Origin of the sequence: Jutongia hominis (genome assembly GCF_014384965.1) — a bacterium.
GTDB classification, from domain to species: Bacteria; Bacillota; Clostridia; order Lachnospirales; family Lachnospiraceae; genus Butyribacter; species Butyribacter hominis.
Map to the genome: position 1 here is coordinate 1 of NZ_JACRSW010000033.1, position 56,481 is coordinate 56,481.

A 56,481-nucleotide genomic window follows, 5' to 3' on the forward strand; every position below is an offset into this window, starting at 1 on the left:
GTATGTAGTTTTGAAGGCAGCAGGGAACTGTGCCGGGATAATCCTCGATAGCTCAGTGGTAGAGCGTTCGGCTGTTAACCGAAATGTCGTAGGTTCGAGCCCTACTCGGGGAGTTTATTCAATAAATTGAATATACTATATTTTATGGCTCCATGGTCAAGCGGTTAAGACATCGCCCTTTCACGGCGGTAACACGGGTTCAAATCCCGTTGGAGTCATTTTTACATTATGGCGACTTAGCCAAGTGGTAAGGCATGGGACTGCAACTCCCTGATCATCGGTTCAAATCCGTTAGTCGCCTTAGAGACCTCTATGATTTTATCATAGGGGTTTTTTCAATATAATGTATTTTATAGGAAAAGATGCGTTGTTTGTAATAGAAGTTTGTAAAAATTGAAAGAGAAAGGACAGGAGTAAGATGCAAAAAGAACATTTCCTAAAAAAGACAGTTATTGTATGTCTTCTGGCTATGATCTGTTGTGTTCTGTGGGGAAGTGCTTTTCCGGGAATTAAAATCGGCTATAAACTTTGGAATATTGATATAAAAGATATGGCATCTCAGATTGTTTTTGCCGGAGTTCGTTTCTTTTTAGCAGGTGTGCTTACGATTATCATAGGAAGTGTTTTGCAAAGAAATATTTTGTTTCCGCGAAAAGAAAATGTGAAAGCGATTCTTTGTCTTGCCGCATTTCAGACAGTGATCCAATATCTGTTTTTTTATATTGGGCTGGCTCATACGACTGGTGTAAAGGCTTCTATTTTGACTGCATGTAATGTGTTTTTTGCGATTTTGATCGCTGGTGTTTTTCTCCATCAGGAGAAGCTTAACAAAAGAATTCTGATCGGTTGTCTGCTAGGTTTTCTTGGAGTGATATGTATTAATATGCAGTCAGGAAGTGTAGAGCTTCATTTTATCTGGAACGGAGATGGCTTTATACTGCTTGCAGCGTTATCCTATGCCATTTCCTCAGTCATGATCAAGCAGTATGGAAAGACACAAAATACTGTACTGCTTAGTGGATATCAATTTATGGCTGGTGGCATTGTTTTGCTGGTGACAGGAATTGTATTGGGCGGACAAATCCAAAATGGACAGAACGGTGCAATTGCTATTATTTTGTATTTGTCATTTGTATCGGCAATTGCATATTCTTTATGGGGTGTTTTGTTAAAGTATAATCCGATTTCAAAAGTAACTGTTTTTGGATTTTTTAATCCGATTGCAGGCGTGATCTTGTCTGCATTGCTTTTGCAGGAAAAACAGGATATGGGACTCGGAACATTAATTGCTTTAATTTTAGTATCTTGTGGGATTTATCTTGTAAACAGGGATTCGGATAAAAAGAAGAAAAAATAGACAGTGACAGCAAAATGTTCTAAAATAGCAGGATGTACAAGAATGTATGCTTGAAATATGAAAAAATAAGAGACTTAAAGGTGATAGTCAGATTTTATGTTGTTGTGTTTTTGAAACTGTAAATGAGTTGCGATAAGCAAAAATAATCAGTAGATGAATTATGGTAAGTAAAAATGATCAGTAGATGAGTTGTGCTAAGCAAAAATGATCTGAAAAATAGAAAAGCAAAAGCTTGGAAATGGAGTTGAACATGAAAAATAGTTATCGTTTTTTTCAAAATAGAGAATGTGAGTATTTTCCATGTCATTCTGTAAAAGATGATACAGATTTTAATTGTCTTTTTTGCTTTTGCCCGTTATATTGGAAAGAACAGTGTCTTGGTAATCCGGTTTATATTAAAGATGCGAGAGGGCAAAAGATTAAAGATTGTACGAATTGTACGATTGTTCACAGACCGGATATGTATGACCGGATCGTGAAAAAGCTCATGGAAACAGATCAGACCTTTTCGATTGATATACGAAGCATTTGGGACACTATCTGGGAGCGGGTAGCAAGGATGGCATCCTGGGAACAAATGGATCAACAGACATATCGTGAACATAAAGCAGAAGCTACAAGTGGAATGGTCTCTATTTTAGAGAAAGATAAGACATTATATTCGATCAAAGTTCTTTTGCAGCCATTTGAAAAAGAATGCATACAAGCTGGTTTTTTTATGTTTGGTGAAACCAATATACGATGTAACATTTTAGAAAAAATATGCAGAGAACAGATCGTATGCGGTTATTTATATTGTTTTCATGCGCCTGATATACCAATGGGTGAAAAAACATCTTTGTTAATGCAATATTATATTGAGCTTTTTCAAATTGCCTGTATGGATGTTACAAGAGAGTATGTACAGGAGTATTTGGAAAAGAAACATAGTACGGATAATGCATTTTGCAGCCCGTCTTTTGGACCCGGATATTATGGAATGAACATAGATGCTGTCAAGCCATTATTGGATCTGATGAATTCTCAAAAAGCAGGTGTTTCGTGGAAACAGGATAATATGCAACCGTCTATGAGTATTGCCGGGATTTATCTGGTTAGTGTAGAAAATTTACAAACGATCTGTAAAGATTGTGAAAGCTGTCTGGGGATGGAGAGTGGCTGCTCATATTGTTATGGACGTAAGCAGGAAATGGATAAAAAGAAAAGAGGCTAAGTATGGAAAAAGATTTTTTGGGAGATATTGAGCAATTTTTTGGAGAGTCAAAATTAAAGCCGGAGCAATATTCCGCATTAGGGCTTGCTTATATTGGAGATTGTGTGTATGATCTGATCATACGAACGATCGTAATTGACCTTGGAAACGGTAAAGTGAAAAATTTTCATCGGATAACAAGCAGTATTGTAAAAGCAACTTCACAGGCAAAATTGATGAAGGTGATCATGGAAGATCTTACACAGGAAGAAGAAGCTGTTTATCGTCATGGACGCAATACAAAATCAGCAACATCTGCTAAAAATGCTTCGATTGTCGATTATCGCGTAGCAACGGGATTTGAAGCATTGATTGGATATTTATATTTGAAACATGAAACGCCACGAGCATTAGAACTTGTAAAAAAGGGACTGGAAAAAGCAGAGTTGCTTCCGGAAACATTGTAATCTACAAAGCTCGTTGAAAATGATTTAAAGAGAATTTGTAAAAAAGTGAATGTGGAAATGAAACGAAGGGGCTGCATGAAATAATGAAGTGGGTATCAGCTACATAGAGCAGTTCATAACACTGGGAATAAAGAAGCAGCAATCATGATCGGATTATAATAAACTGATAAATAAAGAACAGTAATCATGATCGGATTATAATAAACTGATAAATAAAGAACAGTAATCATGATCGGATTATAATAAATTGATAAATAAAGAAAAGAAACAACTGAAAATACATTTTAGAAGACGGAGGATCATTATGAGATATGAAGAATTGACAATAGAAGGAAGAAATGCAGTGTTAGAAGCGTTCCGTTCAGGAAAAACCATTGACAAGGTTTTTGTTCTTGACGGAAGTCAGGACGGACCGATCCGTACAATCGTCAGAGAAGCAAAGAAAACGGACGCAATCATAAATTTTGTCAAAAAAGAACGTTTGGATCAAATGTCAGAGACCGGAAAGCATCAGGGCGTGATTGCATATGCAGCTGCTTATGAATATGGAACAGTAGAAGAAATGCTTCAAAGTGCTGAGGAGAAGCAGGAACCGCCATTTTTGATCTTATTGGACAATATTGAAGATCCACACAATCTGGGCTCTATCTTACGTACCGCCAATCAGGTAGGTGCACATGGTGTCATTATTCCAAAGCGTAGAGCAGTCGGATTGACAGCTACGGTCGCAAAGGCTTCTGCAGGTGCGATTAATTATACTCCGGTAGCAAAAGTTACCAATCTTGTAAAAACAATGGATGAACTTAAGAAAAAAGGAATGTGGTTTGTCTGTGGTGATATGGATGGAGATCCCATGTACCAATTGGATCTGACAGGACCGATTGGTGTTGTTATTGGAAATGAAGGGGATGGAGTGAGCCGTCTTGTCAAAGAAAATTGTGACTTTGTAGCGTCCATTCCAATGTTTGGCGATATTGATTCGCTCAATGCATCTGTAGCAATGGGTGTGTTATCTTATGAGATCGTAAGACAGAAAATGAAAAAAGCAAAATAAGTTTTTGCTGGAAATTTGCAAAAAACGATAAGTGAAAGCCTTTGATAGCGAGTTGCAAAAAAAGAGGTGCGAAAAAGCCTTTGATAGCGAGTTGCAAGAAAAAGAGGTGCGAAAAAGCCTTTGATAGCGACTTGTAAGAATAAGGATGGAGAAAAAAGTCTTTGCTGGGGATTTGTAAGAAAAAAATGAGGGGGAGAAAGATTCTATGGTGTTGAAGGAAAAGAAAGAAGAAGAGCTGATCGTATCTGCACAGAATGGAAATGAAGAAGCAATGGCGGTTCTTTTAGAACGTTATAAAAGTTTGGTGCGGGCTTTATCTCGTCCTCTCTTTTTAATGGACGGAGATCAGGATGATCTGTTACAAGAGGGAATGATCGGCTTATATAAAGCAATCCAGACATTTCAAGATCAAAAAAATGCATCTTTTGAAACCTTTGCAACACTTTGTATTAAAAGACAGTTATATAGTGCGATCAAAGCGTCCAACCGGAAAAAAAATATTCCATTAAATTCTTATATTTCCATTGACAATGCACAGGATCCAACCAATGCAGAACTTGAGAAAATCTTTGTAACAGATGCAGCACAGGCTATGCGTCAGAAAAGTCCGGAAGATATCATCATAGGACAGGAAAATGTAGAAAATACGCAAAAAAAGATGTTTATGCATCTGAGTAATATGGAAAAGCAGGTGTTAGAGCTTTTCTTACAGGGATTAACCTATCAGGAAATTGCCCAAAAGATGGAGAAGTCTCCAAAAACAATTGATAATGCATTGCAACGCATTAAAAAGAAAGTGGCGAAGAAAAGAAAATAATAGCAAAACAATATCATAATTTGCAGAAAAATTTTTTCTTAGGAGATGTAACCTTTGTTTGCAGAAAAATCTTATATAAACCTGTCAAGCATTTTTGAGAATTCTTATATTAAGTCTTGAAATGTATAACAATATGAGATATAATAGCATTTGTGATTGTCGTTTTGGGCAATAAAAATTGCTGTCTTGGCGCAGTCGGTAGCGCGTCGCCTTGGTAAGGCGGAGGTCGGGGGTTCAAGTCCCCTAGACAGCTTAGTAGCGTAGACTTAGGTTTGAGTCTACGCTATTTTAGAATGACGCAAAAATATTTCAACAGATGGAAGAGGAAGAAAATGCAAAACAGGAAAAAAATTTTTAAGTGCATGCTGTTTGTCTGTGCTCTTTTCGTACTGGCAGGAGTGTTCGGAGGAGTAGCAGGAAAGGCAAAGGAGAAGAAAACATTTACAGTAGGATTTGATGCAGCATTTCCACCATATGGTTATCAGGATGATAGTGGAGAATATGTTGGTTTTGATCTGGATCTGGCACAGGAAGTCTGTAACCGCAGAGGATGGACTTTAAAGAAACAGCCGATTGACTGGGATTCTAAAGACATGGAATTAAAATCCAACACGATTGACTGTATCTGGAACGGTTTTACCATGAATGGCCGTGAAGACAAATATACATGGACAGATGCCTATGTAGACAATTCACAGGTTGTATTGGTAAGCAAGGAAAGTAATATCAAAAAATTATCAGATCTTGCAGGAAAGATCGTCGTTGTGCAGGCAGATTCTTCCGCAAAAGAAGCATTAGTCGGGGATGATGCGACAAAAGAGAATAAAGACCTTGCGGCTTCCTTTTCTAAGATGCAGGAAGTAGCGGATTATAACAGTGCGGTTATGAATCTCGAATCAGGTGCAGTCGATGCGATCTGCATGGATATTGGTGTTGCAAAATACCAGACCGGAAAACATAAATCATTGACGATCCTGGATCAGAAGATTTCTTCAGAAGGATATGGTGTCGGTTTTTATAAAGGAAATACCAAGCTTCGTGATCAGGTTCAGGAGACATTAAATGAGATGGCAGCCGATGGAACTGTGGATAAGATTGCGCAAAAATATGCAGACTATAATCTGCCGGAGTGTGTTTGCATTGGAAAGAACACAGACGTAAAAGAAACAACGTCCGCTCAGAAAGAAAAGGTTTCAAAGAATACAGACAGTGATACAGCACAGGAAGAGCATGTCGGTTTTGTCGGTAAGATGAAGCAGGGATTTGCGAATTTCGGAAATATAACAAAACAATTGTGTAAAGGATTTGGTGCAACATTGTCGATCTTTTTCCTGACAATGATCATTTCGCTTCCTTTAGGTCTGCTTGTGACCTTTGGAAGAATGACAAAGATTACACCGATCCGCTGGATCACAAAAATATATATTTCTATTATGCGTGGTACGCCATTGATGCTTCAGCTTCTGGTTGTATTCTTTGGTCCATATTATCTTTTTGGTATCAAGCTTGCCTCAACGGTTCCGCATTATCGTTTTATTGCGGTGATCATTGGTTTTTCATTGAATTATGCGGCTTATTTTGCAGAAATCTATCGTAGCGGAATTGAGAGCATTCCGGCAGGTCAGAGAGAAGCAGCTAAGTTGCTCGGATATACAAGAGGACAGACATTTGCCAAGATCATTCTGCCACAGATGATCAAGAGAGTTATGCCACCGGTTACTAATGAGATCATTACTTTAGTAAAAGATACTTCTTTAGCATTTGTATTATCGTATATGGAGATGTTTACAATGGCACAGCAGATTGCTGCAACATTAACAAATGTAATGCCAATCTTTGTAGCGGGTGTATTCTACTATATCTTTAATTATCTGGTAGCATTTGTAATGGAACTGATCGAGAAGAAGTTAAATTATTATCAATAAAAGTAATCTGGATCGTGTCAGGTGACGTATCAAAACGTAACAAATCAAAAGGCATGTCTAGCTGGGGAGGAAACTATGTCTATATCTGTTTTAGAAATGAAAAATGTACGAAAAAGCTTTGGTTCGCTCGAAGTTTTAAAAGATATTTCTTTGAATGTAAAAGAAGGAGAGGTTGTTTCAATCTTAGGACCATCCGGTTCGGGTAAATCAACATTACTTCGTTGTGCGACACAGCTTGAAACGATGACATCGGGAAATCTTTCTTATATGGGAGAGACGGATCCAAAGAAAATGATGCCATATTATGGATTGGTATTTCAGAATTTTAATCTGTTTCCACATTATTCTGTGATGAAAAATATTACAGACGCTCCGATTCATACACAAAAGCGCAATAAAGAAGAAGTCTATCAGCAGGCAGAAGCTTTGCTTAAAAAGCTTGGACTCGAAGGAAAAGAAAATGCATATCCATGCCAGCTTTCAGGTGGTCAGCAGCAGCGAGTAGCGATTGCAAGAGCTTTGGCGATGAAACCGAAGATGCTTTTCTTTGATGAGCCGACATCCGCTTTGGATCCTGAGCTTACAGCCGAGATCTTAAAGGTTCTTTTGCAACTTGCTAAAGATAAAATGACAATGGTGATCGTAACACACGAAATTGATTTTGCACGTCATGTATCCGACCGGGTTGTCTTTATTGATGGTGGAGTGATTGTAGAAGAAGGAAAGCCGGAAGACGTGATCGATCATCCTTCTAATGAAAGAACGCAAAACTTTTTAAAAAAGCTACAGCGAGGATAAAAATTTTGTAAAGTACAGCAAGAAAAAGAAACGGGGAATTTAATGAGCAAAAGTACATGTAGTGCTTCCTTTGGCAGCAGTGAAGATAAAATCTGGTCTTTGATCACCGGGCAGTCGGATCATACATGGCGGACTGATCTGCTTCGGATTGAAGAAGGAGAAAAAAAGTATTCTGTTGTTGAATATTATAAGAATGGTGATGTTGTGACAGCAGAGGTCAGTATGACTATTCCGCATCAGCGTTATGAATGTCATATAAAAGGCAGCGGCTACGAGGGAAAAAGAATCTTTTCACTTATGAAAAAAAACAGCCGGACGATCCTTTCTATGGAAGAAGTGATCTGTCGTAGTAAAAGAAAGTCTAAAGAGAAGATTACGCTACGTGTACGTTTCAGCCTTTTCTTTTTAAAATCATATTTAAAAAAGAGACAGAAAAGGTATATTGGGGATCTGTACAGGGCATTGAACGAAGAACCGGGGAGTTGCAGCTGGCACTAAATAAAGCTCATGCTTAGAGAATAGATAGACGATAAGATTCAGAAAAAAAAGATAAAAACAGTAAATGGAATTTTCGGAAAGGACAGAAAAATGGTAGTTACAAAATATTCCTTGATAGGTGCAATCTTACAATATTATCCTAGTGCAGAACAATGCTTTAATGAAATGGGGATGCATTGTGTATCCTGCCATATGTCACCGCGAGAAACATTAGAACAGGCATGTATGACACATCAGTGTGATGTAGAGGAACTGATCGCGAAATTGGATCATCATATTAACGGAGAAGCAGAAGCTTAGGAAAGATAAGAGCAGATATAGTATGCACACCGGAAGTATAGGAAAGATAATAATACCTTCTTATAACAGAAAGCCGGCAATATCAGAAAATGCATAGGATTAGTAGGAGGAATTACAAATGACAGCAACATTTTGGTCTGTGTTACCACCGATCATTGCGATCGTATTGGCATTGATCACAAAAGAGGTATACAGTTCTCTTTTGATCGGAATTATTATGGGAGGACTTTTATATTCTGCCGGAAACCCGATCAAAGCAATCGAGATTGTTTTTGGTATTATGTCTGATAAGATTGGTGACAATGCATATATTTTAGTTTTTTTAGTATTGCTTGGAATATTAGTTGCATTGATCACGAAGTCCGGTGCATCAAGAGCTTATGGTAAATGGGCATCGACAGCGATCAAATCAAGACGTGGAGCATTAGCGGCAACAAGCTGTCTTGGTGCGTTGATATTTGTAGATGATTATTTTAATTGTCTTACCGTAGGAACGGTAATGCGTCCGGTAACGGATAAATATAAAGTAACCAGACAGAAGTTAGCCTATATTATCGATGCAACGGCAGCACCGGTATGTATTCTGTCACCCATCTCAAGCTGGGCGGCAGCAGTCAGTACATCGCTGCCAAAAGACAGTAAGATTGATGGATTTTCACTTTTTTTGCATACGATCCCATTAAATATGTATGCTATCTTTACATTGATCTTTCTGATATTTTTGATCTGGCTGGATCGTGATTTTTCGCGCATGAAAAAAGCAGAGATCGATCAGTATACAGCAGAAGAACGAAAGAAAATGGACAATGATGTATCTGTTATCGGAAAAGGAAAAGTAAAAGATTTGGTACTCCCAATCGCTGTGCTGATCATAAGCTGCATTACGATGATGCTTTATACAGGTGGCCTGTTTACAGGAAAGAGTGTGATCACGGCATTTTCCGATTGTGAAGCATCAAAAAGTCTTGTAATTGGCTGCTTTATCACATTAGTATTTACATTTTTCTTATATATTCCAAGAAAGATAATTCATTTTGACCAGTTTTGTGAAAGTTTTACACAGGGATTTAAAGCAATGACATCGGCTATCATGATCCTGTGTCTTGCATGGACATTGTCAGGAATCTGTAGTGCAGACTATTTAAATATTGGCGGTTATGTCAGTAAGATTGTAGAAGCCAGTGCAGTTATTGATATGCTGCTGCCGTTTTTATTCTTTGTGATTGCTTTAGGACTTTCATTTGCGACAGGAACATCGTGGGGAACGTTTGGAATATTGATTCCTATCTCGGTTGCGGTCTTTGGAGAGTCCGGTTCGATGCTGACGGTCTGCGTAGCCGCAATTTTAGCCGGTGCAGTCTGTGGCGATCATATTTCACCGATATCAGATACGACCATTTTGGCTTCGGCAGGAGCACAATGCGTACACATTGAACATGTGTCAACACAATTTCCATATGCATTGCTTGTTGCATCTGCCTGCGGCGTGGGATATCTGTTTGCGGGCATCCTGCATAATCCGTATATTGGATGGATTGTCGGTCTGGTCGTATTAAGCATAATATTGGCTGTAATCACAATTTGTACCGGGAAAGAAGATAAAAAAGACAGAGCAGGCTTATAAGGCTGCTCTGTCTTTGCCAATCATGATGGAAAATCAGATTTCGTAATCCATGCTCAGACGAACGGATACATTTGGTCTGACATAGGTGTCAGCAACATGCACATGTGAAGGATGTGTCTGATAACCTTTTAGAGCTTCGTTTGATTCTAATTCGCTGTCCATCATGATATCAGCAGAAGAAGAAGCAAGAAATTCTGTGCGGATATTCATTTTCGTTAATCCCGGAACGACTCCTACTAAAGCTTCCAGATTCTTTTTGATATCTGTTTTGACTGCCTTTTTTTGTTCTGTTGATAATTCATCATTTAATTTCCATAAAATAATGTGTTTTACCATAATAATTCCTCCTGATTTTTGTTATGCATTTGTGGTATCTTCCCAAGACGAATCCTTTTGACCGGATTTTCGTTCAGAAGATTCTAAGAGTGCATTGTCATATGATTTTGACACTTTAACAGAGATAGTATAACATGAAGTGATGAAATCTGCTATCAGGAAGAAGGGAAAAATAAAAGCGGATAGGGGAAAAAGGAAAATAATATGTTTGTATGTACACGGCAAACGGATTTTAATGGAAAAATGTGTACAGGAAAGAGGAGTTTTATGAACACTGCACCACAGAAGGAACGGAAAGAAAATCATACGATTGACTTTTGGAAATTGTTTTTTGCACTTTGTATCGTTGGTATACATACGAATCTTGTCAAAATTTTTCCATCGGAGCACACACAATGGTATGTGATGCAGGTTGTATTCCGGATGGGCGTTCCTTTCTTCTTTGTTGTATCGGGTTATTTTTTAGGCAGAAAGCTTTGGAATTGTACAGACAGAAAAGAACAATGGCATTGTGTCGGAAAATACATTATAAAATTATTGCCGCCTTATCTTGTATGGTCGATCGCAAACCTGATCGTAACAATTCCGTTATGGTATCGGAACTTAGGTGGAGATCTGAAAGCAGTGCATATGATGATCATTAAGACGATTCTTTTTTATCCGACAGGAGCGATGTGGTTTGTCTTAGCATGTGTTATTGGCGCTTTCCTGCTCTGCCTGTTTTGGCGGCATAAGATTGTGATGGTGTTTTTTGCAATCGCAGCACATACTTTTGCATTGTTTGCGAATACCTATTACTTTGTTATTGCAAATACACCGTTGCATAAAGTGATCGATCGCTATTTAGAGATTTTCCTAAATCCGAGAAAAGGGATCTATGTTGGCTTTCCATTGCTCATGATAGGGGCATTTCTGGCATATCCGGATCTGATCCGGCATTTCAGGGCATCATGGGCAGCAGTACTTACGATTTTATCGGCAATTGCACTTGTATTGGAAATGACAGTTATCTATGGAAAAGAGACTAAAGATGATATTTCTTTGTGTATTTCTTTTTTAATACTGGTGCCATGTATGGTTGTGTTTTTCTTACAAAAAGATATTTTACACAGGATTCCGATGCAGTGGGCAAGAGAACTAAGCACTTGCATTTTTTATCCGCATTGTTTTTTTCGAACGCTTTTACGGGATTACTATCATCTGGAAAATCCGCTTGTCCTGTATGGAATAACAATAGCAATCTGTCTGGTGCTTTTTGCACTCAGTAAAAAGAGCCGTTTGATCAAAAAGATTGTATGACAGGAAATTGTTCGTGATAATAATATATTTTCACTCCAAGACAGGAGCGTGTATGATGGCTCTTTGATTAAAGAGCGTATGCCAATATCTAACAAAAACTTTATTCTTTGTATACTTTTTGGTATAATTACTGAATATTCAGGTGTATCACCTGAGGTACTGAGATAACAGGAGGAACTTTATGAGAAGACGAATAATAATTATGGGGATGGCATTACTGTGTACATTTTCATTATTTATGGGAATGATAGCCAATGCCAAAACAAAAACATCGGGGGTACACCAGAATCAGCTAGAAGAGTATATTTTAAAAGAAATGCCGGAGGCTCATGTTCCGGGTATGACCATTTCTATTGTAAATGATAACAGAGAATTGTATTGTGCGGCATATGGTACCGTGCAAAAGACAGAGGCGGATTTTACAATGGGAGCATTATCCCAGACGATAACAGCTGCTGCTATATTGCATTTGCAGGAAGAAGATGAACTAAAGCTTGATGATACAGTTGGCGATTATCTGACCGATTATCATTCGGCTGAGGCGGTTACGATCGAGCAATTATTAACACATACAAGTGGTCTTTCTAAAGATTCTGATCTGTCTGATATCAAGCTGAATGATGAGTGGGGAGATTATGCTTATGCAGATGTCAACTATATGTTATTAGGTAAGATCATTGAATCTGTGACTAACATGACTTATGAAGAATATGTTTCGGATAATATTTTTGATGTTTTGGATATGAATTCTACATTTTCACTGTCAAACAGCAAAGAATTCAGTGAAAATATCGTAACAGGGTATCAGACTTATTTTGGTTTCCATGTTCCAAAAGAGATTGATGCACAGAAGAATAAGGAAGATGCGGCATCAAACTCTTTATTATCGAATGTAAAAGACATGGGACGTTATTTGCAAATGTTTTTAAATGATGGTGGAAAAGTCTTAGATAAGAAAAGTGTTAAGAAAATACTGAAAGGTCAGGGAGATGTTACGGATGCAGAGGCTTCGGATATGCTTTTTGGTACTAAAGTATCATCGGGCATGGGCTGGATGGAGACAAAAGTAGCTGGTACAAGAGTGCTTTATCAGTTAGGAACAGCACAGAATGCAACAACAGTCGCAATGCTTTTGCCGGAAGAAAATCTGGGTATTACGATGATGTTTAATACAATGGATTATCTGGTAGGACAAAAACTGATCCAGAAAATGGAAAAAGGTATTTTAAATATTGTTCTTGGTAAGACAGCAGATGAAATCGGCAGCAGTACTTACATGACAAAATATGCAATTGTTGATGGTCTGGTCGTGCTTGCACTTGTTCTGGCGTGGCTTCCGATCATGATGATGGGATTCTGGAGCCATAGAAGAAAGAATCATATATGGAGCATTGGTGGAATTTGCATTGATGGATTGATCCATCTGGTTGTGCCTAGTGTAGTCTTAGGATTGCTTTATACAGTAGCAAAGACAGATCTGATCCGTAGTTATATGCCGGATCTGTTCCTGGCGATCTGGGCATTTGCAATCTCGTTGTATATCGGAGCAGTGATCAAGCTGATCGCTATGTTTGTCTATACAAAAAAGAAGCATGCTGCGGGAGTTGAGTTGGAAGAACAGACTGTTGAAAGTGAAGAAGCAGCTAACAGTTTAGTAGAAAAGAATGAAGACAAATCCGTTGATAAAGAGGATACAGAAGCTTCAAAGACAGAAGAAAAGCCAGCCGACAGTACAACAGATAATACAGGTAAGATGGAAGAAAAGTCTTCTGAAAGCAAAACAGAAAAGAACAAAGAAAAATCCGCTGACAGCAAAGCAGAAAAAGCAGAAGACAAACCGGCTGCAAAGGCAGAAGAAAAGTTCGAACAGGAAGCGGCAGCAACAAAGGAATAGCAGGAAAATAGATTGACAGATGCTTAGAAATCTGCTAAGATTATCAACAATCGAAAAATCAAATGCAATGACGAGGAGGAGTACATATCTCCCGAAAGTATAGAGAGAAGATGGATGGTGAAAATCTTTGTTTCGGATTTATGGAAGTAGCCTTTGAGCAGTGAACCGAAAGAGAAGCAAAAGTCAGCATATGACAGCAGATTGTATAATCTGAGATGAAAAGCTTTTTTAGTAGACTTCAACGGAATTCCACCGTTACAGGGAATGCAATATTAATGATATGATCAGCGTGTTGTATGAGTGCGAGGAGTAATCTTTGAAATTAGGTGGTACCGCGGAATAGTTCGCCCTAAGTTAATTTACATTAACTTAGGGTTTTTTAGATGTTATAAAAATTTCGGGATAACATACCACGTCAGATACAAGAAACGCTAAAAAGAAATCATCCAACAGAAAGGTATGGTGAAGGAAAGATGATGAAAGGTACAGAGATAATAGTAAAAGCTTTGATCGAAGAAGGAGTAGACACTCTGTTTGGTTATCCGGGAGGACAGGCAATTGATATTTTTGATGCCTTATATGATCAGGATCAGATTGAAGTGATATTACCGCGTCATGAGCAGGCATTGATCCATGCAGCAGACGGTTATGCAAGATCAACCGGAAAAGTAGGTGTCTGTCTGGTAACAAGCGGACCGGGTGCAACGAATCTTGTCACAGGTATTGCAACAGCCAATTATGACAGTGTTCCATTAGTATGCATTACAGGACAGGTTCCGTTAGGATTGATGGGTAATGATGCTTTTCAGGAGGTTGATATTGTCGGTATTACAAACAGTATTTGTAAATATGCCGTAACCGTACGAACCAGAGAAGAACTGCCTAAGATCTTAAAAGAAGCATTTTATATTGCACGAACCGGCAGACCGGGTCCTGTTGTTGTCGATATTCCCAAAGATATCCAGCAGGCGATGGGATCGGAAGAGTATCCTACCGAGGTCAGCATCCGAGGCTATAAACCAAATGACAGTGTCCATGTCGGACAGATCAAAAAAGCATGTACACTTTTAAAGAGGGCAAAGAAACCATTATTCTTATTGGGTGGCGGCGTAAATATTGCGGGTGCTAATGAAGTTATGTTAAAGCTTGCCGAATATACACAGATCCCTGTTATCACTACGATCATGGGAAAAGGTTCGATTCCGACAACGCATGATCTGTATCTTGGAAACATCGGCATTCATGGAAGTTATGCGGCAAACCATGCAGTATCGGAATGTGATGTTCTGTTCTCAATAGGAACCCGTTTTAATGACCGTATCACCGGAAAGATCAGCGAATTTGCAAAACACGCAAAGATCATACATATTGATGCGGATTCGGCTTCTATTTCAAAAAATATCGTAGTAGATATTCCGATTGTCGCAGATGCTAAGTTAGCGATTGAGAAACTGTTAGAGTATGTCAGCCCTAGCAAAGCAGAGAAATGGCTAGAGCAGGTGACAGAGTGGAAGAAAGCCAATCCGATCAACATGGACAAATACGAAGGTTTGACACCGGAGAAAGTGATCCGTTATATCAATGAAAATATTAAACATCCGATCGTTGCAACAGACGTAGGACAGAACCAGCTTTGGACAACACAATATCTTGAATTAGAAAGCAATCATCAATTTCTGACTTCCGGTGGACTTGGAACAATGGGATACGGCTTCCCGGCTGCGATCGGAGCGCAGATCGGTAATCCTGACAAAACAGTAATTGCTATTTCCGGTGATGGCGGAATGCAAATGAATATTCAGGAATTTGCAACAGCGGTTGCTTTAGAGCTTCCATTGATCCTGATCGTTTTCAACAATGGTTATCTCGGAAATGTCCGTCAATGGCAGGAACTGTTCTTTAACAAACGCTATTCAAGCACCTGTCTGACATATCGCAAAAGCTGTCAGAAAGATTGCATGAACCGTGATAAATGTTGTCCGAAATATATTCCTGACTTTGTAAAACTTGCAGAGAGTTATGAAGCATATGGAATCCGTATTACAAAAGAAGAAGAAATTGCAAAAGCATTTGCTTATGCCCAAGAGCATAAAAATGCACCAACGCTGATCGAATGTGTCATTGAACGCGAAGCAAATGTATTTCCGATGGTTCCGACAGGCAAGACATTAGACGATATGATCATGGATTGCTAAAGAAAATGAAAGATAAAAAGTAGAAAAGACAGATGCTTTAGCATACAGGACATCTGCCGGTAGATATGTATGCAGAAATGAGGAAACAGTATGGAGATTAAGAAAAGATGTATCTCTCTTTATGTAGAGAACCGAATTGGTGTTTTAGCTAAAATTTCCGGATTATTATCGGGAAAATCATATAATCTGGATACCCTTACCGTCGGAGAAACAGAAGATCCGACCGTGTCTCGTATGACGATCGGCATGACAATGGACGATGTAACATTTGAACAGGTCATCAAGCAGTTAAACCGCTGTGTGGTAGTGATCAAAGTCATTGATTTTACGGAAGTACCGATCCATAAAAAAGAATTATTATATATCAAAGTGTCTAGCTGCTCAGAAAAAGATAAGGCAGAAGTATTCCGTTTAGCAAAGGTATTTTCTCTTGATATCATTGACTATGACAGAAACCATATCATTGTACAATGTGTCAAAACAGAAGATGCCAATAATGACATGATCGCTTTATTCAACAAAACCTTTATCAATCGTGTGGAAGTAGTCCGTGGCGGCAGCGTTGCGATCGAAGCGGTATCTACACAGGAAAGATAGAAAAAGCAGAAAGTAACAGATAATCCTGTATTTGAGAGAAAAGAGGTTTTCATGGATTGGAATAATGCGTATCTGATTCCCTTATACAATGCTCTGCTGATTCCGGTTCTGATCTTTGGACTTGGTCTGGTCGTAGAAGGTTTTGGTAACCTGCTGACAGCGGTGATCTCACTTTTTTTTGGCGGGAGTGTAGCATTTTTTGTACGAAATCGACTGACTTTTATCGGAACAGTGCATCATGAACTCGCACATGCCTTGTTTGCAACATTATCGGGAGCAAAAGTAACAAAGATCGAACTTTTTCATGTCAGAGGAAACCAGCTTGGCTGTGTGGAATTTTATACGAGAGGTAATGTGGTGATACAGGCACTTCAAATGACACTTTCCAGCATTGCACCGGTGATCTGCGGTGGTATCAGCTTATGCCTGCTGACATGGGTATGGCGCTATCATTGCATCGAAGAGTGGCATTATATTCTGACAGGCTATCTTTTTATCAGTATTTTTTTTCATATGAATATGAGTACGCAGGATATCAAAAATGCATGGAAAGGAATGCCGCTTTCAATCGTGATCTGTTATCTGATCTTTCTTTTTAGTAAGATCAACCTGTTTGCATTTTTTGGCATTTCCTTTCCGATGTTATAAAAAGATACGCAATCCTTTTGGATAGTGGTTTTTTAAAATACCGTTTTGTGCTTTTCCCCAACCTAAGCTGACACCCTGATAGGTTACAAGTGTCCATGATTTCATCGAGGCATCACATGGTATGGTTTCACCATGAAGATATGCCGTTGCTTCTGCTTCGGTACAACAATGTGACTGTTTCACAAGGTTTTCCTGCAACATCATCGCTAGTGCGTGAGCCGGCTCAAAACGGTTTTTCTTGCGCGTACCAAGATGTAATCCTGCACGAAGTACTTTTAGGGTATCAAGAGAAAATGACTTCTCCGGTAAAAAGTACAAAGCATCGCCAAAGAAACGGAAACGATTGTAATCGGTACAGGATAACATATCTTTTACGATACCGGCAGATGCACTGTCTTCCTGATCGGAAACGATTAAAGAGTCATTCAAAAAAGCAAGACAGTCAGCAAGCTCTTTTGGAGCTTTTTTTCGTTGGCGTTTTTTATCCGGTATGTCTGTTATCGTCCCTTTCTTTCGAAGCCGGGCTGCAAAATGACCTTCCCCGGAAAGCTTATGAGGCCATAGACGCAAGGTGTTTGGAATCTGCCTAAGAATGGAATCGTCATACTCTTTGCATAGAAAAGCAGTCCGTCCGCTTTCTAAACCGCAGTTATCTGGCAGATATTCTTTCCAGTCTTCTACCATGTAGTCAGGATGATTTTCTAAAAACCACGCAATGATATCTTCATCTTCTTCGGGAGCAAATGTGCATGTAGAATATACCATTACACCACCCGGCTGTAACATGCGATCCGCACATTCTAAGATCATCTCCTGACGTTTTCGGCAGACTTGTACCTGATTCAAAGACCATTCTTTGATCGCAATCTCATCCTTTCGAAACATTCCTTCTCCGGAACATGGAGCATCGACAACGATCTTTTGAAAAAAGAGCGGAAAATGATCGGCAAGTCTGTCAGGAGACTCGTTACATACAACACTATTTCCGACACCCAGACGCTCAATGTTTTGTGACAGGATCTTAGCGCGGGCAGGATAGATTTCATTTGACAGAAGCATTCCCTTCCCGGCAAGATGTCCGGCAATCTGCGTAGACTTACCACCCGGAGCAGCACAAAGATCGCATACGATATCACCCGGTTCTGCCTGCAAAAGACTTGCAACAGACATTGCACTTGGTTCCTGAATGTAGTAAGCACCGCTTTCGTGTAATGGGTGTCGTCCCGGATGTTCTTCAAAAACAGCATAAAAGCCCTCCTTTGCCCAAGGCACAGGAGTCAGGGTAAAAGGAAGGGCTTTTGGATCTTTGTTATATTTGAGTGGATTTACGCGAAGTCCATATGATTTTGTATTTTGATAGCCGGAGAGAAATGAATCGAATTCCTCTTTTAATAATTCCTGCATTCGTGTTATAAAATCTTGTGGTAAATTCATGTAAACCTCTTTCTGTTAGATCAGATCAATGATATCAATATTTTCTCCGGTGATTCCGACATGAGCGCCATCTTTTGCTTCGGCAGTATCTTTGTGTGCGATAAGCCATTTGTTTGCTGCCCAGAGCATTTTGTCTTCGTCGTTCTTAGGAGTGATCGAAGGCATTTCCTCATTGGTACCCTTTGGAAGTACGATGATTACACGGAAACCTTCTGCTTTCTTGGCACTGCAAGGTGCATAGTGAAGTGTAGTAGCATAAAGCTCTACAGCAGTTCCCTTTGGACAGAGGAAAGCCTCTGTCTTGGAAGAATCGATCTGACCATCGATCACATCCTGCTCGCGTGCTACTAAAAGAATTACATCATCTGCGGCAATATCGATCTCGCTGTCACGATGGTATTCAAAACAATTTAATTTTGTATTAGTACCATTGCAATAGCCGATCTGAATTGGCATTCCACCATAGCAATTATCACGAATCTCGCTAAATACACTTTCTGCTTCCAATATATCAACAGATGGTACATAGATCACAGAATCTGCCGGTTTCTCGGAATTTGCTTCTAATGTTGCTAAAAGGGAAGAAAAATCAAACCCTTTTACTACTTTTCCATAGGCTGCAAAAGCCTGGTCATTTACTGATTGAATTTTCATAATCATCCTCTTTTCTGCGCACAATTTTTTTGCTGTTTGTATCTTTTTTGAGCCAAACGGTGCGTGCTTTTAAGTTTTTTGTGTGCGCTGCAAAAAAACTTATTTTTTATACTGTAGGAAATCGTACAGCATAGTTATCTTATCTTTCATAGTATACCATAGTTCCAAGAGGGATAAAAGAAGAAAAAGACGGAAAAATCTTATCGGGAACCGTGATTGTATTGTTGTAATATGAGCAAAGAAAAGGTATAATTAACCCGATATATTTTATATTTTAAGACAGGTCAGGATGGAAGGAAGAAGAGCCATATGAAGATAGCACTTGGTCAGATCGACATGGTATGGGAGGAGAAAGAACAATCCTTTCAGAAAGCAGAACAGATGATAAAAGAGGCTGCAAAAAAGCGGGCAGATGTGATCCTTTTTCCTGAGATGGCTTTTACCGGTTTTTCGATGAACATCGAAAAGATTGCAGAACCCGAACAGGATTCGCTGACAAGACAGCAGATGGAACGGTTTGCAAGGCAATATCATGTTGCAATCGGATACGGATGGGCAGCACAGGGAAAGAAAGCAGACCAAAAAGCGAAAAATTGCTTTACTTTGTTGGACAAAGAAGGAAAAGATCTTGCACAATATACGAAGATACATCCTTTTTCTTATGGGAAAGAAGATCAATATTATCAAAAAGGGAAAGAAATCGTAACCGTTCCTTTTCTTGGCAGGACGATCGGACTTTTTATCTGTTATGACTTACGTTTTCCCGAAGTTTTTTCTATCGCAGCAAAAAAGGCAGATATTATGTTTGTGATCGCAGAATGGCCTGCATCAAGGCGGGATCATTGGAAAACGCTTTTAAGGGCAAGAGCGATCGAAACACAGTCTTATGTTGTAGGAGTGAATTGTACAGGTACACATGACGGATTGGAATATAGCGGAGACAGTATGGCTGTTGATGCGATCGGAAATGTACTGGGCTGTCTGGAAGAAAAAGAAGGCGTTTTAATCTGTGATCTGGATGACAAGGCGTGGATATTAAGAGAAAAGTTTCAAACGGCAAAAGACCGGCAGGAAGACTTTTATACGAAACATTATGAATTCGCAACACAGGAAAGCTAGCTTTCCCATGCAGAATTCATAAACGACAAACAGACAATACGATTTGGCAGAGCAGAAATGAGGAGCATTATGAGACAATATGAATTAGCAATCAGAATTGCACAGATACATCATCTGGTAGATGAAAGAAAATATAAAAAAGCATTAGCTGTCATACAGACATTAGATATGCGTCAGGTTCGATCATTAAGTGATCTGAAAGTGTTTGCGGAAGTTTTTACGAGGACGGAACAGTATGATGCAGCAAAAGCAACCTATCTTAGGATTTACCGTAAATCACGTACCAGACGTGTGCTTCACCGGTTGATCTATTTATCAATCCGGACAAATGCATTGGATGATGCAGAAGCTTATTATCAGGAGTATGTGCGTATGCATCCGAGCCAGCGAGATGCATTGATCCTGCGTTATCGTATTGAGAAGGCAAAAGGTGTGCCGATCGGTGAATTGATCGAAATTTTGCAAGAGTTAAAGCAGGAAGAATATATTGAAGAATGGGCATATGAATTAGCGAAGCTTTATCATAGAGCAGGAAGAAGAGAAGAATGTAAAAGAGAATGCGAAGATATTCTCTTGTGGTTTGGATCTGGAGAGATTGTTGAACGTGCCAAAATTCTGATCGAACATTTAGAAGAGAAAGATCCAATGCCTTATATTGATGATAAGGATTTTACAACCCCCAAAAAAGAAGAACCAAACCCGGATGATACAGGTTCCCTTCCTGATATCAAAGAATTCTTAAAAGAACAAAAAGAACTAAAAAAAGAAGAAAAAAGAAGAGAACGCGAATTGCGTAAAGAAGAACGTTACGCAGAGGATGATTATGAAGACGATTATGAAGATGACTATGAAGAACCTTTGAAAGAAAAGGAACATTCCGATACAGATGAATGGGAGAAAAAGTCTGTTACAGAACCGGATGCGTCAGAGAAAGCGGTGGACTTATCTTCAGATAAAAAAACGGACAATGTTATTGAAGAAATGGCGGATAAAAAAGCAACTGTTCCATCGAAGAGTAATCCGAACACCAAAAAACAGATAAATGGAAAAAATGAGGTTGTAAAAAGTAAGGAAGTATCGGAGGATACGAAAAAAAATAAAAAGGCAGCAGAGATAAAACCTCATGTAAAGAAAGAAAAAGGCGGCATTTACAAACTTTCTTCAAGTATCTTAAAATTTGTCATGAAAGAAGAAGAGGATTTCTTAGATTATGACGAAGAGGCTGTAACGAAAGACGAAAAAGTATCGAAAAAGGCGGAAGCAATCCCATCAAAAAAGGAACAGACCCAACAAGAAACCACGAAAAAAGAGGTCAGTAAAAAAAGAGAAGATCATCTGTCAAATTCCAAGACGGAACCGGCTGCAAAAGCACCATCACAGTCAGGAACCGGCATTACACAGGATCTGGCCAAAGAAATTGCAGCAATTTATGAAATGGAACATCGTGAGCAATTAAAGGAAAAAGCAGTTGCCGTATTAAATGAAGGACAGAATCTGGCATCGGATGTACTCGACAGAATGACAAAAGCAGCACAAAGGTCAGCTCAGAAAGAATACATTCCTTTAGATGTAGAAGAGATCACGAATAAAAATACGGAGAGCCGACAGCCGGCAAAAGATGCAGGAGAGAACAGATTCGGATATGATTCGAACAAATCAGTCAAAGAGGCCGCAGCCAAAAAAGAAGAGGCAGAAAAGTCTGTGACACCGGACGAGGACACTTCAACAACCAAAAGCAATGAAAAAGAGAGTGCTGTACAGCAAATTTCTATGCAAGAGAGAGAAGAAAATCTCACAACACAGGAAATACCTGTAACAGAGAGCCGGGAAAATCTCACAACACAGGAAATACCTGTGACAGAGAGCCGGGAAAATCTTACAACACAGGAAATACCTGTGACAGAGAGCCGGGAAGATCCTGCACCACAGGAAACTATTGCAACAGCAGGCAAAGAAGAAATCAATATAGAAACGGACATCGTATCGGATGCATATCATTCTCCGCTTGAGGGTTATGAAGCACCTGAAAGTCATGTGATCGAGAATGAATATATCGGTATACCGGAGATTAATACATCGGATCTGCCAACGACAAGAGCATTGCATCGTTCTTTCAAAGACATCTTAAAACTGATCAGTGGCGAATTAGATCCATCTCATTTTGTATTAATGGGACAGGGCGATGACAGGATCGTAGGTGTTTCAAAGCAGATTGTCCGTGTCTTAAAAGAAAGCGGTTTCTTATCCATTGGACGAATTGCAAAGATTTCATCGGAACAGCTGAATAAGATGGATCTGGTACAATTTCAGAGTCAGTTAAAAGGGAACTGTCTGTTAATTAACGGGGCAGCAGATCTGTTATTTCCTACGATTTCTAAAGTATTTTCCATTATGGAAGAATATCATGGAGATTTTGTCGTGATCTTAGCCGATGAAGGAGCAACACTTGATCAGTTGTTCCGTTTTGTTCCGGCACTTGCAAAGAAGTTCAAGTACATTATTGATATTTCAGAATATACGAAAGAAGATTATACATTCTAAAGAGACAGGAGGTGGCAACATGCAAAGTACAGATGGCATTGTATATGTGATCGGGCATACGAATCCTGATACGGATTCTCTTTGCTCTGCGATCGCATATGCATATTTGAAAAATGCAACTGCTCCCAAGGATCAGAAAGAAAAGATTTATTATGCGGCAAGACGTGCCGGACAGATTAATGCGGAAAGTAAGTTTGTATTGGATTATTTTCAGATAGATATTCCTGATTATTTAGGAGATATCCGTACGCAGGTTATGGACATTGATGTGAATTGTGTGGAAGGTGTTGATGAGAATCTTTCAATTAAAAAAGCATGGAAGATCATGAAAGAAGGAATGTTGCAAACTATTCCGATCGTTGCAAGCAAAGGTACATTAAAAGGACTTTTGACGATCGAGGATATCGCAAAATCCTATATGGACGTGTATGACAGCCACATATTAGCAAATGCAGAGACACCGATCCGCAATATTGTTGAGACATTAGATGGAGAATTGTTACATGGCAATCTGGATGAAAAAGTCTGCTCCGGAAAATGTCTGATCGCAGCCGCCAATCCGGATCTGATGGAAAGCTATATTGAAAAAGATGATATTGTCATTTTGGGTAACCGTTATGAATCACAGCTTTGTGCGATTGAAATGGGTGCAAAATGCATTGTTGTCTGTGATGGAGCAATGGTATCTTACACGATCAGCCGCTTAGCGGAAAGCCATGGCTGTCTGATCATTAAAACTCCCTATGATACTTTCACGGCATCACGTCTGATCAATCAGAGTATTCCGATCGGTTACTTTATGAAAAGTGATCATCTGGTCACATTTAGCAGAAGTGATTTTATTGATGATATCCGCGAGACAATGGCAAAGAAGCGTTATCGTGATTTCCCGATTCTTGATTGGAACGGACGTTATATTGGTATGATCTCTCGTAGAAGTCTGTTAGGAGCGAGAAAGAAAAAAGTCATACTTGTCGATCACAATGAGCCGGCACAGGCAGTTGATGGCATTGATGAAGCACAGATTTTAGAGATCATCGATCATCATCGTATTGGAAGTCTGGAAACGTTAGGACCGGTATATTTCCGTAACCAGCCGCTTGGCTGTACGGCAACGATCATCTATCAGATGTTTAAAGAATATCAGATTGAGCTTCCAAAAGATATTGCAGGCCTGCTCTGTTCTGCTATTTTATCTGACACACTGATCTTCCGGTCACCGACTTGTACGGCAATTGATAAAGAAGCTGCCTATGCTTTGGCTGCGATTGCAGAAATTGAACCTGAAGAATATGCAGCGAAAATGTTTCAGGCAGGAAGCAATTTATTAGCCAAATCACCGGAAGAAATCTTCTATCAGGATTTTAAAAAGTTTGTTTTAGGTGATGTGACTTTAGGCGTAGGCCAAATTACATCCATGACAGCAAAAGAGCTTGAAGAGATCAAAGGGAAAATGATTCCGTATTTACAGAAAGCATTAGTGGAACATGAAGTTGAAATGATCTATTTTATGCTGACGAACATCATGGAAGAAAGCACAGAGCTGCTTTATGCAGGAAGTGGAGCAAAAGAGCTTGCAATTGCAGCGTTTGCGTTGCCGGCAGATACAGAAAAGATCGTGCTAGAGCATGTTGTATCAAGAAAGAAACAAGTAATTCCGGCGTTACTGATAGCATTACAGGAATGATCTTTATCATACAGAAAAAATAAAAATAGAGCTATGGTCTTATTTTTTAGATCATAGCTCCATTTATTGTTATGAAATACAATATCTCATACTAAAGTTATGCTAAGGCATTACTGTAATAAAGACAATACTCCCTGAGTAGACTGGTTAGCCTGTGCAAGCATAGACTGCTGGGCAGCCTGATACACCAAGTGCTTTTGCACTCATATTTTCTATGCTTTTGACGCTGCTTCAATCGCAGGAATGGCTGTGGCAAACCAGTCGCCATCCAGACTTTCAATATCGCCTGCATCACTTGCAGCGGCAATGGCAGGTGTCATCGGGATTTTTCCAAGGACCGGAAGATTATATTCAGCCGCTACTTCATCAACATGACTCTTTCCAAAGATCTCGATATGTTTTTTACAATCAGGACATTCCACATAGCTCATGTTTTCAATAATTCCAATGATCGGTATATTCATCATTTGTGCCATCTTTACGGCTTTTGCAACAATCATCGAAACCAGTTCCTGAGGGGAAGTTACGATCACAATGCCATCGACCGGAATTGTCTGGAAAACTGTCAAAGGAACATCTCCTGTTCCGGGAGGCATATCTACAAACATATAATCTACATTATCCCAGATAACCTCCTGCCAGAACTGTTTTACGGTACCGGCAATGACAGGACCACGCCAGATGACCGGATCTGTTACATTTTCCAAAAGCAGATTGACGGACATGATCTGAATTCCTGTTTTAGAAAGAGCCGGATAAATACCTTCTTCATTTCCCATCGCACGACCGGTAATACCAAACGCTTTTGGGATGGAAGGACCGGTAATATCCGCATCCATTACAGCGGTACGATATCCTTTCTTCTGAAAATTAGCAGCTAACATAGAAGATACCATGGATTTACCAACGCCACCTTTTCCGCTTACAACACCGATGACTTTTCGGATTGTACTCTTTTCATGCGGCTTTTCTAAAAAACTTTTTGGATCTCTGCTTTCACAGCTCTGAGAGCAGCTAGAGCAGTCATGATTACAAGTTTCACTCATTGTATATACCTCTTTTCTTTTTTCTGTTACATGTTACAAAATACAAAACATGATCATGTTATATGAAATTCATGATCATTGGCTGTGTCTTATGTCGTAGTATTGCTGCATGATCTGAGCAGATGAAATGCAACAAATGATATTATAGCAAGATGCCGAAAAAAAGTCCACTATAGCCGTACTGACGACAGAAATTTGTACCATTTCGTTCTATTATGCTACATAACCTGAATATACATACATAGTATGAACAGATAACTGATGTGACAGAGTACATAATAAAAGAAGGGAAGGTTTTGGAATGAATCAATATGAGAGAATGGTATCCTATCTGTATTCCTATAAAAATGGGGAAAAACTGGCAAATGTCGGGTATGCAAAAGTAGAAAAGAGAGGTATGCAATGTCGGATCATGGTACAGATGCGTGCTGTTGTGACACAAAATGCACCCTGTGTTTATCTGTATTGCCAGAAAGAAGATGGAATCCGGACAATTATGATCGGAAAAATGTATGCAAGAGGAACGAACCTGTTATGTAAGTCAGAAACCAAAAGGGACGATCTTTTCGGAACAGGAAAAAGTATAGAAGATATGGATGGGATTTATATTGATATACAATCTGATCTCTACTTTAATACAACATGGAAGAAGGATTATTTTTATAAAGGGGCTCCAGAAGAATATCAGAAAGAGACGATGGAAAGGAAAAAAACGGATCCGGGCACAGCAGGGCAGAATGACTGCGAAGATAAGCTCCAAATGGAAAAAAGAAAGGTGGAAGAAGAAAAAACGCAGGCAGCCGAAATACCGGATCTTACAACACCACAGCAAACTGCCGAAATGCAAAAACAAGTTATACCATCAAAGGAACAAAAAGCAGTAATACAGAACCAGGTTGCGACACCACAGCAAAAAGCAGACATAAAGAATCAGGCTAAAGCACCGCAACAGGAACAAAGTGCAATATCTAAAGAAATTGTAATGGATTCATCTATGGCAAGAGAGATCAAAGAGGCTGCAAAAGAAGCAGCGAAAGGAGAGATACAGATGCAATCTGTATGCAACGCATGCCCGTTTAAAGATCATACGATGGACTATGGACAAAAGATTCTATGTTCTTTTCCGACAATGCATCCGTTTTGTGAAGATGCCATAGAAGGCTGTGTACGGATCGAACCAAAAGATATCGGCTGCTTACCGATGTCAGAATGGTCGTTGTCAGGAAACCGGTTCTTGTTACATGGATATTATTGTTACAGGCATTTGATTTTTGTGAAAGGAAATGACCGGAGGTATTATATCGGTGTTCCCGGAATTTATCATGAGAAAGAGAAAAAACAAGCGGCAATGTATGGCTTTTGTGAATTTTTAACCATTGGAGAATTTGAAAAGACAACAGGAGCGTTTGGCTACTGGGTGCGCCGATTAGTTGAAGCATAATCGCTCAGAAACGAGGTAAGGAATCTGCACGCAGATAAGAGAAAAGCAGATGATCCGTCCAGTTTCCGTGGATCTCAGCATATTTTTGAAGATAACCTTCTTCGACAAAATGCAATTTTTCCAAAAGACGGATCGATGGCATATTATCAGGTTGTACATAGGCTTCCACACGATGCAGATCCAGTTCTTTCATAACAATAGGGATTAGAAAGCTGATCGCTTCCTGCATATAACCATAATGACAGAATTCTTCTCCTAATTTGTAACCAATGATACATTTTTTGAAAGCACCATGCATAATATTACTAAAGCAGATCGAACCGATTGGTTCTTCGGGCACATCTTTCCGGAAAAGCCAGAAGCGGATATGTGTTAATCGTAGGAAAGCACGGTATTCACAGGACAGGTTTGATCTGTGAAATGCAATTGTATAAAAGTTTTCGGGACGAGCCGGTTCAAAAGGCTCCAAAAAAGCAGCATTTTTTTGATAAAAATGCTGTATCAGAGGGGCGTTATCTGCCGACAATATCATAAGATTCAGTCTTTTTGTTTCATATGAAAACTGCATAAAAATCCTCACTTTTTGCAAATTTCGTATCGCAAAACGGGATAAGGAACGAGACTTGCTTTTTACATTTGATTTCGTTACTATTATATGATGCAGGGGCAGAAGTGGATAGCGATGTATGTTTCTATACAAACGATTATCTCCCAGTCTGACCTGCCAACATTATTATATTATATACGATAGAAATGTCAAAAGGTTAAGAATTAAAAGGTGTGTCAAAAGAAAAGGATCAATTAGAATGGAAGAAAAAAACAGGGATTCATACGACTCGAAATATATGAAAGAAGCGATCAGACAGGCAAAAAAGGCAGCGTTGATCGATGAAGTGCCAATCGGTTGCGTGATAGTGTATCAGGATAAGATTATCGGACGTGGTTATAACAAAAGAAATAAAATGGGCAGTACACTTGCACATGCAGAGATCATTGCGATTCAGAAAGCAAGTAAAAAATTAAATGACTGGCGTTTAGAAGAGTGTACCATGTATGTTACGTTAGAACCATGCCCGATGTGCGCCGGAGCAATCGTGCAGGCAAGGATTCCAAAAGTTGTGATCGGTGCGATGAATGCGAAAGCCGGATGTGCCGGAAGCGTTTTAAATATATTGGAAGAAAAGGGGTTTAATCATCAGGTAGAAAAAATAACAGGTGTATTGGAAGAAGAATGCCGGATCATGATGAAAGACTTTTTTCGGGAGCTGAGACAGAGAAAGAAAGAAAAAAAGATGCATACTTGACATGAAAAAAGGGACAGTATATAATGAAAAAACATTCGCAAAATTGGTGACAATTTTTCTTCTTTTTATCATTATGTATAAAATAAAGAAGAAAATTGCAATAGATTTCCGTGCTAGCCGGGGAGTCAGCGGCACCCTGTACCTGCAATCCGCTATAGCAGGGGTGATGTTCTGTTTCGGATAAATCAATTGCAAAGCTGCCCAGTGTATGTGGCGTTGAAGTTTTGGTCTTGCGCAATGAGAACTCATGAACCGTGTCAGGAGGGGAACCTAGCAGCACTAAGTGAGACCTCTCGTGTGCCGTAAGGTTGCCGGAACTGAGTTAACAGCATTGGTAACGTTTGCATTGTTTTTTTCAACACAGAATGCACGGATTTTTTAGTAGAACCGAAGCTTATCGTGAAGAAAGTATAAGGTTCTTTTTTTATGGAATAGGAAATTGCTCGTGTAGTAGTGGTATACCAACAAGAATTGCTTTAGCAATTCTTGGAGTGCAACGTGCTGACGTTGCACCTTTTTTGCAAATTTTTTGACCGTTTTTGTCGAAGAATAAATTGACTGTTTCCAGTAAGAATTGTATAATAGAAAATAGAGTGTTTTTTGTTTGTATATAGGAGAGCTGGAGGTAGTTTGTGAAAGCGGAATTGAAAAGGAACAATGTAAATCAGATCATTAAGGGGACAAATATATTTGAAGCCGGGGACGAAGTGACGGAAATTGGTCTCGTGATCAAGGGAAGAGTGTGCGTGCAGGCGGATGGTGTAAAAACAGTGATAGGTTCCGGCAATTTTCTGGGTTTATGTGATCTGACAGAAAAAGTACATCGTGTGACATATACAGCAGATACGAATTTAGCAGTATATGCTTTTGAGGCCGGTAGTCTGTCTTCGACGATCAGAAATTTAATCAAGGCAAATAAGGATTATGCACCTTTGATGGTATCGACATTAAGTAAATATATAAAAGAAATTTCTAAGATTTTTGATACATTGGAAAATGCGACCAATGATGTCTGGCAGAATATGAAAGATTATTACCAGACATATCTCTCAATAGGAAAAAAGACAGGAGCTCAGATCAATGTACTCAGATCAATTGAAAATCTTCCGGTATTTGAAGCGGAAGAAGAATTGCATTTAGATAAAGTTGAATATTACCGTGCTTGTGCAGAGCTTCCGACAGAAATCCGGAAAGCTTATTTTGGTGCGAATATGGTTATTACTATACAGCATATTACAGAACAGGTTGAAGTAGTAAACAGCCTTTTTGAACAGTGTAAGAAGGATGCAGTCTATTTAAAAGGACTTGCAGGTCCATTAGTCCTTGATGACAGAAGCCTGTATATGAATGTTTTGCAACAGGCAACCGTGTTACAGCATCTGGGCACAGATATTTCCGATGCCACTTCTCTTTTAGACGATGTGATCGATCAGATCAATTCTTTGGAAAATCTGATGTTAGAATGTGCCGGAGTTGATTTGCAAATTGATCATGAATTTATGGAGGAAACTTATTTTGAATTGTTAAACGGTTCGAATGCCTCTTTAGGTGGTTCTGTTTCTCAGAGTGATGCAGGTGAATTTGCACTTGTGGAAGACCATTTTGTTTCAACAGATGAATTGATGGATGCGATGGATCAGATTCTTTCTTTTGCAGAGATTGACAGCGAAAAGGAGCAGGAATTTCGAAGTTATATCCATGCATTTGAAGAACTGGGTGATAAATTTTCGACAGAGGATACAGCACGTACTTTGCGCAGAAATATATTAAAAGCATACTATCCGATTTATAAAGCCGTTTTTTTGAAAGACTATCATTCTTCGGAAAAAACGCCTTTGGTGATTGATCTTTTTCTTCGATTTGGCTTTTTAAGCGAACGTCTGATAACGGAAGATATCTTAGAAGAACTTGCAACTCTGGATATATCTCATTCCGGAACAGGTGCCTGTGATGTATATGATATGAAGGAATGGCTCACATTGATCTTAGAGGGCAAAAAAGAACCATCTAAGAGTGAATTCGATATGGATTATGATGAGAACCTGCGAGATATGAAACGTACCGGACAGATTACTGCAGAGCAGCAGCAGGCGTTGTCAAAGAATCTGAATGCAAAATTCGAATATGAGATCCAGAATATGTTTCGAACCAATCATCGCCTTTTGTTTTCGCAGGTTACGGCATTCGTTCCGTTTTTATTTACAGAAGGCTGTACGACTTCAATTTCAAAGAGCTTTTTGGCAAAAGATCGTATCAATGCAGCAATCCAGCGTTTGCTGCAGATCGACTTTTCTGTATTTTACAGAGAAAGTCTTTATGCAAAAGAGGGAAGCTCTTTTGCAAAAGAATATATTCAGCAGGAAGTATTTCCTGATGTGATCGTTCTTCCGGAATATGGAAATAAAGGCGTTATGTGGCAGGAATTAAGCGGAAGACGCAGGACTTCGAAAGGAAGATTTTTACTGCCGATCTTTATGGAAAGTGATCTTGAGGCAGAGATGGTTCGATTGTTCGGACGTTTTCGTTGGGAGCTTTGCCGAACGATACAGGGAGCGGCATGGAACAATATTCAGGTTAAATCTCTTACAAGTGAGTATGCAGATTTTATTCAATTTTATAAGAAGAACAGAGATCTGTCAGAAGATAAGAAAGAAAAGCTAAAGATGCAGATCCAGAAATGCAGAAACAATACAAGAGAGGTATTTGTTAGCGATTATGAGAACTGGATCCGGCATGAAGCACAGGGCGGTATGTGTTTAAGTAAACCTGTTCGTGAGATTATGGCTACCTATTGCCCATTTACAAAAGAACTTCGTGAAAAAGTAAGTGATATGCCGATCTATCGCGACGCTATGGCAAGATTCCAGCGCGAACGCGGTAAGAAGTTAAAAGAATACGATCTGAAATTCAAAGTATGGCAGAAAGATGGAATGGATGTGCCCGAAGAAGTTGTACATACCAGAGATTTCTATCTGGAATTTTAAATCAGATCCAGCCGCCATCAAGAGTGATTATCTGACCGGTCAGATAATCATTCTTTTTTGTTATTGCAAAAGCAAGTTCAGCGACCTCTTCCGGTGTTCCCATCCTTCCGGCAGGGATTTCTTCGGTGATGGCAGTAATGTCATCTTCTGACAAAACAGCATTCATTTCGGTATCGATCATACCACAGGCAATTGCATTGACCTGAATATTACTTGGTCCGAGTTCTTTTGCAAGAGCTTTTGTAAAGGCATTGATCGCACCTTTTGTCGTAGAATAAGGAACTTCCATAGAAGCACCGACATTGCCCCAGACAGAAGAAATAGAAAGAATCTTGCCTGATTTTTTAGAAAGCATTTCAGGGATGGCAAGCTTGCTGCAATAAAAGACGGAGTTCAAGTTTGATGTGATCATTGCATCCCATTGCTCCGGTGTTGTATCCTGCAGCAGCCCAAAACAGGAAATACCGGCATTGTTGATCAGAATATCGATTGAGCCAAGTTTTGTTTCAATCTCATGAAAAAAAGTGCAGGCATCATTATAATTTCCAATGTTACCAACATAGGTCAGACAGCGGACCTGCATGGAACGGACTTCTTTGGCTGTTTCTTCTAAACGTTCTTTATTATGATGACAGCAGATCGCGACATCATAGCCCATTTGTGCATATTTTAAAGTGATCGCACGACCGATTCCGCGGGACGCACCGGTAATAACAGCAATTTTATTTGACATAAAAATCCTCATTTCTGTACATAATTTTTCTATGAAAAGAATGAAACTATTATAACACGAATCTTATTTCTTGGCACGTAAAGGCTGCATTACTTTACATTGCCTAGAATTTTTGGTATAATGTGCTGTATGTTTTGGCAATTTAGGAATATAACTCGTTGAGAGAAAGGTACAGATATGAAGAAGAATGTTTTAAAAATGTTTTTTTTAAGCTTAGGAAAATCATTGCTATGCATTGCTGTTTTATTGCTTGTGGGGTTTGCAAGTTATAAGATTTCGTACACATTGTTGGCAAAGGGCGGTGCAGGTGGCAGTAGCAGTACTGAGAACTTAAAAGACATTATGGATGAGGCACAGACAGATGAAATTTCAAAGAACCTGATCTATGTTGCAGATGATAAGAATAAGATTACGCATCTGATGTTAGAAATTTGTAATACAAAGACATATAATATGGATTATATTACAATTCCGGTTACGACAGATTATACAATTCCATCGGTGATGTATCGTAAATTATGTCAGGTCAATGAAGAAATTCCACAGGTGATCCGCATTTCTAAATTATTACAGTATTTTGAGGATGAGAGCAAAGCATATGGTTATGGTGAGCTTATTTTTGAAAAAATGCTTGGAACAGACATCAGTTATTATACTGTATTGAAGCAGGAAACATATGATAATCATTATACACAGCAAAAAGTAAAGGTTGCTTATAAGACTAAGAGTTCAGAGAATAATACACCGGGACCGGATGGTATGGTTCCTGTTACAAATACAACATTAAAGACAAAGATGAACATTACTGTTTTAAGCGATACTTATAAGAGACAGATTTCTGACCTCGGACATGACCAGGATAAGATTGCTGAATTTATTAAAGATCAGTATGAAGGTGTTGCTTCAAATCTGACGGTATATAACAAGCTTGGTTATGTAGAAGCTTATGAAAAGATGGATTGTAATCTTTACCATTTCTGGGGTGTTCCGGGAAAATACAGCAGAAAGCTTTTTGAAGTAGATACAAAAGCGACAAAGAAAGCGATCAAATATCTTGTAGAAAACGGTGAGACTTATGTACAGGAGCAGGATCTGACAGCTGCCAATATGATCCGCAAATCACAGGTGGTATCAAAAACTTCGCCTAGTCCTTCACCGGTTTCAACAAAATCATCTAAGTCAACAAAGAGTGCTAAGAAAACAAACTCAAAAGACTTAAAGATTTATGTTTCAAATGGTAGCCAGATTGCCGGATTGGCAGCATCAACACAGAAAAAATTAAAAAACGCCGGTTATAATGTGCCGGAAGTTGGCAATTATACAGGTAAGACGTTGACAACAACGAAGATTATTGTCAGCAAAAAAGGACAGGGTGAGGATTTAAAAGAGTATTTTAATAATGCACAGGTAACTGTAGGAAGTGTTTCTAAGGGATACGACATTGAAATTATTTTAGGAACGCGTGATGCAAATAGCAGATAGGTAGGAAATATGCAGGCTTCTGTAAGAATTATGGATGTTGATGTGGATATGTTGTCCAATGACATTCTTATAAGCAAAATGAATGAATACCTGATAGATGAACGATTGCAAGTGATATTGTTTGCATCAACGGAGCTGTTAAATCTGGCAGTAGAGAATGAAGAGTATCATGAGCTGATCGATAGAGCAGATCTTTTTTTGCCGGGTGAGGAAGCGTTGCTTTCGGCACATCATTCCGATGTGTTAAAAGCAGGTGATATGGTAGTGAGTTGCAAAAGCTTTGGTCTCGTTTTGGAGAACTTAAAGAAAGAAGATCGTTCTCTTTATATTGTAGCAAAGAGTGAAGAAGAAGCAGCGAACTTACAATCCTATTGTCTGCGTATGCAGCCGGAATTAAAAATCGTCGGTTCCTGCGTATATCGTGAAGAAATGGATGATGCAGCGATCGTCAATGAGATCAACAATCATATTCCCGATATGCTTCTTGTCGATTTAGAGACAGGTGTTCAGGAAAAATGGATCATGGAGCATGTATCTTTGCTGAATGCAAATTTATGCATTGCAATCGGTGGTGTTGTCAATCTGTTGACGGCACAGGAAAAAAAGATACCGCATTGGATCGAAAAATTGCATCTGGCTGGTCTATATCATAAGATAGTGAGAGAACAGACCGTAAAAAAAGATGTTCGTGCACGTATATTTCGAAAGAAAGTAGCACAGTATAATAATCAGATAGAAGAAATGAATCAAAAAGATGATAACGTATAAGGTTATCATCTTTTTTTCTGTTAAAAAGGAGAGGCTGAAATATGATACGTTGGTTCAAAATTCTGATAGGAACACTTTGTATGGCAATGGCTGTAAATTTTGTCTATGAGCCGATGCATATGGTGACAGGAGGCGTGTCCGGCACAGCGATCATTATTAAAGGGCTTTCAATGAATTGGTCTGATTTTGAGATCCCGGTCTGGATGACAAATATTTTGTTGAATATTCCTATCTTTTTATGGGGATATTTTGTACGAGGGAAAAGATATCTTCGTGTCACATTTGTTGCAAATTTGTTCTTTACATTGTTTTTATTTTGCATTCCGGTTATTCCGATCAGACAGAAGGATTATTTTCTCGCAGCCTTATATGGCGGAATTTTAAATGGGACAGGACTCGGACTGGTCTTTTCTACCGGGTATTCCACAGGAGGAACGGATCTGCTTAGCAGCATTCTTCACAAATATATGCCACAGGTACCGATTGCACGCATTCTGTTCTGCCTGGATGCTGCCGTGATCGCAGCAGGAATTTTTACATTTGGATCTCATAGTGCAGCTTATGCGGTTTTTGCAGTCTTTTTATCAAGCAAGGTCATGGATCTGATCTTAACAGGGGTGAGAGCCGGAAAGCAGATCTGGATTATATCGGAGGAATACCAAAAGATCGGCAGTCAGATTTTAGAAGAATTGCATCGTGGTGTAACCAGTCTGGACGGACGTGGTGTTTACAGTAACCGGAAGAAGAATGTTCTTGTCTGTCTGGCATCAGCAAGAGAAATTGCACGAATCTTACAAATAGTAGAAAAAAATGACGATAATGCCTTTGTATTTATTCAGGATGTAAAAGAAATTATGGGGGAAGGTTTTGTGAAGATTGGTAAATGATATACAAACTTTGGTCAAATCTTCCAGTATTTTTATAAATAAATTCTATGGTTTTTGGCGAATTGAACGAAAAAAAATAAATTTATACTCTTTGCACAAAAGCAGAATTATTTCTTTGTAAGATTGTGCTATGGCTAAATATCGGGCTTTAGTGTAATATATTCAATGAGCAGAACGTGATGTTTATTGCGTATTGATAGTATTATATTAAGTTAAAATATAGGAGGATACATAACTATGGCAAGTTTATCATTAAAAAACATCAGTAAGACATATCCAAACGGTTTCCAGGCTGTTAAAAATTTCAACCTTGATATCGCAGATAAGGAATTCATCATTTTCGTAGGACCTTCAGGATGTGGTAAATCTACAACACTTCGTATGATCGCAGGTCTTGAAGAGATTACAGAAGGTGAATTATGGATTGGCAACAACCTTGTAAATGACGTAGAACCTAAGGACAGAGATATCGCAATGGTATTCCAGAACTACGCTCTTTACCCACATATGACAGTTTACGATAACATGGCATTTGGTCTTAAGTTAAGAAAGACACCAAAGGAGAAGATCGATCAGTTAGTACAGGAAGCTGCTAAAATTCTTGACATTGTTCCTTTATTAGACCGTAAACCAAAGGCTTTATCAGGTGGTCAGAGACAGCGTGTAGCCATGGGACGTGCTATCGTGCGTAATCCTAAAGTATTCCTTATGGATGAACCTTTATCAAACCTTGATGCTAAGCTTCGTGTACAGATGCGTATCGAGATTTCTAAGATTCATCAGAGTTTGGAAGCTACTATCATCTACGTTACACATGACCAGACAGAGGCACTTACGCTTGGTACACGTATCGTAGTTATGAAAGATGGTGTTATGCAGCAGGTTGCTACACCAATTGATCTTTATACAAAACCTTGCAATATGTTCGTCGCAGGATTCATTGGTTCACCACAGATGAACTTCATTGATTGTAAAGTGGTAAAAGATGGCGATGATGTTAAACTTGAGTTCGGTTCACACTCTATTAAACTTCCTGAAGGAAAAGCAGAGAAGATCGTAGAAGGTGGATATATTGGTAAAGATGTTGTATTAGGTATTCGTCCTGAAGATATCAAAGATGAAGAAATCTTTGTTGCAGATGGTGGCGACAATGTTCTTGATGCAACGGTTAAGGTTTATGAAATGCTTGGTGCAGAAGTATTCTTGTACTTCACGGTAGAGGGACATGACATTACTGTTCGTGTAAATCCACGTACAACAGCACGTCCTGGCGATACAATTAAGATCGCACTTGATACAAGCAAGATTCATGTATTTGACAAGGAAACAGAAGTTACAATTACAAACTAGTCTGTAAATAAAATAATTTTGATCTTAGACGGATCATCATCTTATAAAAATGAGTTGATGATCCGTTTTTTGCTCTTTGTCAAGGGTTGGGGTAAAAACGAAAAATTTTCGGTCGATTGTCACTATATATACGGGGATTCGCTGTTTACTTTTGTACAGTTTGATGATAATATAAATATATTATAGGTTGATATTACAGCGTACTATACAAATATGCTATGACAAATAGAAAGTTGGAGGGATAATATGATTTCAAATCAGGTGTTACAAACGACAATAGATGGCTTAAAAAGTATAACGCGAATTGATATTTGTGTTATGGACATCGAAGGAAAGGCACTTGCAACTACGATCAATAATGTTGAGGAGTATGAGGAAGCGGTCATGGCGTTTGTGGATTCTCCGGCAGATAGTCAGGTGTTACAGGGGTATCAGTTCTTTAAGGTATTTGACGATCATCAATTAGAATATGTCATTCTTGCAAAAGGTGATACCGATGATGTGTATATGGTTGGTAAGCTGGCAGCGTTCCAAATCCGTAATCTTTTGGTTGCATACAAAGAAAGATATGATAAGGACAACTTTATTAAGAATCTGTTATTAGATAATCTGTTATTAGTTGATATTTATAATCGGGCAAAGAAATTGCATATTGAGACAAATGTAAAGAGAGTTGTCTTTTTGATCGAAACAAAGAATGAAAAAGATGTGAATGCCTTAGAAACGATAAAAGGACTTTTTGCGGGAAAGAAGAAGGATTTTATTACACAGGTAGACGAGAAGAATATTATTCTTGTAAAAGAAGTTGCAGAAAATGAAGATTACGATGATATGGAAAAGACAGCCCGTGTGATTTTGGATATGCTGAACTCAGAGGCAATGTCATTGGTTCATGTATCGTATGGCACAATGGTCAACGAGATCAAAGATGTGTCACGTTCTTACAAAGAAGCCAAGATGGCACTGGACGTAGGAAGGATCTTTTATAGTGACCGTAATGTGATCGCATATAGCAGCCTTGGTATCGGTCGTCTGATCTATCAGCTTCCAATGCCGCTTTGCAAGATGTTTATCAAAGAAATTTTTGGAGCAAAATCACCGGATGATTTTGATGATGAAACAATTGCCACGATCAATAAATTTTTTGAAAACAGCCTGAATGTATCAGAGACTTCGCGACAGTTATACATTCATCGTAATACATTGGTATATCGACTTGACAAGCTTCAGAAGAGTACAGGATTGGATCTTCGTGTTTTTGATGATGCAATCACATTCAAGATTGCTTTAATGGTTGTAAAATATATGAAATATATGGAAAATTTTGAATATTAAAAATAAGATATAGGGAGTGGGCAGGCGCAGTGGGCTTGCCCATTTGTCATTAAAGGAGAAAAGGAATGAATACGAAAGAAGCATTGATCACATTACAGGATGTCTCGGTAACTTATCCAACAGGAACACATGCATTACAGCAGATTAATTTACAGGTGGGAAAAGGGGAGTTTGTATTTGTCGTAGGAAGCAGCGGTTCGGGAAAATCCACATTTATCAAAACACTGCTTGGAGAAGTAAAAGCAACACATGGAAAGATTTTTGTCGCACAAAAGCAGCTTGACCGGATCAAAAGGAAAGAACTGCCATATTATCGTCGTATATTAGGCGTAGTATTTCAGGAGTTCCGTTTATTAAAAGATAGAAATGTATATGAAAATGTAGCTTTAGCACAGCGGGTTGTCGGTGTGAGCAAACAAAAGATTGAGAAAAATGTCATGAATATTCTGGAACTGGTAGGACTTTCCGGCAAAGAAAAGATGCGTCCAAAGGAGCTTTCGGGAGGAGAGCAGCAAAGAGTAGCGATTGCAAGAGCAATGGTTAATCGTCCGGCTATTTTATTAGCGGATGAGCCAACCGGTAACTTAGATCCACAAAACTCCTGGGAGATCATGAAGTTGTTAGAAGAAGTTAATCGCCTGGGAACAACGGTCATTGTTGTGACGCACAACCATGAGATTGTCAACAAAATGAAAAAGAGAGTCATCGCATTACATTCCGGCAGGATTACAAGTGATGAGATGCAGGGAGGGTATATACAGTGAGAACATTTGTCTATGGAATCAAACAGGGTGTAAAAAATATAGTACAAAACCGCTTGTTTTCTCTTGCAGCGATTGGAACGATCGCGACATGTCTTTTTCTACTGGGCATTTTTTATGCATTAGTAAGTAATTTCCAAAACATGGTTTATCATGCGGAAAGCAGCGTTGGAATAACCGTTTTCTTTGAGGAGGGAATCTCACAAAAGCAGATTGATGCGATTGGAGATAAGATAAAAGCGTACAAGGATGTAGACAAGATCAAATTTATTTCGGCAAAAGAGGCATGGGAAAAGTTTCAAAAAGAAATGTATGGCGATGATAAAAGCGTAGCTGATACATTCAACGGTGTGAATCCCTTGGAAAACTCAGCCTCTTATGAAGTATATTTAACGGAAGTAAAAGAGCAAAATAAGATTGCACAGGAAATCGAAGGGATAGATGGTGTCCGAAAGGTCAATGGTTCACGAAGTGTTGCAAAGGGGTTGAACAGCTTTAACCTATTGGTCGCTTATGTATCTGCAACCATTATTATTTTGCTGTTACTGATCTCTGTTTTTTTGATCAGCACAGCGGTTGCATCGGGAATCCGTGTCCGCAGGGACGAAATTTCGATATTGCAATATATTGGTGCGACGGATGCATTCATTAAAATGCCATTCTGGTTTGAAGGCATATTGATTGGTTTTTGCGGAGCGATCGTTCCATTGGTGCTGTTATCCGTTCTTTATGATAAAATGATTGCATTTGTTTTGGAACATTTTTCAGCATTATCGGAATGGCTGACCTTTGTCAGTACAGGAAAAGTCTTTCGTACACTGATACCGATGTCGCTTGCGGTTGGTGTTGGAATTGGTCTGGTCGGAAGTGCGTTGTCAGTCAGAAAGCATTTGAGAAGATCTTTATAGGAAAGAACAGGAAGGGTACATATGAAGAAAAGATGGATTGCAATCGGTATTTGGAGCATCGGAGCTGTTCTGATCGGAACCGGTCAGTTGAATGGCTGTCTCGGACTGAACGAAGACAGAGGAATGATCAGCTATGCAGCCGGTCAGTCGCAGGCTTCAAAAACGATTCAGAACAAGATAGAAAAAAGCAATAAAACGACGAGGTCTCTTGAGGAGGAGAAAAAAACATTAAAAAAAGAAGTAGCATCTCTGGAAAATAAAAAAAGTGATGTTGTTTCTTATATTCAGAGTTTGGATCAGAAACTGGCTGATCTTTCTACAAAAGTAGAACAAAATGAAACAAATCTTAAAAAGACAAAGAAAGAGATCCGTATTCTGAAAAAAGAAAAAAAAGCTGCTGAATCAAAGAAAGAAATACAGTATGATTCCATGCTCGAACGCATAAAATATGTATATGAAAATGGAGATCAGGGGTACTGGGAGGTGCTTTTAGGAGCAGATAGTCTTTCAGAGTTTCTAAACCGTGCGGAATATGTAAGTAAAGTCAGCAGTTATGATAGAAACTTGTTAAAAGAATATCAAAAGACCTGTGATACGATTACAACTGCTCAAAATAGGCTTGAAATCGACCTGGCGGATCTGACAACATTACGAAAGAGTTTGAAATTGAAAAAAGATTCGATGAATACGATCATGGATAAGAAGACGGACGAACTTCAAAAATATCAGGTTTCGATCGATCAGAAAAGCAGTTCTGTGAAAAATACAGATAATCTGTTAGCAAAGCAGGAAGCACAGTTAGAAGCTTTGATGGCAGCACAGAGAAAGCAAAGCGAGAAAGAAGAGTCTGCACGCAAAACGGCTGAAAAGAAAGCCGCACAAAAGAGTACATCTAATGCGGCAAAAGCGACCAAAGCACCTAAGACAGCAGCGGCGAAAGCTCCGCGGACGAATACAGATAACAGCACAACAAAAGTTTCTGTAAGCGGGTTCCGCTGGCCGTTGACCGTGTCAGGAAGGATTACTTCGTATTTTGGCTACCGAACGTCACCGACAGCCGGTGCAAGTTCAAATCATAAGGGTATTGATATCTCTGTGCCGGTAGGCTCTACGGTTGTAGCTGCAAAGGCAGGTACTGTTGTTACAGCAGCATATTCTGCTTCTGCAGGAAATTATATTGCGATATCCCATGGAGATGGTGTATATACTTATTATATGCATTGTTCTTCTTTGGCGGTTTCTTCCGGTGCTAAGGTATCGCAGGGACAAAAAATCGCATTGTCGGGAAATACAGGTGTATCTACCGGGCCGCATCTTCACTTTGCGGTTTATGCAGGTGGAACTTATGTGAATCCGCTAAGTTATGTATCGCAATAGGGGAATGGTAAAGAAAGATTTATCAGAAGAGAAGAGAGTTTTCAATAGATTCAAAAAAAGAACATATAGGAGGTCTTTTGTGAATAAGAAGTCATTTATAACAGGAATACTTACCGGCGTTGCCGGTTCTTTGCTAGTGGTTCTGGTGGCAGCTTTTTTGCTGGTGCAAAACGGATCATTGAATGTAACAAGAATGCTTGGTATCTCGGATAATCATACAGCCTTGGAAAATAAAATCATGGATAAAGTTAATGTGATAGAAGGATACATTGATCAATATTTCTTAGACAAAATAGATGAAGATAAGATGGCAGATGCAGTCTATAAAGGTGTGATCAATGGACTGAATGACACATATGCTGCTTATTATACAAGTGATGAATATAAGGATATTATGGAAAAGACGCAGGGAGCCTATTGTGGAATCGGAGCGTATGTGTCTGCTGATCAGGACAGCGGTGCGATCACAATCGTCAAACCAATGAAGGATAGTCCATGTGAAAAAGCCGGCGCAAAAGCAGGCGATATCATTTATTCGGTGGATGGAACCGAAGTGACCGGAAAAGAGATTTCACAGGTGCAGGCTATGTTAAAAGGAGAAAAAGGAACAAAAGTCGATATGGTGCTATTGCGTGGGCAAAAGCAGGTAAAGATTACTGTTACCAGAGATAACATTGAGGAAGACACCGTGGCATATCAGATGTTGGATAAAAAGATCGGCTATATTCAGGTATCCGGTTTTGAAGAGGTTACGGCAAAGCAGTTTGAACAGGCTGTTGACGAGCTTGAGAAGCAGGGCGAAAAAGCATTGATCATTGACCTTCGGGAAAATGGCGGCGGACTGTTAGATTCGGCTGTAAAAATGTTAGACAGAATGCTTCCACAGGGCGTTGTCGTTTATAGCAAAGACAAAAGCGGAACGAAAGAAGAATATAAAGCAACAGATGATAAAGAATTCAAAAAGCCTTTGGCAATCTTAGTCAACGGAAATTCCGCAAGTGCATCAGAAGTCTTTTCCGGTGCAATACAGGATGAGAAGAAAGGTGTATTAGTCGGTACACAGACATTTGGAAAGGGTATTGTGCAGGGAGTATTCCCGTTAGGGGATGGCTCGGCATTAAAGATGACAACAGCAAAATACTATACACCAAATGGAAGAAATATTCATGAAAAGGGACTGAATCCTGATATCAAAGTAGAATTGTCAGAACAGATACAAAAGCTGCCGGAAAGCAATAAGAAAGTCGATAACCAGTTAAAGACAGCGTTTGATTATCTGTTAAAGCAGGAATAAGATGCAATAGATTTTAGAAGGGAGAAAAAGGCGTAATGGAGTTTAAATTACATGCCCCATATGAGCCTACAGGTGATCAGCCGCAGGCGATCAAAACACTTGTAGATGGCTTTAAGGAGGGGAACCAATTTCAGACTTTACTCGGAGTGACCGGTTCGGGAAAGACCTTTACTATGGCTAATGTCATTGCAGCTCTTAATAAGCCGACACTTATCATTAGTCATAATAAAACGCTTGCAGGACAGTTGTATTCGGAGTTTAAGGAATTCTTCCCGGAGAATGCGGTAGAGTATTTTGTATCTTATTATGATTATTACCAGCCGGAAGCTTATGTGCCATCTTCCGATACTTATATCGAAAAAGACTCATCGGTCAACGATGAGATTGATAAATTACGTCATTCTGCAACAGCAGCATTGTCAGAGCGAAGAGATGTGATCATTGTAGCCAGTGTATCCTGTATTTTTGGTCTTGGTAGTCCTGTCGATTATCAGAATATGACAGTTTCATTACGACCGGGTATGATGGTCGATCGTGATTTTGTAATCCGTAAACTGGTAGATATCCAATATACACGAAGTGATCTTGATTTTAAGCGTGGTACATTCCGGGTACGTGGTGATGTTGTGGAAATTTTCCCGGTTAATGAATCGGATCAGGCAATCCGTGTGGAGTTTTTTGGCGATGAAGTAGACCGGATCACACAGATTGATGTTCTGACAGGTCAGGTGAAGGCGGTACTTGAACATATTGTTGTCTTTCCGGCATCCCATTATGTTGTAGAGCCGGAGGCAATGGAACGTGCCATTCATACGATAGAGGAAGAATTAGAAGAAAGAGTTGCTTATTTTAAAAGTCATGATAAGCTGTTAGAAGCACAAAGAATTGCAGAGAGAACAAACTTTGATATCGAAATGTTAAGAGAAACCGGATTTTGTTCCGGCATTGAGAACTATTCGCGTCATTTAGCGGGGTTACAACCCGGAGAGACACCGAATACCCTGTTAAATTATTTCCCGGATGATTATATTATTATGGTGGATGAGTCTCATATTACGATTCCGCAGATCCGTGGAATGTATGCCGGAGACAGGGCACGTAAAGAGACACTTGTGGATTATGGCTTCCGCCTTCCGTCTGCATTGGATAACAGACCATTGAATTTTGATGAATTTGAAGGATATATCAACCAGATGCTTTTCGTGTCGGCTACGCCGAATGTATATGAACAAGAGCATGAACTTCTAAGAACCGAACAGATCATACGACCAACCGGTTTGTTAGATCCTAAGGTAGAAGTCCGTCCGGTAGAAGGTCAGATTGATGATCTGATCGGAGAGATCCATAAGACGATCGAAGACGGCAACAAAGTCATGGTATGTACGTTGACGAAGAAAATGGCAGAAGATCTTACGGATTATATGAAAGAAGTCGGCATTCGTGTGAAATACCTGCATTCTGATATTGATACACTGGAACGTTCAGAGATCATTCGTGATATGCGCCTGGATGTCTTTGATGTATTAGTCGGAATCAACCTGCTTCGTGAGGGATTGGATATCCCGGAAATTGCATTGGTAGCGATTCTGGATGCAGACAAAGAAGGTTTCCTGCGTTCTGAGATCTCTCTGGTACAGACGATTGGGCGTGCGGCAAGAAATGCAGAGGGATATGTTATCATGTATGCAGACGTTGTGACTGACTCTATGGATAAAGCGATCAGCGAAACGAATCGTCGACGTGAGATACAGATGCAATACAATGAAGTACATGGAATCACACCACAAACGATCAAAAAAGCGGTGCGTGATATTGTACGTATTACGAAAAAAGTGGAAGCTTCCGACTTTGATCTGGAAAAAGATATGGAATCCATGAACCGGAAAGAACTTGAGATTGTTGTAAAGAAACTTCAAAAGAAAATGCAGGCAGCGGCAGCAGACTTGAACTTTGAAGAGGCAGCGTCATTGCGTGATCAGATGGTCATGGTCAAAAAGCAGATACAGGATATGGAATGAATATAGTAAAGTTATAAAAGCCGGATTCAGAAATTGAAATGGATACAGAAGGATTATAAAAGCCGGATTCAGAAGTTGAAATGAATGCAGTAAAGTTATAAAAGCTGTGACAAGATAAAATAAAGTAAGGTAAGGAGTAACGGATGAAGATAGGTGTTGATTATTACCCGGAGCAATGGGATCGTTCCCTGTGGGAACAGGATGTATGCCGGATGAAAGAAGCCGGTGTAGAGATCGTCCGCATGGCAGAATTCGCATGGAGCTGCTTAGAACCCAGGGAAGGCGTGTATGATTTTTCCTGGCTCGATGCAATCATAGATTTATTTGAAGCAAACGGAATTGAAGTGTTCTTATGCACACCGACTTGTACACCGCCACAGTGGCTTTTCGAAAAATATCCCGAAGTGATCCAGGTAGATAAGAGCGGGCAGCGTATTCCTATCGGTATCCGTGGTCATCGATGCCTGAACAATGCTTTGTATCGTGAAAAATGTACACAGATCATTACAAAGATGGTGGAACATTACCGGGAGAAGTCTTGTGTGACCGGGTACCAGATTGATAACGAATTAGAAGCAAATCATTGCTGTTGTCCGACTTGTATACAGAAATTTCAGGAATTTGTCAAAAAGAAATATAAAATAATAGAGAGTGTTAATCAGGCCTATGGCAACAGAGTATGGAGTGGGGAATATACGGATTTTTCGCAGATCAAACCACCATTCGGACCGTTTCAGACATGGCTGAATCCATCGTATATGCTGGACTTTAATCGTTATGCTTCGCAGAGTACGGTAGAATATGTCGAGTTTCAAAGAGAACTGATCCATTCTTTGGATCCGAAAGCGGTGATCACGACAAATAACTGGCTCTGTGAAAATATGCCGGATTTTTATGATATGTTTGAAAAGTTAGACTTTGTTTCATATGACAATTATCCAACAACGAATCTTCCAAAGGACATAGAAACGCTTTATTCGCATGCGTTTCATCTGGATCTGATGCGTGGTATCAAGAAGAAAAACTTCTGGATCATGGAACAGCTCAGCGGAGGGTTAGGAAGTTGGACACCGATGAGTGAAACGGTTTATCCGGGAATGTTAAAAGGCTATTCCTTGCAGGCAATGGCACATGGAGCAGATACGATTCTTCATTTTCGCTGGAGGACAGCCGTTGCCGGAGCAGAAATGTTTTGGCATGGGATTATAGACCACAATAATGTATTAGGTCGCAGATACGAAGAATTTAAAGAACTTTGTCAGACGATGAAGAAACTTTCTTACTTAGATGGTTCTATCATAAAGAATAAAGTAGCCATTCTTTATTCCTCAGAGCAGGAATATGGTTTTAAGATTCAGCCACAGGTGGAAGGAATGCATTATTTTACACAGTTAAAGGCTTATCATGATGCGTTTACCTGTCTTGGTGTCGGTGTTGATATTGTAGATGCCAAAAGTGATCTGGACGAATATACTTTAGTGGTGGCACCGACCATGTATATCTCGGACAAAACGCTCGAAGGCCATTTTAAGAAATATGTAAAACAGGGCGGTCATTTGGTGTTGACGAATCGTTCCGGTGTAAAGGATACAAATAATCAATGTATTATGTCTCCTTTGCCGACAGTCTTTTCAGAGATTACGGGTGCGATCGTAAAAGAATATAATCCGATCGGAGAAAAGGAAGAGTGCATTGAAATCCGATCAGAGAAGTGGAAGAACATCTGTGACAGACAGAACGATCAGAGCAACTCGCATTTATCTGCATTATCTGAGGCAGAATGTAATAGAATAGATGGGGGAAAAAGAGAGAGCAGCACACAAAAACGATATATACAGTCGTGCCATTTATGGTGTGATATTTTAGATCCAAAACAGGCAGAAGCTCTGGCTGTCTATGGAACCGATTTTTATGAAGGGGCGGCTGCGATCACCCAAAATTCTTATTACGAAGGAATCGGTTATTATGTAGGAACGGTTCCGGATAGAAGAGGAATGATCTCTTTTGCAAAGCTTTTGTTAGAAAATGCATCAATTCCATATATGGAGAGTCTTCCGTATGGGGTAGAAGTGACAGAACGCAGAAATGATACAAAAAGCTGGGAGCTGTATTTTAATAATACCATGCACAAACAGCATTTTGATGTTATAGTACGTCACAAAGATCAGACAGTAAAAAAACATACACTGGATTTGCAGCCTTTTGAAATGAAAATCTTAGAAAAGTGAGGATGAAATAAAATGAAACAATGGAAGAGAATTTTGTTTTCTGTGATCAGTCTGGTGTGGGGCTTTGTATCATTGGATTATCTGATCTATGCATTTGAAATGCTGACAGGAAGCAGAAGAAGCAATGTGGCATATTCACCAAAAGCAGATGGCATATACCAGTTGCTCGGTTTTGGTATGTTTTTGCTTTGGTTTATCATACTTGCATTTTATTTTTATCTGATTCGAAAAGCTTCGATACAGATTGATCTTGTGGAAGAAAAAGATGGAAAAGAAATTGTACGTCGCAAGAAGTTTGACCGGATCTTACAGGGCGGTTTTTTACTCACCGGGATTTTGATCCGCTGGTGTTATCTGATCTTTTTCTATCTGCCGGGATTAAAATAGAAAAGATCAGAAAGACGAATCGAAAAAAATATATATAGTGGAATCGGAAAGAAACAAACTAAAAAGGGTTTACGAAATAAGACAGAAAGAGAAAAATAAAAAACACAGAACGATAGGAGTAAGATAACAGGAACACGTCCTTAAATACTCGAATCTTCTGTGTTTTACTTTTTTTCGGTTCTTTAGATCAATGCGGTAATATCAACACTGAAATCGCGTGAAAGATCATATGTCTTCTTATCAGTAATGACAACAGGACGTGATAACAGGTTTTGATTTAACAAAACAATCTTTCCACGTTCATTATTTGAAAGAATAACTTCTGTGTTGACATATGCTTCTACAAGTCTCTTCATGAATAGATAGAGATAATGAGGATTATATAGATCTTTTTCTTTCTCAAACATAGAAATTACAGTAAAAGGACAAATGCCTTTTCTGTAAATACGGTTTGAAGTCATAGCATCGTAAACATCGGCAATCGCAACAATCGATGCATATTCATTGATCTCAATGCCGGCAAGCTGACGTGGATACCCTTTTCCGTCATATCGTTCATGATGCTGAAGTGCAGCAAGCTTGATACGGTCATCCAAATTTTTGGAACGTAAAATATCATAACCGAGTTTTGGATGAGAACGGATCAGGTCGAATTCTTCATCGGTAAGCTTACCGGGTTTTTGAATGATCTCGGCAGGAATTTTTAATTTACCGATATCATGTAAAAGGCCACATAACATTAATGTATTCAGATCGTCCTTTGAAAAACCGGCCCAGCTTCCGATTACGTTACAGATCAAAGCAACATTCATGGAGTGTGTATATGTTAAGTCATCAAAACCACGCAGACATTGCATCATATCTAAAAGGTGTAAAGAGTTTCTGGTACGTCCAAGGATGGAATCCACTTCATGGAGCATATTATCGGTTACATCTGTTGCATTTTTTGCAACGATATCATTTAATTCATCTTTAAAACTACTGATAGATGATGTGAAGTTATCTTTAAATTCTACGAACTGCTCTGTCTGCTGTACTCGTTCAAAATAAGTAGGACCATCAAAACTTGGTCCATGAGAGACAGGAGCTTTTTCTTGTGGTGTATCCGTTGGAGTGTTTTTTTCTTTTTCTTTTGGAGCGTCCTCATCCGGAATATATACCCGAACGGATTTGACTGCATAATATTTTAACTTATCAATAATCTCCGGTGTAAGTGTTGTATTACTTTGAATCACCAGATGATTCGTATATGTATAGGCTGCCTCAGAAGAAACCATACCCGGTTTTAGATTTGAAGTTAGAACTTTTTTTGTTTTCATATATCCTCCCTGTCTAAGTAACCTGCAATCCTTTGCGTCGTTTGTTCTTTACGGATTACTTTTGTATCTGCAATACACTAGAAACACTATAATTGTACCATGACAGCACATGATACGCAATCAAAAATGGATATAAAAATGAACGAAAATTTATATTTGCTTTAGAAAGTTGTAAGAAACTATAGGAGAAGTCGGACAGAAAAGAGAAAAAATGTAAAAATAATATGGATAGAAAAACAGAATGAGAATGGCAGAATAGAAATGTGAAAAGTTTTTATGACCAGCTTTTATGACCAGTTTAAGAAAACTACAGAAAAAAGATTGACAAGAAGTTGTATTCATTATATAATAGTTAAATGTGGCGTGTGAAAGCTAACCCAAGCCCCGGTATAAGCAGACAGACGCAGTTAGTTTGAAAATAATATACGAATTTTAGTTAGGAGGTACTGGGATGAAAAGTTATATGGCTAACCCATCCACAATTGAAAGAAAGTGGTTTATTGTTGACGCTACAGGACATACATTAGGCCGTCTTGCATCAGAAGTTGCAAATGTTTTAAGAGGTAAGAACAAACCTGTTTTTACACCACATGTTGATACAGGTGATTATGTAATCATCATCAATGCTGAAAAGATCAAAGTTACTGGTAAGAAATTAGACCAGAAAATTTATTATAACCATTCCGATTATGTAGGTGGAATGAAAGAGACAACACTCAAGGATATGCTCGCTAAGAAACCAACATACGTTGTTGAACATGCAGTTAAGGGCATGCTTCCAAAGGGACCACTTGGTCGTCAGATGATGTCAAAGCTTCATGTATACGCTGGTGAGAATCATGGACATGAGGCACAGAAGCCGGAAGTTTTAGAGATTAAAGAAAGAGCATAATTGAGAGGAGGAAAAAAAATTGGCAAACGCAAAATTTTATGGAACAGGTAGAAGAAAAAGTAGTATTGCTAGAGTATATTTAGTACCGGGTACCGGTAAGATCACAATCAACAAAAGAGATATTGATGATTACTTCGGTCTTGAAACTTTAAAGATTATCGTTCGTCAGCCACTTGAGGCTACAAATACAACAGATAAGTATGATGCTAAGATCACTGTTCGCGGTGGTGGATTCACAGGTCAGGCCGGTGCGATCAGACATGGTATCGCAAGAGCACTTCTTACAGTAGACGCTGATTTCCGTCCAACTCTTAAGAAGGCTGGTTACTTAACTCGTGACCCACGTATGAAAGAGCGTAAGAAATACGGTCTCAAGAAAGCTCGTAGAGCTCCACAGTTCTCAAAGAGATAATCTTTCAAGAACGAAGATATCAAGAAAAGCCCATTTTTCAAGGGTTACAGAAGTTGTGGAATGCCGTCAGATGTGCTGGAATTTACATCGAATGCAACACATATGCAGCAGGTATGCAACAAAGATATTGATATGTATAGGACATTTTTCAGTAGAGATACTGGGGAATGTCCTTTTCTTTGTTTAAATCTTATTAATCGCATCTACAAGCTCCTTTATATCAAAGTGGGTATACACGTTCTCTGTGAGTGTCATTGCACCTGAGTGCCCCGCAATCTTTTTGATAATCGTCTGGTTAATACCAGCTTCTGCTAACATTGAGATGCATGTATGTCTGCAGCAGTGAGGTGTACGATTAATACCTAGCTGTTCCATCAATGGCTTGAAATAGCTATCGTAGTAGTTTCGGTATTCAAAATGTTTTCCAGCTTCTGTATGAAGTAAATATTCACATTCAGGGCAGGATTCATACCAAGCTTTGTAATATGGCAGAACTTTGTCTGCTATTGGAACTTTTCTGATACCATTTTCTGTTTTACTACAGATAACATCAAAATACTGTTCATTCAGATGAACATTCTCTTTCTTCAAATCAAGCATTTCAGAGATACGGACTCCGCTATATAGGAGCATCAATACTATCTGATAATATTTGTCTTCCTTTTGTTCCCAGATAATATCAATTTCATTTTTCTCAAACTTGTTTCTATCGTATTTGTTAGGGTTACGATTCTTGTATTGAACAATATCAACGAAGCTTGAATAATCTTTGTTGCAAATATCATTTTTCAAAGCATAATCAAATAGCTGGTTAAACAGGACTTTGATTTTCTTGAGAGTAGGAAAATTCTTACCGCAGGTATCAATAACAGTCTGTAAATCAACTAATTTAATATCCTTGAAAATTTTGTTGTAAAGGGGTTCACAGGATTTATAGGATGCTGTGTATCCTTTTACATCAGATTCAGATATAGTAGGAAACTTACGCTTTGACCATTCTTCATAGACATCTGAAAATGTCATCTTAGCAGCCTTGGTATCAAATGGATTATTATTGTAATCAGCAAGCATTTGCAAGCCATCAGCTCTGGTAGCTGCATATCCAATTGTAATCATATCCTGAACTTGTTTGTCTTTTACCTTATCATAGTGCCAGCTTATAGTCTTTCTCACTTGATAAGGTTTTCTTCTTTTGCCGGAAAGTTTTACAACGCTTCCGTATCCGTTGGGTAACTTCATAAGCACCATCCTTTCGCTATTTACTAGAAAGCTGATAGCAAACGGATAAAATGATTGTTATTCGTGGGTTACCTTTGTCACACTTGGGCGGATAGTCTTCCATATTTCGTAATTATCTTGTGTCTGGCTGCCATTATCAAGTAATTCTTTCATAGCCTGCCAGTCTTTAAGAAACTGAACAAGATTCTTATTGGAAAAGAATATACCGGGCTCTCCGTCTAAATCCTTGATAGAAATGTCAAATGTTTCATCAATAGCAAATAGTAATGGTAGTACATCACCATCAGCCTCGATATCAAATTCCATCAATGAATTAACATTGACACCAAGTGCATCTGCAATTTTTCTAAGCTGTTCAGGCTTAGGAAGATTCTTTCCAAGCTCATACTTACGGATTGCAACTTCATGTATTCCACAAGCTTCGCCTAGTTCTTTCTGGGTTAAACCACGAAAGGTTCGTATTAATTTAATCTTTTTACCGGTATTCATTGCCTCAACCTCCTGTTGTTGTAAATGTAACACACTAATATTTAATAGTCAACATTAAATTTTAAACTATTGACAGAGCAAATAAAGGTCTGTACAATGCAAAACATAACAGAGCAAGAAATGCTCTATATAAAAAGAGGAGGTGGTAGAGATGCCAGAAGTTATCTATCAGGGTGATTTACCAGCTTTTACAGGGAGAAATGTACCAATAAAAGAGATTGCAAGTGCAATAGGGAAGGACGCACAGTATGTAAGGCTGGGAATACAACAAGGATTACTCAAATTTGGAACGGCAATAAAGGTAGGGAGCTCAAATGAATTCAGCTATTATTGTCCGGATAAAAAAGTTTGGGAAGAAACAGGATATTTTAACAAAGAAGCAGTATAGCAAGGAGGATGAATATGGTTGAAAAACAGAATGTTGAACTGAAACTTATCCATATGGAGGATGTGGTTTCAAAAGAGGTGGAATGGCTATGGTATCCATATATACCATACGGAAAGATAACAATAATTGAAGGAGATCCGGGAGAAGGAAAGACAACTCTGGTTCTCAAATTAGCGGCAGCTCTTAGCATGGGCTTGCCGCTTCCATGTGACGATGATAAGGAATATGAACCTATTCATATCATATATCAGACAGCAGAAGATGGAATTGAAGATACGATTAAGCCCAGATTGGAAAAAGCAGGAGCAGATTGTTCCATGATTCGGGTTATTGATGAGACAGATAAGGAATTATCAATGACAGATGACAGGTTAGAGCAGGCAATAATAGAGACTGGGGCAAGGTTAATCATTCTTGATCCGATTCAGGCGTATATCGGAGCTACAGTTGATATGCACAGAGCAAATGAAATAAGACCGGTGCTAAAGCATCTTGGAATAATAGCAGAAAAGCATAATTGTGCAATTATTCTTATTGGTCATATGAATAAGGCATCTGGCAGCAAATCAACATACAGAGGACTTGGTTCTATTGATATACAGGCAACTGCCAGAAGTGTTCTGCTGGTGGCAAGGCTTCGTGATAAACCTAATATAAGAATAATGGCACATGATAAATCTTCATTAGCTCCGGCAGGGGATGCGATAGGATTTGAAATGACTGAGGATAATGGAATGGTATGCATAGGACCATATGACATCACCATAGATGAGCTGTTATCCGGCAATGAAGGAAGAGGAAAAAAGAAGCTCGACATTGCGGAGAATTTTATCAAAGAATACTTTGGATCAAACAAGGTAATTCCATCTAATGAAATAATGATGGAAGCTGCAAAGAGGAGCATTAAGAGAAATACTCTTTTATCGGCAAAGAAAAAGCTGGGTATAACATCAGATAAAGAAAAAGCAAAAGATGGAACAATTTACTGGACTTGGGTAATGCCGGAATAAAGAGTTTAACAATCTGGATGTTTGAAAAAGCAGATTCTAAATTCTAGGAAAGAGTTTAGAGTCTGCAATTATAAAAAGTACAGATTATTAAACTCTAGGTAAGGGTAAGGATAATATATAAAACCCTCGGAGAGCCCACTGCGGTTCTGGCTTGCCAAAACTGCTAGGGGGTTATCATCTATGGCAGAGCCAAGATGATAACTGCACTGCTCCGATAGATTTAACAGATAAAAAGGTAGTACAGATAAGGAGATGCGAATGGGAAATATTTCATATACCGCTCATGTGAGCAATAAGAAAAGTGCCATTACATCGAAATCTAAGCTTGCAGCTGTTGCCAAGCATAACCTGAGAAAATATAAATCATCAGATTATAGCAAAGACAACATTTGCATCATATATGGTACATCAAATCTGATTGATGATGTGAAAACAGTATATCATAAAGAATTCGATGAGGCATTAGAAGAATATAATAAAAAGCAGACACGACCAGACCGGAAAATCGAAGATTATTTTGAACATGTGGCTGGTAAGGAACAGGATATGGCAGTTGAAATAATCATTCAGATAGGTGACAGGGAGTTCTGGAGGCAATTTGATGATATGAAGTTATATATGAAATTGTCATATCAGATAATACTGGACGAACTTAGAAAGAGGCTTCCACAGTTTGTAGTTGCAAATACTGTGGTTCATCTTGATGAGGATAGTCCGCATATGCACATTGTTGGAGTCCCTGTGGCAGATGGATATAAGAAAGGTCTTAGCAAGCAGGTATCAAAAAGGAAGGTATTCACTAAAGATGTGTTATCGAGAGTGCTGCAGGATGAACTTCGTGAGGTGGCTAATAAAGAAGTGAATGACTGGTTTGGGGAACAGATAAAAGAAAAGTCGAAAGGTCGAAATCACGACTTATCAGTTGCGGAGTATAAGGTGGCTCAGGAGACAAAGCATTTGACACAATTACAAGAGCAGGTGGAGGAATCGGATAGGGCAGTTAAGGCAAATAAAGCCATTGAAAAAGAATATACGGATAAAAAAGAAAAACTGGAGACTGATATTTCATATCTGGAAAGTATGAGGCGGATTACTAAGTCACTATCAGAAATGGACAGTAGAGAATCAAAATATATATCAAAGGAACTTGACGAAAAGAGGTCAGAACTTCAATCAGTAAATCAAGAGTTGGCAAGTGCTATTGAAAAAGCAGAAGATGTTGCGAAATTGCTTGATAGAATCAAGAATTTTGTATCGTCATTTAGATTATTTGCACCTACGATAGAAGAATATGCCAATCAAGTTGAAGCTGATAAGACAATAGAGGCAGGAAATTCATTCCGCGGAATATTAAATGAGCTGGGCAAGCTGCTGGAGGCATTCAAAGAACTGATAAAAGAAGGCTTGTGTTGGTTTCCGAGGCTAATGAGATGGAAAACTTCTAAAGGAGAAGTAGCTCCTGTATTCTTAGAGAAAAGTGATGGATATGTATATTCGCTGTATGGATATATGAATGTGGACACTAAGGAATATTACTCTAAAGCGAGTGTTAAATGGGAGATTACAGCAGGTAATCGTACAGGTACTGTTGAACAGATGGACGCTAATGTTGAGGCAATGGCGAGAGATTTGAAGGAGATATTGAGGAGAGGAGCGGAACAGAAGAGATTGTGGGAGGTGCATGAGGAAATTAGATAGAAACTAATGGATGCCCCAATTATTATGTGCTATAATTTTTTTAAGAATTTGGTCTTTAAATAGTAATTTAATTGAATTAACCATATGGCAGTTTTTAACCGATAATGAGAACATGACAGATGTGAAATTGCACGATAATATTTTGATATAAAAATTCGATACGGTATATTTTATTCAATAATTTTGAAGTTAAAAAAGGAGAATATTATGGATAAAGAATTAAAAGATGATATAGTTGAGATATTGGATATTGCGAGTAATATTGATAGCGAAAACATTGATTTTGGAAATGCTATATGTAGTATGATAAAAATGGAAATTCTAAGATTTCTCTTCTATATATCGTCATTCAAAGAATTTGATGACAAACATATCAAATTTATACAAGATTATCTTGACGTTGAAATGACAGAGCAAATTAAAAATAAGATTTATTGTTTTGATAAAAAGGAAATGGAAGAGACAGTACCGAATGGTTTATTGTGTCTTATTAATATGAGCAGAGAAAATTCTACTCGGATAGATATTGGCAATAAGTATTGCCAAATATATTATAGATTAGGTGTACTTTATGCCAATAAATTTGATGATAATGAATCTTTAAATAAGACAAATGGTTTTGTTGAGAAATTAAGAAAGTACGTTGGAAATGCTATAATATCTTTCGATGCGTTATCAGACGAGAAAAATATAGAAACTGAATCTGAAATAAGAGGATTACAGAAAAAAGCTACATGGCTAAAGTGTCCTAATTGTGGAAAATTTATAATGAATAATGGCTATTATTGTCAAGAATGTTTGGAAGATTTTGATGAAATGATATTTAATGATGATAACTATGTGGATACTTCTGGAATACCTAAATATGTTGATATTTATACATTAGATGAAAGTATGTATTCTAAATATTACTACACATCGGAAAAAGCAGGAGTTGTACTTGGTTATAGTTCTTCAACAGGCGAAGAGTATATTGAAGATACATTTGAAGTTATAGATGATGATATCATTACTCAGGATAAAATATGGGGTGACACATATGTTAAATTTGGAGATTATTTATACAAAAAAAATACATTGTATTTAGGAAATATTCCAGAAGGTCAATATTTTGAAGCATATTGTAGTTTTAATGATAATGTAAGACCGATTTGGTTTTTAATAGACGGAAGTGTGAAAATATTTAGTGGAGAAGGAACGGATGATGTAGTTGATTTTGAAGGCAAGTATATTCGTGACGAGGAATTATTGCGAGTCGATATGGTGAATAAACAAAATGGTCAAAAGCTAACAAGGATGTATATTGTTGTTAATGGTAGATTATGTAGCGATGCATATGCAAATGAGAGGGGGATAAAAAAAATAAATGCTTTAAAGGAAAAGAATATATCATTATTAATGAATAGTTCAGGCATTGCTACGATTACATCAAAAGAATTCTTTGAGAATTATCCATGTCCTTATTGCAATGCTAGAAGATGTTTTAATAACACAGGATGGGAACATAAAGCATTTGGAAGCATTTTGGTTTATGGAAGATGCAGTAAATGTAATAATTTATTTACAGAATGTGGAAAGCCAGAAGAAATAAAAAAAATAGCATATAATGGGAGTGAAGAAAATATATGTTATCATTCGACAGCGGGTGCAGTTAGATATTTGGATTCTCCGTGTCCTTATTGTGGTTCATATCAGGTAAGGTATGCAAAATGGAGAGATAAACAACTGTCAACAGCTTTTTGGGGATTTTTTTCTACAAAATTACATTGTCACTATAAATGTGAAAAATGTGGAAAAATGTGGGAGTAATGAAATAAATTTTTTTAGGAAGTTAGAGAATTTAGTGATTATAGTAAAATGAATATGAGTGGAAAAGTTTATTATGAACGATATATATATAAATGAAGATGACTCTAGAAATCGAGAACAAATGTCAGAGATAAAAAAATATCAAGGTACAAAAATAATAAGAGCATATAGGGATAGAATAGAAATTGGAGAACAATCCCCATATGAATGGACATTATTTAAGACACTTGGATTTAGTGGACGTGAAGGTGTAATTGTAAGTGCTGCAGAAATAGAATATGGAAAAGCTTTATTAAATAGTGTACTTTTGATGCTATCTGATAGAGAGGCTGGAGTAATTAAAAAACGAAGTGGATTGGAAAATGGAAGAAAAATATCTAGAGAAGAAATAGCAAAATTGTATGGTACAAATGAAAGAAGGATTCAACAAATAGAAGCAAAATCTTTGAGAAAGCTAAGACATCCAGATAGGTCACAAATTCTTTT

The 56,481-nt window shown here is 38.6% G+C and carries 49 protein-coding genes, 4 tRNA genes, 1 other RNA gene, 1 pseudogene and 1 other annotated feature; of the genes and pseudogenes, 46 read left to right on the forward strand and 9 right to left on the reverse strand.

Translation table 11 applies throughout. The features are described 5' to 3' along the window. Positions 1–41 precede the first annotated feature (41 nt). From H8700_RS09975 to H8700_RS10045, 15 genes and pseudogenes are all read left to right on the forward strand, one after another. Positions 42–113 (forward strand) — tRNA-Asn (locus H8700_RS09975). Between the two features lie 33 nt (positions 114–146). Continuing rightward, positions 147–218, forward strand: a tRNA-Glu gene (locus H8700_RS09980). Positions 219–230: 12 nt separating this feature from the next. Then, positions 231–301 (forward strand) — tRNA-Cys (locus H8700_RS09985). Between the two features lie 117 nt (positions 302–418). Beyond that, the gene (locus H8700_RS09990; protein ID WP_249305515.1) at positions 419–1,357 is read left to right on the forward strand and encodes a DMT family transporter; all 939 of its coding nucleotides are present in this window, start codon (positions 419–421) and stop codon (positions 1,355–1,357) included. Between the two features lie 250 nt (positions 1,358–1,607). Next, a complete protein-coding gene (locus H8700_RS12345) occupies positions 1,608–2,570 on the forward strand; it encodes a cysteine-rich small domain-containing protein (RefSeq protein WP_330606357.1) in 963 nt (320 codons plus the stop codon). Positions 2,571–2,572: 2 nt separating this feature from the next. Continuing rightward, the gene (locus H8700_RS10000) at positions 2,573–3,016 is read left to right on the forward strand and encodes a Mini-ribonuclease 3 (RefSeq protein ID WP_249305517.1); all 444 of its coding nucleotides are present in this window, start codon (positions 2,573–2,575) and stop codon (positions 3,014–3,016) included. Positions 3,017–3,320: 304 nt separating this feature from the next. Continuing rightward, positions 3,321–4,070, forward strand: a complete 750-nt coding sequence (rlmB, locus tag H8700_RS10005) for a 23S rRNA (guanosine(2251)-2'-O)-methyltransferase RlmB (RefSeq protein ID WP_249305519.1) — start codon at positions 3,321–3,323, stop codon at positions 4,068–4,070. A gap of 205 nt (positions 4,071–4,275) precedes the next feature. Further along, positions 4,276–4,887, forward strand: a complete 612-nt coding sequence (locus H8700_RS10010) for a sigma-70 family RNA polymerase sigma factor (RefSeq protein ID WP_249305521.1) — start codon at positions 4,276–4,278, stop codon at positions 4,885–4,887. Between the two features lie 180 nt (positions 4,888–5,067). Continuing rightward, positions 5,068–5,140: transfer RNA gene (locus tag H8700_RS10015), tRNA-Thr, on the forward strand. Between the two features lie 109 nt (positions 5,141–5,249). Next, positions 5,250–5,987 (forward strand): annotated as a pseudogene (locus H8700_RS12480) (amino acid ABC transporter substrate-binding protein); the annotation flags it as partial. A 150-nt stretch (positions 5,988–6,137) separates the two neighbouring features. Further along, positions 6,138–6,812 carry an amino acid ABC transporter permease gene (locus H8700_RS12485; protein WP_249305553.1) on the forward strand — a complete coding sequence of 225 codons (675 nt, stop codon included), beginning with the start codon at positions 6,138–6,140 and terminating at the stop codon, positions 6,810–6,812. An 81-nt stretch (positions 6,813–6,893) separates the two neighbouring features. Continuing rightward, the gene (locus tag H8700_RS10030; RefSeq protein ID WP_334299648.1) at positions 6,894–7,610 is read left to right on the forward strand and encodes an amino acid ABC transporter ATP-binding protein; all 717 of its coding nucleotides are present in this window, start codon (positions 6,894–6,896) and stop codon (positions 7,608–7,610) included. 42 nt (positions 7,611–7,652) lie between these two features. Further along, on the forward strand, positions 7,653–8,108 hold the full coding sequence (locus H8700_RS10035; RefSeq protein WP_249305524.1) for a hypothetical protein: 456 nt from the start codon (positions 7,653–7,655) through the stop codon (positions 8,106–8,108). 90 nt (positions 8,109–8,198) lie between these two features. Then, entirely contained in the window at positions 8,199–8,408 is a 210-nt protein-coding gene (locus tag H8700_RS10040; RefSeq protein ID WP_022141207.1) for a DUF1858 domain-containing protein, read from the forward strand. A 118-nt stretch (positions 8,409–8,526) separates the two neighbouring features. Next, positions 8,527–10,032, forward strand: a complete 1,506-nt coding sequence (locus H8700_RS10045; protein ID WP_249305526.1) for a Na+/H+ antiporter NhaC family protein — start codon at positions 8,527–8,529, stop codon at positions 10,030–10,032. Between the two features lie 33 nt (positions 10,033–10,065). Here the strand turns inward: H8700_RS10045 and H8700_RS10050 are convergent, their stop codons facing one another. Continuing rightward, complete coding sequence (locus H8700_RS10050) at positions 10,066–10,368, reverse strand: Dabb family protein (protein WP_249305527.1); 303 nt, start codon at positions 10,366–10,368, stop codon at positions 10,066–10,068. A gap of 267 nt (positions 10,369–10,635) precedes the next feature. On the opposite strand from H8700_RS10050, the gene H8700_RS10055 reads away from it, so the two are divergent. The 5 genes from H8700_RS10055 (at position 10,636) to H8700_RS10075 (ending at position 17,001) form a co-directional block, all read left to right on the forward strand. Next, positions 10,636–11,667, forward strand: coding sequence for an acyltransferase family protein (locus H8700_RS10055; RefSeq protein WP_249305528.1), 1,032 nt, complete (start codon positions 10,636–10,638; stop codon positions 11,665–11,667). 181 nt (positions 11,668–11,848) lie between these two features. After that, positions 11,849–13,561, forward strand: a complete 1,713-nt coding sequence (locus tag H8700_RS10060; protein ID WP_249305529.1) for a serine hydrolase domain-containing protein — start codon at positions 11,849–11,851, stop codon at positions 13,559–13,561. Between the two features lie 58 nt (positions 13,562–13,619). Further along, positions 13,620–13,916: a binding site (T-box leader), on the forward strand. Positions 13,917–14,034: 118 nt separating this feature from the next. Next, on the forward strand, positions 14,035–15,756 hold the full coding sequence (gene ilvB, locus H8700_RS10065) for a biosynthetic-type acetolactate synthase large subunit (protein WP_249305530.1): 1,722 nt from the start codon (positions 14,035–14,037) through the stop codon (positions 15,754–15,756). A gap of 90 nt (positions 15,757–15,846) precedes the next feature. Further along, complete coding sequence (gene ilvN / locus H8700_RS10070) at positions 15,847–16,353, forward strand: acetolactate synthase small subunit (RefSeq protein ID WP_249305531.1); 507 nt, start codon at positions 15,847–15,849, stop codon at positions 16,351–16,353. Between the two features lie 51 nt (positions 16,354–16,404). Continuing rightward, a complete protein-coding gene (locus tag H8700_RS10075) occupies positions 16,405–17,001 on the forward strand; it encodes a metalloprotease family protein (RefSeq protein WP_249305532.1) in 597 nt (198 codons plus the stop codon). On the opposite strand, the gene H8700_RS10080 is transcribed toward H8700_RS10075, so the two are convergent. Together H8700_RS10080 and H8700_RS10085 are read right to left on the reverse strand one after the other, a co-directional pair. After that, positions 16,996–18,435: an RsmF rRNA methyltransferase first C-terminal domain-containing protein gene (locus H8700_RS10080; protein WP_249305533.1), complete on the reverse strand. Its 1,440-nt coding sequence runs from the start codon at positions 18,433–18,435 to the stop codon at positions 16,996–16,998. The genes H8700_RS10075 and H8700_RS10080 overlap by 6 nt on opposite strands. A 15-nt stretch (positions 18,436–18,450) precedes the next feature. Further along, positions 18,451–19,095, reverse strand: a complete 645-nt coding sequence (locus tag H8700_RS10085) for a DUF4867 family protein (protein WP_334299647.1) — start codon at positions 19,093–19,095, stop codon at positions 18,451–18,453. A 303-nt stretch (positions 19,096–19,398) separates the two neighbouring features. On the opposite strand from H8700_RS10085, the gene H8700_RS10090 reads away from it, so the two are divergent. The 3 genes from H8700_RS10090 to H8700_RS10100 all read left to right on the forward strand — a co-directional run bounded on the left by H8700_RS10090 (position 19,399) and on the right by H8700_RS10100 (position 24,436). Continuing rightward, entirely contained in the window at positions 19,399–20,208 is an 810-nt protein-coding gene (locus tag H8700_RS10090; RefSeq protein WP_249305535.1) for a carbon-nitrogen family hydrolase, read from the forward strand. Between the two features lie 69 nt (positions 20,209–20,277). Beyond that, entirely contained in the window at positions 20,278–22,749 is a 2,472-nt protein-coding gene (locus H8700_RS10095; RefSeq protein ID WP_249305536.1) for a tetratricopeptide repeat protein, read from the forward strand. 19 nt (positions 22,750–22,768) lie between these two features. Then, on the forward strand, positions 22,769–24,436 hold the full coding sequence (locus H8700_RS10100) for a putative manganese-dependent inorganic diphosphatase (RefSeq protein ID WP_249305537.1): 1,668 nt from the start codon (positions 22,769–22,771) through the stop codon (positions 24,434–24,436). Between the two features lie 212 nt (positions 24,437–24,648). Here H8700_RS10100 and H8700_RS10105 read toward each other — a convergent pair whose 3' ends face one another. Beyond that, positions 24,649–25,482 (reverse strand): Mrp/NBP35 family ATP-binding protein, encoded by an 834-nt coding sequence (locus tag H8700_RS10105; RefSeq protein WP_022141194.1) that lies wholly within the window; start codon positions 25,480–25,482, stop codon positions 24,649–24,651. A 301-nt stretch (positions 25,483–25,783) separates the two neighbouring features. Here H8700_RS10105 and H8700_RS10110 point away from each other — a divergent pair, with 301 nt between their 5' ends. After that, complete coding sequence (locus H8700_RS10110) at positions 25,784–26,923, forward strand: DUF6128 domain-containing protein (RefSeq protein ID WP_249305538.1); 1,140 nt, start codon at positions 25,784–25,786, stop codon at positions 26,921–26,923. A 4-nt stretch (positions 26,924–26,927) separates the two neighbouring features. Here the strand turns inward: H8700_RS10110 and H8700_RS10115 are convergent, their stop codons facing one another. Then, positions 26,928–27,491 carry a GNAT family N-acetyltransferase gene (locus H8700_RS10115; RefSeq protein ID WP_022141192.1) on the reverse strand — a complete coding sequence of 188 codons (564 nt, stop codon included), beginning with the start codon at positions 27,489–27,491 and terminating at the stop codon, positions 26,928–26,930. 238 nt (positions 27,492–27,729) lie between these two features. Between H8700_RS10115 and tadA the strand changes: the two genes are divergently transcribed. The 3 genes from tadA to H8700_RS10130 all read left to right on the forward strand — a co-directional run bounded on the left by tadA (position 27,730) and on the right by H8700_RS10130 (position 31,211). Next, positions 27,730–28,227 carry a tRNA adenosine(34) deaminase TadA gene (gene tadA, locus H8700_RS10120; protein WP_022141191.1) on the forward strand — a complete coding sequence of 166 codons (498 nt, stop codon included), beginning with the start codon at positions 27,730–27,732 and terminating at the stop codon, positions 28,225–28,227. Between the two features lie 108 nt (positions 28,228–28,335). Further along, positions 28,336–28,600, forward strand: an RNA gene (gene ffs, locus H8700_RS10125) — signal recognition particle sRNA large type. A 259-nt stretch (positions 28,601–28,859) separates the two neighbouring features. Further along, positions 28,860–31,211: a DUF8509 domain-containing protein gene (locus tag H8700_RS10130; protein ID WP_249305539.1), complete on the forward strand. Its 2,352-nt coding sequence runs from the start codon at positions 28,860–28,862 to the stop codon at positions 31,209–31,211. Position 31,212: 1 nt separating this feature from the next. Here H8700_RS10130 and ymfI read toward each other — a convergent pair whose 3' ends face one another. Continuing rightward, positions 31,213–31,944, reverse strand: a complete 732-nt coding sequence (gene ymfI / locus H8700_RS10135; RefSeq protein ID WP_022141189.1) for an elongation factor P 5-aminopentanone reductase — start codon at positions 31,942–31,944, stop codon at positions 31,213–31,215. A 177-nt stretch (positions 31,945–32,121) separates the two neighbouring features. Here ymfI and H8700_RS10140 point away from each other — a divergent pair, with 177 nt between their 5' ends. The 12 genes from H8700_RS10140 to H8700_RS10195 all read left to right on the forward strand — a co-directional run bounded on the left by H8700_RS10140 (position 32,122) and on the right by H8700_RS10195 (position 46,739). Beyond that, positions 32,122–33,426, forward strand: a complete 1,305-nt coding sequence (locus H8700_RS10140) for a LytR C-terminal domain-containing protein (RefSeq protein ID WP_022141188.1) — start codon at positions 32,122–32,124, stop codon at positions 33,424–33,426. A 9-nt stretch (positions 33,427–33,435) separates the two neighbouring features. Beyond that, positions 33,436–34,194, forward strand: coding sequence for a WecB/TagA/CpsF family glycosyltransferase (locus H8700_RS10145; protein ID WP_022141187.1), 759 nt, complete (start codon positions 33,436–33,438; stop codon positions 34,192–34,194). A 41-nt stretch (positions 34,195–34,235) separates the two neighbouring features. Further along, entirely contained in the window at positions 34,236–35,081 is an 846-nt protein-coding gene (locus tag H8700_RS10150; RefSeq protein ID WP_249305540.1) for a YitT family protein, read from the forward strand. Between the two features lie 237 nt (positions 35,082–35,318). After that, positions 35,319–36,431 carry an ABC transporter ATP-binding protein gene (locus H8700_RS10155; RefSeq protein ID WP_022141185.1) on the forward strand — a complete coding sequence of 371 codons (1,113 nt, stop codon included), beginning with the start codon at positions 35,319–35,321 and terminating at the stop codon, positions 36,429–36,431. Positions 36,432–36,677: 246 nt separating this feature from the next. After that, complete coding sequence (locus tag H8700_RS10160) at positions 36,678–37,766, forward strand: PucR family transcriptional regulator (protein ID WP_022141184.1); 1,089 nt, start codon at positions 36,678–36,680, stop codon at positions 37,764–37,766. Positions 37,767–37,849: 83 nt separating this feature from the next. After that, the gene (gene ftsE, locus H8700_RS10165) at positions 37,850–38,530 is read left to right on the forward strand and encodes a cell division ATP-binding protein FtsE (RefSeq protein ID WP_249305554.1); all 681 of its coding nucleotides are present in this window, start codon (positions 37,850–37,852) and stop codon (positions 38,528–38,530) included. Further along, positions 38,527–39,435, forward strand: a complete 909-nt coding sequence (ftsX, locus tag H8700_RS10170) for a permease-like cell division protein FtsX (RefSeq protein WP_249305541.1) — start codon at positions 38,527–38,529, stop codon at positions 39,433–39,435. Before ftsE ends, ftsX begins: the two co-directional genes overlap by 4 nt. 21 nt (positions 39,436–39,456) lie before the next feature. Then, positions 39,457–40,812 carry a murein hydrolase activator EnvC family protein gene (locus H8700_RS10175; protein ID WP_249305542.1) on the forward strand — a complete coding sequence of 452 codons (1,356 nt, stop codon included), beginning with the start codon at positions 39,457–39,459 and terminating at the stop codon, positions 40,810–40,812. A 79-nt stretch (positions 40,813–40,891) separates the two neighbouring features. Next, the gene (locus H8700_RS10180; protein WP_249305543.1) at positions 40,892–42,106 is read left to right on the forward strand and encodes a S41 family peptidase; all 1,215 of its coding nucleotides are present in this window, start codon (positions 40,892–40,894) and stop codon (positions 42,104–42,106) included. A 35-nt stretch (positions 42,107–42,141) separates the two neighbouring features. After that, positions 42,142–44,124: an excinuclease ABC subunit UvrB gene (uvrB, locus tag H8700_RS10185; protein ID WP_249305544.1), complete on the forward strand. Its 1,983-nt coding sequence runs from the start codon at positions 42,142–42,144 to the stop codon at positions 44,122–44,124. Between the two features lie 143 nt (positions 44,125–44,267). Beyond that, positions 44,268–46,352, forward strand: coding sequence for a beta-galactosidase (locus tag H8700_RS10190; protein WP_249305545.1), 2,085 nt, complete (start codon positions 44,268–44,270; stop codon positions 46,350–46,352). Positions 46,353–46,364: 12 nt separating this feature from the next. Beyond that, positions 46,365–46,739 (forward strand): hypothetical protein, encoded by a 375-nt coding sequence (locus H8700_RS10195; protein WP_249305546.1) that lies wholly within the window; start codon positions 46,365–46,367, stop codon positions 46,737–46,739. A gap of 182 nt (positions 46,740–46,921) precedes the next feature. On the opposite strand, the gene H8700_RS10200 is transcribed toward H8700_RS10195, so the two are convergent. Further along, entirely contained in the window at positions 46,922–48,058 is a 1,137-nt protein-coding gene (locus H8700_RS10200; RefSeq protein WP_249305547.1) for an HD-GYP domain-containing protein, read from the reverse strand. 451 nt (positions 48,059–48,509) lie between these two features. Here H8700_RS10200 and rplM point away from each other — a divergent pair, with 451 nt between their 5' ends. After that, positions 48,510–48,950 carry a 50S ribosomal protein L13 gene (rplM, locus tag H8700_RS10205; protein ID WP_022141175.1) on the forward strand — a complete coding sequence of 147 codons (441 nt, stop codon included), beginning with the start codon at positions 48,510–48,512 and terminating at the stop codon, positions 48,948–48,950. Between the two features lie 19 nt (positions 48,951–48,969). After that, entirely contained in the window at positions 48,970–49,362 is a 393-nt protein-coding gene (gene rpsI / locus H8700_RS10210) for a 30S ribosomal protein S9 (RefSeq protein ID WP_249305548.1), read from the forward strand. Positions 49,363–49,545: 183 nt separating this feature from the next. Here the strand turns inward: rpsI and H8700_RS10215 are convergent, their stop codons facing one another. Both H8700_RS10215 and H8700_RS10220 read right to left on the reverse strand, forming a co-directional pair. After that, on the reverse strand, positions 49,546–50,601 hold the full coding sequence (locus H8700_RS10215) for a tyrosine-type recombinase/integrase (protein ID WP_249305549.1): 1,056 nt from the start codon (positions 50,599–50,601) through the stop codon (positions 49,546–49,548). A 57-nt stretch (positions 50,602–50,658) separates the two neighbouring features. Then, on the reverse strand, positions 50,659–51,090 hold the full coding sequence (locus tag H8700_RS10220) for a helix-turn-helix domain-containing protein (protein ID WP_014078575.1): 432 nt from the start codon (positions 51,088–51,090) through the stop codon (positions 50,659–50,661). Between the two features lie 151 nt (positions 51,091–51,241). Between H8700_RS10220 and H8700_RS10225 the strand changes: the two genes are divergently transcribed. From H8700_RS10225 to H8700_RS10245, 5 genes are all read left to right on the forward strand, one after another. Beyond that, positions 51,242–51,478 carry a hypothetical protein gene (locus H8700_RS10225; RefSeq protein WP_014078576.1) on the forward strand — a complete coding sequence of 79 codons (237 nt, stop codon included), beginning with the start codon at positions 51,242–51,244 and terminating at the stop codon, positions 51,476–51,478. Positions 51,479–51,492: 14 nt separating this feature from the next. Next, on the forward strand, positions 51,493–52,488 hold the full coding sequence (locus tag H8700_RS10230; protein WP_249305550.1) for an AAA family ATPase: 996 nt from the start codon (positions 51,493–51,495) through the stop codon (positions 52,486–52,488). A 258-nt stretch (positions 52,489–52,746) separates the two neighbouring features. Continuing rightward, positions 52,747–54,186: a plasmid recombination protein gene (locus tag H8700_RS10235; RefSeq protein ID WP_249305551.1), complete on the forward strand. Its 1,440-nt coding sequence runs from the start codon at positions 52,747–52,749 to the stop codon at positions 54,184–54,186. A 207-nt stretch (positions 54,187–54,393) separates the two neighbouring features. Then, on the forward strand, positions 54,394–55,995 hold the full coding sequence (locus tag H8700_RS10240) for a C1 domain-containing protein (RefSeq protein ID WP_249305552.1): 1,602 nt from the start codon (positions 54,394–54,396) through the stop codon (positions 55,993–55,995). 73 nt (positions 55,996–56,068) lie between these two features. Continuing rightward, a partial coding sequence (locus H8700_RS10245; RefSeq protein ID WP_283242247.1) for a sigma factor-like helix-turn-helix DNA-binding protein occupies positions 56,069–56,481 on the forward strand: 413 nt, incomplete at its 3' end.

Excerpts from the sequence above, each read along its gene's own strand:
- H8700_RS09990 (WP_249305515.1), top strand. The coding sequence starts at position 419 with ATGCAAAAAGAACATTTCCTAAAAAAGACAGTTATTGTATGTCTTCTG.
- H8700_RS12345 (WP_330606357.1), top strand. The coding sequence starts at position 1,608 with ATGAAAAATAGTTATCGTTTTTTTCAAAATAGAGAATGTGAGTATTTT.
- H8700_RS10000 (WP_249305517.1), top strand. The coding sequence starts at position 2,573 with ATGGAAAAAGATTTTTTGGGAGATATTGAGCAATTTTTTGGAGAGTCA.
- rlmB (WP_249305519.1), top strand. The coding sequence starts at position 3,321 with ATGAGATATGAAGAATTGACAATAGAAGGAAGAAATGCAGTGTTAGAA.
- H8700_RS10010 (WP_249305521.1), top strand. The coding sequence starts at position 4,276 with ATGGTGTTGAAGGAAAAGAAAGAAGAAGAGCTGATCGTATCTGCACAG.
- H8700_RS12485 (WP_249305553.1), top strand. The coding sequence starts at position 6,138 with ATGAAGCAGGGATTTGCGAATTTCGGAAATATAACAAAACAATTGTGT.
- H8700_RS10035 (WP_249305524.1), top strand. The coding sequence starts at position 7,653 with ATGAGCAAAAGTACATGTAGTGCTTCCTTTGGCAGCAGTGAAGATAAA.
- H8700_RS10040 (WP_022141207.1), top strand. The coding sequence starts at position 8,199 with ATGGTAGTTACAAAATATTCCTTGATAGGTGCAATCTTACAATATTAT.
- H8700_RS10045 (WP_249305526.1), top strand. The coding sequence starts at position 8,527 with ATGACAGCAACATTTTGGTCTGTGTTACCACCGATCATTGCGATCGTA.
- H8700_RS10050 (WP_249305527.1), bottom strand. The coding sequence starts at position 10,368 with ATGGTAAAACACATTATTTTATGGAAATTAAATGATGAATTATCAACA.
- H8700_RS10055 (WP_249305528.1), top strand. The coding sequence starts at position 10,636 with ATGAACACTGCACCACAGAAGGAACGGAAAGAAAATCATACGATTGAC.
- H8700_RS10060 (WP_249305529.1), top strand. The coding sequence starts at position 11,849 with ATGAGAAGACGAATAATAATTATGGGGATGGCATTACTGTGTACATTT.
- ilvB (WP_249305530.1), top strand. The coding sequence starts at position 14,035 with ATGATGAAAGGTACAGAGATAATAGTAAAAGCTTTGATCGAAGAAGGA.
- ilvN (WP_249305531.1), top strand. The coding sequence starts at position 15,847 with ATGGAGATTAAGAAAAGATGTATCTCTCTTTATGTAGAGAACCGAATT.
- H8700_RS10075 (WP_249305532.1), top strand. The coding sequence starts at position 16,405 with ATGGATTGGAATAATGCGTATCTGATTCCCTTATACAATGCTCTGCTG.
- H8700_RS10080 (WP_249305533.1), bottom strand. The coding sequence starts at position 18,435 with ATGAATTTACCACAAGATTTTATAACACGAATGCAGGAATTATTAAAA.
- H8700_RS10085 (WP_334299647.1), bottom strand. The coding sequence starts at position 19,095 with ATGATTATGAAAATTCAATCAGTAAATGACCAGGCTTTTGCAGCCTAT.
- H8700_RS10090 (WP_249305535.1), top strand. The coding sequence starts at position 19,399 with ATGAAGATAGCACTTGGTCAGATCGACATGGTATGGGAGGAGAAAGAA.
- H8700_RS10095 (WP_249305536.1), top strand. The coding sequence starts at position 20,278 with ATGAGACAATATGAATTAGCAATCAGAATTGCACAGATACATCATCTG.
- H8700_RS10100 (WP_249305537.1), top strand. The coding sequence starts at position 22,769 with ATGCAAAGTACAGATGGCATTGTATATGTGATCGGGCATACGAATCCT.
- H8700_RS10105 (WP_022141194.1), bottom strand. The coding sequence starts at position 25,482 with ATGAGTGAAACTTGTAATCATGACTGCTCTAGCTGCTCTCAGAGCTGT.
- H8700_RS10110 (WP_249305538.1), top strand. The coding sequence starts at position 25,784 with ATGAATCAATATGAGAGAATGGTATCCTATCTGTATTCCTATAAAAAT.
- H8700_RS10115 (WP_022141192.1), bottom strand. The coding sequence starts at position 27,491 with ATGCAGTTTTCATATGAAACAAAAAGACTGAATCTTATGATATTGTCG.
- tadA (WP_022141191.1), top strand. The coding sequence starts at position 27,730 with ATGGAAGAAAAAAACAGGGATTCATACGACTCGAAATATATGAAAGAA.
- ymfI (WP_022141189.1), bottom strand. The coding sequence starts at position 31,944 with ATGTCAAATAAAATTGCTGTTATTACCGGTGCGTCCCGCGGAATCGGT.
- H8700_RS10140 (WP_022141188.1), top strand. The coding sequence starts at position 32,122 with ATGAAGAAGAATGTTTTAAAAATGTTTTTTTTAAGCTTAGGAAAATCA.
- H8700_RS10145 (WP_022141187.1), top strand. The coding sequence starts at position 33,436 with ATGCAGGCTTCTGTAAGAATTATGGATGTTGATGTGGATATGTTGTCC.
- H8700_RS10150 (WP_249305540.1), top strand. The coding sequence starts at position 34,236 with ATGATACGTTGGTTCAAAATTCTGATAGGAACACTTTGTATGGCAATG.
- H8700_RS10155 (WP_022141185.1), top strand. The coding sequence starts at position 35,319 with ATGGCAAGTTTATCATTAAAAAACATCAGTAAGACATATCCAAACGGT.
- H8700_RS10160 (WP_022141184.1), top strand. The coding sequence starts at position 36,678 with ATGATTTCAAATCAGGTGTTACAAACGACAATAGATGGCTTAAAAAGT.
- H8700_RS10175 (WP_249305542.1), top strand. The coding sequence starts at position 39,457 with ATGAAGAAAAGATGGATTGCAATCGGTATTTGGAGCATCGGAGCTGTT.
- uvrB (WP_249305544.1), top strand. The coding sequence starts at position 42,142 with ATGGAGTTTAAATTACATGCCCCATATGAGCCTACAGGTGATCAGCCG.
- H8700_RS10190 (WP_249305545.1), top strand. The coding sequence starts at position 44,268 with ATGAAGATAGGTGTTGATTATTACCCGGAGCAATGGGATCGTTCCCTG.
- H8700_RS10195 (WP_249305546.1), top strand. The coding sequence starts at position 46,365 with ATGAAACAATGGAAGAGAATTTTGTTTTCTGTGATCAGTCTGGTGTGG.
- H8700_RS10200 (WP_249305547.1), bottom strand. The coding sequence starts at position 48,058 with ATGAAAACAAAAAAAGTTCTAACTTCAAATCTAAAACCGGGTATGGTT.
- rplM (WP_022141175.1), top strand. The coding sequence starts at position 48,510 with ATGAAAAGTTATATGGCTAACCCATCCACAATTGAAAGAAAGTGGTTT.
- H8700_RS10215 (WP_249305549.1), bottom strand. The coding sequence starts at position 50,601 with ATGAAGTTACCCAACGGATACGGAAGCGTTGTAAAACTTTCCGGCAAA.
- H8700_RS10220 (WP_014078575.1), bottom strand. The coding sequence starts at position 51,090 with ATGAATACCGGTAAAAAGATTAAATTAATACGAACCTTTCGTGGTTTA.
- H8700_RS10225 (WP_014078576.1), top strand. The coding sequence starts at position 51,242 with ATGCCAGAAGTTATCTATCAGGGTGATTTACCAGCTTTTACAGGGAGA.
- H8700_RS10230 (WP_249305550.1), top strand. The coding sequence starts at position 51,493 with ATGGTTGAAAAACAGAATGTTGAACTGAAACTTATCCATATGGAGGAT.
- H8700_RS10235 (WP_249305551.1), top strand. The coding sequence starts at position 52,747 with ATGGGAAATATTTCATATACCGCTCATGTGAGCAATAAGAAAAGTGCC.
- H8700_RS10240 (WP_249305552.1), top strand. The coding sequence starts at position 54,394 with ATGGATAAAGAATTAAAAGATGATATAGTTGAGATATTGGATATTGCG.